This window comes from Achromobacter aloeverae, assembly GCF_004121055.1.
Taxonomy (GTDB): domain Bacteria; phylum Pseudomonadota; class Gammaproteobacteria; order Burkholderiales; family Burkholderiaceae_B; genus Bordetella_C; species Bordetella_C aloeverae.
Window position 1 is genome coordinate 799,426 of sequence record NZ_PYAL01000001.1, and the last position, 57,671, is coordinate 857,096.

47 protein-coding genes, 1 tRNA gene and 1 pseudogene (2 of these 49 only partly in view) are annotated in these 57,671 nt (G+C 64.1%); 18 read left to right on the forward strand and 31 right to left on the reverse strand.

Translation table 11 applies throughout. The features are described 5' to 3' along the window. The 3 genes from C7R54_RS03500 to C7R54_RS03510 form a co-directional block, all read right to left on the reverse strand. Positions 1–324, reverse strand: the beginning of a protein-coding gene (locus tag C7R54_RS03500; RefSeq protein WP_129148780.1) for a bifunctional diguanylate cyclase/phosphodiesterase. 2,331 nt of this gene lie to the left of the window's left edge; the window shows 324 of its 2,655 coding nt (coding positions 1–324); it begins with the start codon at positions 322–324; its stop codon lies beyond the left edge, outside the window. A gap of 8 nt (positions 325–332) precedes the next feature. Next, a complete protein-coding gene (locus C7R54_RS03505) occupies positions 333–1,391 on the reverse strand; it encodes a TRAP transporter substrate-binding protein (protein ID WP_129148781.1) in 1,059 nt (352 codons plus the stop codon). Between the two features lie 240 nt (positions 1,392–1,631). Further along, complete coding sequence (locus C7R54_RS03510) at positions 1,632–2,288, reverse strand: GntR family transcriptional regulator (protein ID WP_129148782.1); 657 nt, start codon at positions 2,286–2,288, stop codon at positions 1,632–1,634. Positions 2,289–2,497: 209 nt separating this feature from the next. On the opposite strand from C7R54_RS03510, the gene C7R54_RS03515 reads away from it, so the two are divergent. Next, positions 2,498–3,478 (forward strand): Bug family tripartite tricarboxylate transporter substrate binding protein, encoded by a 981-nt coding sequence (locus C7R54_RS03515; protein ID WP_129148783.1) that lies wholly within the window; start codon positions 2,498–2,500, stop codon positions 3,476–3,478. 54 nt (positions 3,479–3,532) lie between these two features. Here C7R54_RS03515 and C7R54_RS03520 read toward each other — a convergent pair whose 3' ends face one another. The 3 genes from C7R54_RS03520 to C7R54_RS03530 form a co-directional block, all read right to left on the reverse strand. Beyond that, on the reverse strand, positions 3,533–4,516 hold the full coding sequence (locus C7R54_RS03520) for a Bug family tripartite tricarboxylate transporter substrate binding protein (RefSeq protein ID WP_158021141.1): 984 nt from the start codon (positions 4,514–4,516) through the stop codon (positions 3,533–3,535). Between the two features lie 339 nt (positions 4,517–4,855). Further along, on the reverse strand, positions 4,856–5,086 hold the full coding sequence (locus C7R54_RS03525; protein ID WP_240039408.1) for a BrnA antitoxin family protein: 231 nt from the start codon (positions 5,084–5,086) through the stop codon (positions 4,856–4,858). 28 nt (positions 5,087–5,114) lie between these two features. Next, complete coding sequence (locus C7R54_RS03530) at positions 5,115–5,438, reverse strand: transcriptional regulator (RefSeq protein WP_129148785.1); 324 nt, start codon at positions 5,436–5,438, stop codon at positions 5,115–5,117. Positions 5,439–5,782: 344 nt separating this feature from the next. Between C7R54_RS03530 and C7R54_RS03535 the strand changes: the two genes are divergently transcribed. Beyond that, positions 5,783–6,870 (forward strand): IS3 family transposase gene (locus C7R54_RS03535; RefSeq protein ID WP_129148786.1). Its coding sequence is split into 2 segments (ribosomal slippage): positions 5,783–6,035 and positions 6,035–6,870, totalling 1,089 coding nucleotides; the frame shifts between segments, so codons are not numbered across the junction. A 421-nt stretch (positions 6,871–7,291) separates the two neighbouring features. On the opposite strand, the gene C7R54_RS03540 is transcribed toward C7R54_RS03535, so the two are convergent. Genes C7R54_RS03540 through C7R54_RS03550 form a run of 3 tightly spaced genes read right to left on the reverse strand, consistent with a single transcriptional unit; the run spans position 7,292 to position 19,373 of the window. After that, a complete protein-coding gene (locus C7R54_RS03540) occupies positions 7,292–7,687 on the reverse strand; it encodes a barstar family protein (RefSeq protein ID WP_129148787.1) in 396 nt (131 codons plus the stop codon). An 8-nt stretch (positions 7,688–7,695) separates the two neighbouring features. Then, a complete protein-coding gene (locus C7R54_RS03545; protein WP_129148788.1) occupies positions 7,696–17,754 on the reverse strand; it encodes a two-partner secretion domain-containing protein in 10,059 nt (3,352 codons plus the stop codon). Between the two features lie 11 nt (positions 17,755–17,765). Continuing rightward, entirely contained in the window at positions 17,766–19,373 is a 1,608-nt protein-coding gene (locus C7R54_RS03550) for a ShlB/FhaC/HecB family hemolysin secretion/activation protein (RefSeq protein WP_240039356.1), read from the reverse strand. A 528-nt stretch (positions 19,374–19,901) separates the two neighbouring features. Here C7R54_RS03550 and C7R54_RS03555 point away from each other — a divergent pair. Then, the gene (locus tag C7R54_RS03555; protein WP_129148790.1) at positions 19,902–20,738 is read left to right on the forward strand and encodes a DUF6216 family protein; all 837 of its coding nucleotides are present in this window, start codon (positions 19,902–19,904) and stop codon (positions 20,736–20,738) included. 147 nt (positions 20,739–20,885) lie between these two features. Here the strand turns inward: C7R54_RS03555 and C7R54_RS03560 are convergent. The 8 genes and pseudogenes from C7R54_RS03560 to C7R54_RS03595 all read right to left on the reverse strand — a co-directional run bounded on the left by C7R54_RS03560 (position 20,886) and on the right by C7R54_RS03595 (position 28,204). Continuing rightward, positions 20,886–20,962: transfer RNA gene (locus C7R54_RS03560), tRNA-Pro, on the reverse strand. 275 nt (positions 20,963–21,237) lie between these two features. Next, positions 21,238–21,645: pseudogene (locus C7R54_RS03565) on the reverse strand (MerR family transcriptional regulator); the annotation flags it as partial. A gap of 67 nt (positions 21,646–21,712) precedes the next feature. After that, positions 21,713–22,060, reverse strand: coding sequence for an integration host factor subunit alpha (locus tag C7R54_RS03570; RefSeq protein ID WP_377813308.1), 348 nt, complete (start codon positions 22,058–22,060; stop codon positions 21,713–21,715). 23 nt (positions 22,061–22,083) lie between these two features. Next, positions 22,084–24,513, reverse strand: a complete 2,430-nt coding sequence (gene pheT, locus C7R54_RS03575; RefSeq protein WP_129148792.1) for a phenylalanine--tRNA ligase subunit beta — start codon at positions 24,511–24,513, stop codon at positions 22,084–22,086. A 12-nt stretch (positions 24,514–24,525) separates the two neighbouring features. Then, on the reverse strand, positions 24,526–25,548 hold the full coding sequence (gene pheS / locus C7R54_RS03580) for a phenylalanine--tRNA ligase subunit alpha (RefSeq protein WP_129148793.1): 1,023 nt from the start codon (positions 25,546–25,548) through the stop codon (positions 24,526–24,528). 154 nt (positions 25,549–25,702) lie between these two features. Beyond that, a complete protein-coding gene (rplT, locus tag C7R54_RS03585; RefSeq protein WP_094854425.1) occupies positions 25,703–26,062 on the reverse strand; it encodes a 50S ribosomal protein L20 in 360 nt (119 codons plus the stop codon). 17 nt (positions 26,063–26,079) lie between these two features. After that, complete coding sequence (gene rpmI / locus C7R54_RS03590; RefSeq protein ID WP_006387997.1) at positions 26,080–26,277, reverse strand: 50S ribosomal protein L35; 198 nt, start codon at positions 26,275–26,277, stop codon at positions 26,080–26,082. 415 nt (positions 26,278–26,692) lie between these two features. After that, a complete protein-coding gene (locus C7R54_RS03595; protein ID WP_129148794.1) occupies positions 26,693–28,204 on the reverse strand; it encodes a YifB family Mg chelatase-like AAA ATPase in 1,512 nt (503 codons plus the stop codon). 268 nt (positions 28,205–28,472) lie between these two features. Between C7R54_RS03595 and C7R54_RS03600 the strand changes: the two genes are divergently transcribed. Next, on the forward strand, positions 28,473–29,039 hold the full coding sequence (locus tag C7R54_RS03600) for a hypothetical protein (RefSeq protein WP_129148795.1): 567 nt from the start codon (positions 28,473–28,475) through the stop codon (positions 29,037–29,039). A 75-nt stretch (positions 29,040–29,114) separates the two neighbouring features. Here the strand turns inward: C7R54_RS03600 and C7R54_RS03605 are convergent, their stop codons facing one another. Next, positions 29,115–29,831, reverse strand: coding sequence for a ribonuclease activity regulator RraA (locus C7R54_RS03605; RefSeq protein WP_204524296.1), 717 nt, complete (start codon positions 29,829–29,831; stop codon positions 29,115–29,117). A gap of 47 nt (positions 29,832–29,878) precedes the next feature. Continuing rightward, positions 29,879–31,618 carry an L-arabinonate dehydratase gene (gene araD, locus C7R54_RS03610; protein WP_129148796.1) on the reverse strand — a complete coding sequence of 580 codons (1,740 nt, stop codon included), beginning with the start codon at positions 31,616–31,618 and terminating at the stop codon, positions 29,879–29,881. 262 nt (positions 31,619–31,880) lie between these two features. Between araD and C7R54_RS03615 the strand changes: the two genes are divergently transcribed. Further along, positions 31,881–32,564, forward strand: a complete 684-nt coding sequence (locus C7R54_RS03615; RefSeq protein ID WP_129148797.1) for a GntR family transcriptional regulator — start codon at positions 31,881–31,883, stop codon at positions 32,562–32,564. Between the two features lie 49 nt (positions 32,565–32,613). Here the strand turns inward: C7R54_RS03615 and C7R54_RS03620 are convergent, their stop codons facing one another. Together C7R54_RS03620 and C7R54_RS03625 are read right to left on the reverse strand one after the other, a co-directional pair. Then, positions 32,614–32,886 carry an accessory factor UbiK family protein gene (locus C7R54_RS03620; RefSeq protein WP_240039357.1) on the reverse strand — a complete coding sequence of 91 codons (273 nt, stop codon included), beginning with the start codon at positions 32,884–32,886 and terminating at the stop codon, positions 32,614–32,616. A 365-nt stretch (positions 32,887–33,251) separates the two neighbouring features. Continuing rightward, entirely contained in the window at positions 33,252–33,773 is a 522-nt protein-coding gene (locus C7R54_RS03625) for a glutaconyl-CoA decarboxylase subunit gamma (protein WP_240039358.1), read from the reverse strand. A gap of 439 nt (positions 33,774–34,212) precedes the next feature. On the opposite strand from C7R54_RS03625, the gene C7R54_RS03630 reads away from it, so the two are divergent. Together C7R54_RS03630 and amt are read left to right on the forward strand one after the other, a co-directional pair. Next, the gene (locus tag C7R54_RS03630; RefSeq protein ID WP_129148798.1) at positions 34,213–34,551 is read left to right on the forward strand and encodes a P-II family nitrogen regulator; all 339 of its coding nucleotides are present in this window, start codon (positions 34,213–34,215) and stop codon (positions 34,549–34,551) included. 34 nt (positions 34,552–34,585) lie between these two features. Further along, a complete protein-coding gene (gene amt, locus C7R54_RS03635) occupies positions 34,586–35,824 on the forward strand; it encodes an ammonium transporter (RefSeq protein WP_129148799.1) in 1,239 nt (412 codons plus the stop codon). 255 nt (positions 35,825–36,079) lie between these two features. Here amt and ptsP read toward each other — a convergent pair whose 3' ends face one another. From ptsP to thrS, 6 genes are all read right to left on the reverse strand, one after another. Beyond that, positions 36,080–37,771: a phosphoenolpyruvate--protein phosphotransferase gene (gene ptsP, locus C7R54_RS03645; RefSeq protein ID WP_129149430.1), complete on the reverse strand. Its 1,692-nt coding sequence runs from the start codon at positions 37,769–37,771 to the stop codon at positions 36,080–36,082. Between the two features lie 193 nt (positions 37,772–37,964). Further along, entirely contained in the window at positions 37,965–38,234 is a 270-nt protein-coding gene (locus tag C7R54_RS03650; protein ID WP_129148801.1) for an HPr family phosphocarrier protein, read from the reverse strand. A 73-nt stretch (positions 38,235–38,307) separates the two neighbouring features. Continuing rightward, positions 38,308–38,706, reverse strand: a complete 399-nt coding sequence (locus tag C7R54_RS03655) for a PTS sugar transporter subunit IIA (RefSeq protein WP_129148802.1) — start codon at positions 38,704–38,706, stop codon at positions 38,308–38,310. A 22-nt stretch (positions 38,707–38,728) separates the two neighbouring features. Further along, positions 38,729–39,694 (reverse strand): glutathione synthase, encoded by a 966-nt coding sequence (gshB, locus tag C7R54_RS03660; RefSeq protein WP_129148803.1) that lies wholly within the window; start codon positions 39,692–39,694, stop codon positions 38,729–38,731. 69 nt (positions 39,695–39,763) lie between these two features. Next, complete coding sequence (gene infC, locus C7R54_RS03665) at positions 39,764–40,360, reverse strand: translation initiation factor IF-3 (RefSeq protein ID WP_240039409.1); 597 nt, start codon at positions 40,358–40,360, stop codon at positions 39,764–39,766. A 14-nt stretch (positions 40,361–40,374) separates the two neighbouring features. Further along, positions 40,375–42,309, reverse strand: a complete 1,935-nt coding sequence (gene thrS, locus C7R54_RS03670) for a threonine--tRNA ligase (RefSeq protein ID WP_129148804.1) — start codon at positions 42,307–42,309, stop codon at positions 40,375–40,377. A gap of 491 nt (positions 42,310–42,800) precedes the next feature. On the opposite strand from thrS, the gene C7R54_RS03675 reads away from it, so the two are divergent. From C7R54_RS03675 to C7R54_RS03710, 9 genes are all read left to right on the forward strand, one after another. Next, positions 42,801–43,541: a response regulator transcription factor gene (locus C7R54_RS03675; RefSeq protein ID WP_240039359.1), complete on the forward strand. Its 741-nt coding sequence runs from the start codon at positions 42,801–42,803 to the stop codon at positions 43,539–43,541. After that, positions 43,538–43,690 (forward strand): hypothetical protein, encoded by a 153-nt coding sequence (locus C7R54_RS28810; protein WP_158021142.1) that lies wholly within the window; start codon positions 43,538–43,540, stop codon positions 43,688–43,690. Before C7R54_RS03675 ends, C7R54_RS28810 begins: the two co-directional genes overlap by 4 nt. Continuing rightward, positions 43,687–44,070: a hypothetical protein gene (locus C7R54_RS03680; protein WP_129148805.1), complete on the forward strand. Its 384-nt coding sequence runs from the start codon at positions 43,687–43,689 to the stop codon at positions 44,068–44,070. The genes C7R54_RS28810 and C7R54_RS03680 overlap by 4 nt, the downstream gene beginning before the upstream one ends. Positions 44,071–44,520: 450 nt before the next feature. Next, the gene (locus tag C7R54_RS03685; protein WP_129148806.1) at positions 44,521–45,243 is read left to right on the forward strand and encodes an ABC transporter permease; all 723 of its coding nucleotides are present in this window, start codon (positions 44,521–44,523) and stop codon (positions 45,241–45,243) included. A gap of 48 nt (positions 45,244–45,291) precedes the next feature. Then, positions 45,292–46,218, forward strand: a complete 927-nt coding sequence (locus C7R54_RS03690) for a glycine betaine ABC transporter substrate-binding protein (protein WP_129148807.1) — start codon at positions 45,292–45,294, stop codon at positions 46,216–46,218. Between the two features lie 9 nt (positions 46,219–46,227). After that, positions 46,228–46,878, forward strand: a complete 651-nt coding sequence (locus C7R54_RS03695) for an ABC transporter permease (RefSeq protein ID WP_129148808.1) — start codon at positions 46,228–46,230, stop codon at positions 46,876–46,878. Further along, positions 46,875–48,041: an ABC transporter ATP-binding protein gene (locus C7R54_RS03700; RefSeq protein ID WP_129148809.1), complete on the forward strand. Its 1,167-nt coding sequence runs from the start codon at positions 46,875–46,877 to the stop codon at positions 48,039–48,041. The genes C7R54_RS03695 and C7R54_RS03700 overlap by 4 nt, the downstream gene beginning before the upstream one ends. 44 nt (positions 48,042–48,085) lie before the next feature. Continuing rightward, positions 48,086–48,829, forward strand: coding sequence for an endonuclease (locus C7R54_RS03705; RefSeq protein ID WP_129148810.1), 744 nt, complete (start codon positions 48,086–48,088; stop codon positions 48,827–48,829). Positions 48,830–48,911: 82 nt separating this feature from the next. After that, complete coding sequence (locus tag C7R54_RS03710; protein WP_129148811.1) at positions 48,912–49,835, forward strand: GntR family transcriptional regulator; 924 nt, start codon at positions 48,912–48,914, stop codon at positions 49,833–49,835. Between the two features lie 36 nt (positions 49,836–49,871). On the opposite strand, the gene acnA is transcribed toward C7R54_RS03710, so the two are convergent. Further along, positions 49,872–52,481: an aconitate hydratase AcnA gene (gene acnA, locus C7R54_RS03715; RefSeq protein WP_129148812.1), complete on the reverse strand. Its 2,610-nt coding sequence runs from the start codon at positions 52,479–52,481 to the stop codon at positions 49,872–49,874. 106 nt (positions 52,482–52,587) lie between these two features. On the opposite strand from acnA, the gene C7R54_RS03720 reads away from it, so the two are divergent. Together C7R54_RS03720 and C7R54_RS03725 are read left to right on the forward strand one after the other, a co-directional pair. Next, the gene (locus tag C7R54_RS03720) at positions 52,588–53,586 is read left to right on the forward strand and encodes a tripartite tricarboxylate transporter substrate binding protein (RefSeq protein WP_129148813.1); all 999 of its coding nucleotides are present in this window, start codon (positions 52,588–52,590) and stop codon (positions 53,584–53,586) included. 2 nt (positions 53,587–53,588) lie between these two features. Beyond that, entirely contained in the window at positions 53,589–54,638 is a 1,050-nt protein-coding gene (locus tag C7R54_RS03725; protein WP_129148814.1) for a lactonase family protein, read from the forward strand. A 97-nt stretch (positions 54,639–54,735) separates the two neighbouring features. On the opposite strand, the gene leuD is transcribed toward C7R54_RS03725, so the two are convergent. The 3 genes in view from leuD to C7R54_RS03740 are tightly spaced (at most 37 nt apart) and all read right to left on the reverse strand, a layout consistent with a single transcriptional unit that may run on beyond the window. Continuing rightward, complete coding sequence (leuD, locus tag C7R54_RS03730) at positions 54,736–55,377, reverse strand: 3-isopropylmalate dehydratase small subunit (RefSeq protein ID WP_129148815.1); 642 nt, start codon at positions 55,375–55,377, stop codon at positions 54,736–54,738. Beyond that, the gene (gene leuC / locus C7R54_RS03735; RefSeq protein WP_129148816.1) at positions 55,370–56,788 is read right to left on the reverse strand and encodes a 3-isopropylmalate dehydratase large subunit; all 1,419 of its coding nucleotides are present in this window, start codon (positions 56,786–56,788) and stop codon (positions 55,370–55,372) included. The genes leuD and leuC overlap by 8 nt, the downstream gene beginning before the upstream one ends. A 37-nt stretch (positions 56,789–56,825) precedes the next feature. Next, positions 56,826–57,671: the 3' portion of a tripartite tricarboxylate transporter substrate binding protein gene (locus C7R54_RS03740; protein WP_129148817.1), read on the reverse strand. The gene runs 135 nt beyond the window's last position; 846 of the gene's 981 nt are visible here — the last part of the coding sequence; its start codon lies beyond the right edge, outside the window — the gene reads right to left on this strand; its stop codon occupies positions 56,826–56,828.

The window sequence follows — 57,671 nt, forward strand, 5'->3', positions numbered from 1 at the left end:
GATAGCCACGTAACGCACCAGCAGGTTCTGCTGGGCGACGCCGCGCAGCAGTTGGCTGGCCTTGGACTCGTCCAGCGGCGCACCCTGCCCGGACGACAGGCCCAGCAGTTCGTCGGTGCTGGCGAGCAACACGTCGAAACTCAGCAGCATGCGGTTCATGGCCGCGCCGGCGCCCGACGAGAAATGCCGCACCTGGGTCTCGGCCTCGTCCAGCGTGCGCTCGTTCACGCTCCAGTTCAGCGTCACGGTGGCCGACGCCAGCGCCGCCAGGAATACCGTCACGAGCACCCAAGTGGTAAGCCGGATCCTGGTAGGCGTCGCCATTCTGGCCGTCATCGAAGGGTTGGAACGTCGATGCCGCTCACCGGGCCCACCGTCTGGCGCCAGATGTTCGCGCAATCCACGCGGCAACGCTGCAGCCAGTTGCGCAGCACCACCGTTTCAAAAACCTCGCGGCGCAAAGGCTCGTCCTCCGGCGATATGGGCACCACGGTCATGTGGCCTTGATTGTCGGCATGACACCCCGGCGCGCCGCTGTTGCAGGCCACGCCCTCGACGGAGTCCCGTTCGGACGCGGCCCAGATCGTGGCTTCCAGCTTCGATAGCTCGCTGCGCAGCAGCGTGCGCAGGTCCGCCGGCAATGCGCGCCACGCCGACTTGTTGGCGCCGAACACGGCCATCCCCCAATTGAGGGACAAGGGATAGAGATACTGCGTGACGCGATAAAGGCCGAGCGTGTAGCCTGACATGGTGCCCGTGACGGCGCAGTCGGTATTGCCCGACTCCAGGCTTTGGTAGACCTGCGCGAAGCTGGTGTGCACCGGGGTGGCGCCCAGCGCCCCGATGAAATCGGCCTGCCCCGCCGACGACACGCGCACGCGCCGTCCCGCGATATCTGCCAGTCGTGTCAGCGGCTGCTTGCAGAAGAGAACCTGGGCCGGATAGACATAGACGGCCAGGGGCTCGATGCCATGCTGCTCGCGCAGCGACTGTTCAAGATAGGGTCGAAAGGCAGCCAGGCTGGCGCGCAGGCTGGTCATGTCGGGATTCAGGCCCGGCAGGTCGGCCACGGTGTACTGGGGGTACTGCGCCACCAGCGTCGTCATGAGCACCGTGCCGAAGGGCACCACGCCCAGCTGCATGAGACGCAGCATTTCCGACCCCGGCACGCCCGAGCGGTCGAAGGGCACGATGTCGGCGGCATAGCGGCCATCGGAAAGGCGTTCGAGCTCGTGATTCCAGAATGGCTCTTCGTACTGGGGGTATTGATTGCCGCTGGCCAGGCCGCCCACGATGCGCAACCGGTATGGCTCGCCTGCCAGCGCCACGCCGCACGCTCCTATCGCGGCGGCGCAGGCCAGGATGCGAATGAAAACACGCAATAACATCATCAAGGCATGGAGCTCCGGTCTTCCACGTAGTCACTTCGATTGCCGGCGCGACAACAGCAAGAACCGGCACTGCACCAAGACGACGCCAGGCGAAAATTATACGTAAATGTTGGAGTATCGGCCGTCGTGCAAGCCGCCTGGCGATGTATTCCCGCAAAGAAATCCGCCTATTTGCATAGTCGACCGGAAGCAAGCCGCTGGGGACCCTGCCCCGCCAGGGGCGGATGCGATCCCGCGGCCCTACCTCGGCTGGTCCGGCAGATAGGGGAGCAGCGCGTCCACGGTGTTCATTACATGTCGGCGCATGGCGGCCTCGCAGGCACCGGGGTCCCCGGTCTCCAATGCCGCGACGAGCTCCTCGTGCGCCTCGCGCATGCGTGGCACGCGGCCTGGTTGGGTCGCCCACATACGCATATACGGCTCCATCAGGGAGTGCAGGTCGGCCAGTTGCGCAAGGAGGCGTGGTTGCTGGCAGAAGCCGCACAGGTACTCATGGAATTCCCGATGCGCTGTCGTCCAGTCGAGATAGTCGCCACTGCCCTTGTCGATGTGGTCGATCATCCCCGCCAGGCGGCGCAGGTGGCTCGACTCCATGTTGCGGACGGCGTTGCGCACCGCAAGGCCTTCCAGTACCGCCCGGATCTCGAAGACTTCGAGCAATTCCCGCGCGTTCAGGCTGCGCACCACGGCGCCCCGGTTGGCGCGCATGTCCAGCAGGCCTTCCGATGCCAGGCGTAGCAAGGCGCTACGTACCGGCATGCGGCTCGTGCCGATCCGGGCAGCGATGGCCTCCGTGACCACGCGCTGGCCCGGCAGCAGGCGCCCCTGACGGATCTCCTGCTGGACATATTGATAGGCCTCTTCCTCGGCCGAAACTGCCACCTTGTTATACGCCATGCCCTAGCCGTCGTTGTGTGGGATATCTCGTGGCCAAGGTGCGAGGATACTGCACACCTCAGTCCCGGAGCCGGATACTTAAAGATTTTGGATCCAATTATCCACTAATGCAAACCCTTATGGTGCAGTGCGGAAAGAAAGTATCAAATGAAGGCTCCGCGCTCCTGCCTATGGAGGAGCGCCAGACACGTTGAACCAAGGGAAGTTGCATGAAACGTCTATTCAAAACCTTGCTGGGCTTGGCCGCCCTGACAGTGGCCGCCAGCGGCTCAGCCCACGCCGAGGACGTGGGCTCATGGCCCCAGCGTCCCGTCAAGATCGTCGTACCGTTCCAGGCCGGATCCGCGACAGACTTGATTTCGCGGCAACTGGGCATGGCGCTGAGCGTTGAACTGGGCCAGCCTTTCGTGGTGGAAGCCCGCCCTGGCGCGGCCGCGGCGATAGGCGCGACGGTGGTGGCGCGCGCCGAGCCCGACGGCTATACCTTGCTGATGGGAGGACCGGCCGCGCTGGTCACCAATCGCTTCATGCAGAAGAACCTCAGCTATGAACCCGACAAGTTCGAACTGATCTCCATGGTCGCCATCACGCCGAACGTGCTGCTCACCACGCCGAACCAGCCCTTCAAGACGCTGCCCGAAATGGTCGCCTATGCCAAGGCGCATCCGGGGGTCCTCACGTACGCCTCCTTCGGCACGGGCACCACGTCCCACCTGGCGGGCGAACTGCTGAAGAAAACAGCCGGTATCGATATCGTGCATGTGCCGTACAAAGGCGCCGGCGAGGCCATCCCGGCCTTGCTGGGAGGTCAGGTCACGATGTACTTCGATACCATCATGACGGGCCTGCCGCAGGTCAAGACCGGCGCGCTTGTCGCCCTGGGCATGTCCAACGCCAAGCGGTCCGCACTGGCGCCCAGCATTCCCACCATCGCCGAGCAAGGCTATCCCGGGTATGACATCGCTCCGTGGTACGGTCTGGTGGCGCCGCATGGAACGCCGCAGGCCATCGTGGACAAGCTGAACGCGGCCGTGAACAAAGCGTTGACCGATCCCAAACTGCGCGACAAGCTGGCCGAGGCGGGCGCGGAGCCCCAAGGCGGCACGCGCGCGGAATTCGCTGCCTATATCAAAAGCGAAATTCCTCGCACCGAGCAGTTGATCAAGCAGTCGGGCGTGACGATGCAGTAGGCGCCGAGTGGCTGACCGGCCGGTCCGGTCCTCGCCCCTGGTCACATGCCTTCGTCAGTGCAATATCCGTTTCCACCGCCGGGATTCTTGGGCAAGCAGATCTTCCAGGTTTTCCGGCGTGTTGTTTTGCAGCTTGACCATGTAGCCCAGGTCGGTGAGCTGTTTGCGCAGCTTGGCGTCGGCCAGGACCTTGTTGATGGAGCGATTGAGGCGGGAGATCACGTTCGAGGGGGTCTCGGCTGGCACGAAGAGGGCTGAATCGCTGCTTTGGAGGGACGGGGCCGGATAGCCAAGCTCCTCTATGGACGGTGTGTCCGGCAGTTGCGGCACCCTGTGGGGCGTAAGAACGGCGACTACTTTTACGCGATTGCTGCGGATGAGGGCCAATGCCGAGGGCGCCGTCGTGATCATCAGATCGGCCCGCTCTCCCAGGATATCGGCTAGCGCGGGTGCAGCGCCCTGGTGAGGGATGTGATGCAACGTCACGCCCGCGGCTTCCTGGAATGCTTCGCCGAGGACATGCCCAACGGAATTCACGCCGGGCGACACCATATTGAACCCGCCCGGGTTGGCCTTGGCCAACTGAATGAACTCCGGCAGTGTGCTGGCTTTTACGTGGTTTCCAATGATCATGACGCAGGGAGCGACGGCGACCCTGCCCACGGGAGCCAGAGCCTCAGCAAAATCGAGCGCCGGTTCCTCTTGCGCTGCCAAGTAAAGCATGACCGCGCTTGAACCGAGGTACACGGTGTAGCCATCTGGCGCGGCCCGCGCAACGGCCAAGGCGGCAATACTTCCAGTGGCGCCCGGACGGCTTTCGACTATGACCGGCTGGCCCAGTTCCTCCGCCATGGCTTGTGCCACATGCCTGCCTAGTATGTCGACCATACCGCCGGGGGGAAAGCCAACGACTAGCGTAATAGGACGATCTGGATACACCTTGACCTCTTTAGCGTAAGCCTTGGCAGGCATGGCAAATTTCAGGGCGCCGCTGACAGCGATCAATGTGCCCATAATCGTTTTCCAATAGCTCATCATCGATCTCCACCGAGCCATCGTTGATGTGCGATCGCCGGTTGTTTCTTGAATGACGGGCATTGGTGCGTGAGGGGCTGGCGATGGTTCCGTCCATCGGACGGTCCCGTGACGGCCGGGTTCACGAAGAAGACGTTGGAACGTACCGCGTCAATCACGCTATGCACGCTCGATTTCTGTGCGAAACCTGCTCTCTGATCGCATAGGCCGCTGACCTTGCGGAAAGTGCAGGACCAGTCCGTCGCTCCCAGGCTCGAATGTTGTGAAGTCCGTGATGGGTCGGATTACCACGAACGGGCGGCGAGGAATCGTGCACGAATCATTGCTGTACTCGCGGGGTGATCAACCAGGTTGATGCGTCCTTAGCCAATCCTTCAAGACGTCATTGATACGGGTCTGCCATCCCCGGCCTGTCGCTTTGAAAGCTTGAATCACCTCTGCATCAAAACGAATGGTGGTTGCGACCTTCGGCTCCACTGAGACGGGTCGCCCTCGGCGCCTGGCGACGATTTGCGCGGGCGTATGGACGCGCCCGTACTGGCCGGTCAGCGCCTCGTCTATGCTTTGCAGCATGTCGGCCTCGAATTTAGCCATTTCAGGGTCAACCTTCTTTTTGGGCATCGAATTTCTCCTTCATTTTTGCAAGCAATGCAGGGGGAACATTATCGAATTTGGCCTTGGCGTAGACGAGCAGCAGCACGATCTCGGCATTTGCCAAGCGCAGGAAATAAATGACCCTTGCGCCGCCCCGCTTGCCCATTCCGGCTCGCACCCATCGGACCTTACGGCAGCCGTTAGTGCGTGGGATCACATCGCCGGCTTCAGGGTGATCGGCGATCCAGTCCACAAACTCCTCCCGCTCCGCATCCGTCCAGATTTCCGCAGATAAGCTAACGAACCTGTTCGTTTCTATCACCGTGAGCATAATTATTGTACTAACAACAAATAGATTGGTAAAGTGCGCTGTCAGCCGGTCCCTCGGCCATGACAGCCGTAGTTTTGCCGGTGTGCCCATAGGCGACCGTGTCCGCCCAACCGACTCGGTATCAATCCAGAACACCAAGACGGCGTCCGTTGCGCCGACGAGCACTCGTGGTGCGGAACAGCGAGCGTGATTAGTGCATTTCAGGTTCGAGGTGATCCCTCACACTTAGTGATCTAGCAGTGCGCGATAGGTCACGCTTGCGTCCGCAACGACTTCGGCGGGTAATCCCCCCGCAAAAGCGATGAGGTCAGAAGTAGAATTTTCTCGTTGAGGAGTTCTACCGCATGAAGAAGTCGAGATTTACGGATAGCCAGATCATTGAAGCCATCAAGCGCGTGGAGGCTGGTCTTGCCGCTCCTGAGCTGTGCGGAGAGCTGGGCATCAGCTCGGCTACGTTCTACAAGTGGCGTTCCAAGTACGGCGGCATGGACGTATCGCTGATGACGCGCATGAAGGAGCTGGAGGCCGAGAACGCCCGGCTGCGCAAGATGTACGTCGAGGAGAAGCTTAAGGCTGAGATCGTGACGGAGGCGCTAGAAAAAAAGTGGTGAGGCCATCTCGCCGCCGCGAGATGGCCCAACGTGCCGTGCAGGATCGCGGCGTATCAATCCGGATGGCCTGTGAGGCGTTCAGGGTGAGCCAGACCTGTTATCGGTACGTCACCAAGGCGGATGCTGAGAACGAGGAGATCGCCAACTGGCTGCTACGTCTGACGGACAACCACCGCAACTGGGGCTTTGGTCTGAGCTTCCTGTATCTGCGCAATGTTCGAGGCTTCGGCTGGAACCACAAGCGTGTGTACCGCATCTATCGAGGGCTCGAACTGAACCTGCGTATCAAGCCGCGCAAACGACTGATGCGGCAGACGCCTGAGCCACTGACCGTGCCCACCAACGTGAACCAGGTATGGTCGATGGACTTCATGCATGACCAGCTTGCCGATGGGCGCAGCATCCGCGTGTTCAACGTTATTGACGACTTCAACCGCGAGGCGCTGGGCATTGAGGTTGACTTCTCGTTGCCGTCCGAGCGCGTGATCCGCACACTCAAGCAGATCATCGGCTGGCGGGGAAAGCCCTTGGCCATTCGGTGCGATAACGGACCTGAATACCTGAGCGCGGCAATTGTCGAGTGGGCCGGGGCATGGAGCATAAAACTCGAATATATCCAGCCGGGCAAGCCACAGCAGAATGCCTACGTTGAACGGTTCAACAGGACCGTGCGCTACGAATGGCTATCCCAATATCATTGGGACGATCTGGATCACGTGCAGCGCGTCGCCACGCAGTGGATGTGGTCCTACAATCACGAGCGCCCAAATATGGCTCTGGGCGGATTTACCCCAAAACAGCGGTTAGCCATGGCCGCGTAGCGTTTCTACTTCTGCCAATCGCTATAAATGGGGGGATTACCCTTGGGGCGGCCACTGTTCCGACTTAACGCCTCCTCATGGGGAGTTTCTTCTCCGCTGAGCACCGAACGTCTGAACCGGCGCGTTTACCAATCCCTGGACGAATGTCGGTCTGAGGCCTTCGATTAAATCAGCTGCGCCTACAACGCTTGGCGGCAGGATTCAACGCTAGGGTATGCCAACCCCTTGCAGTTCGAGGCGACTTGGTAGGCTAATCAAATTTTGCAGATATTGGCGCAGTCCAGCACCTCAACCGGAATCGCTAGGTCGCCTGCCATACGCGGCCTGCTAGCGCGGGCACCTGCCATGGGGTCATAGCTCATCATTCGACATCCGCGTACCGCGTAAATCTTAGCTCTTCGGCACGCCCACATATTCATCTTTATTTGTTTGGGTGCGAGAACAATGCCGACTCCACAATCGTCCTATCCTTATTATTGAAGATAACAATAAATTTATGATCGTCATCGTAGCGCCACGACTCAACGCGGCTATATAAAATCTCAATGTAAATTTTCAATTCCAAGGCGGGCACCTTCGGAATAACTGGATGAATGAGGCTGATCTGGCACTGCTCAATCCAGCTGAAATCTCCCATACACTCGTCGATCGCATTCCAATTAGATCCGCAGTATGCAGGAAACAATAATATTTTTTTCAAAACCTCGATAAGCTCCTCACTGCTCTCAACTCCAACCGGCAGAGTGGCGCAAAATCCCGCACAAGGCAAGCGGACATCAAAATTATCTCGAAATTGGAAATAGTCGTCTATATACATGAACGATCTCAATGCAGGGGTATGAATGTATCGTAATGATCCGGAGTGTAATAGACCTCGCCCCCTTTGCCCGTGACCACTCTCTGCGGGCCCGGGCCTACAACCCCAGGGGTGGGAACGACATACTCTGTGTAGTATCCTAATGGCTGCGCAGGCAGTGGGCTCTTCATATTTTTAAAAACAGTGCCATCGTTCTTCGATGGAAATTTTATCCCGGCAGCTATACGCTCAAAAGTCGGAAGAAGATTTACCGTGCCTTCATAGGTGATCCCTGTAAGTTTGTCAGTCACCTTTACCCCATTTAGCATTGAGGTGACACCTGGGAATACATTAGCGGGTACACCCTTAGCACCTCTGGTTAACGCTCCGAAGGCGGCAGTTACCATCGCGCTTTTTTGTGCGGTCCACTCGATCCCATATCTCTGCGCCAAGTCCTCAGCGACCTTGTCAATGACGATCACACTCGTGGCTTCAGTCAGGTTTAGGCGGTAGAAGAACAGATCCTCTTGAAAGCCCTTCGGAAGATCCAGGCTGTGAAGCTGTTCCAAAGCGATTCGAAAATCATCGATCTGCGTGACAAACTCACCGTAAGTCGCACCACAGGCGCTTCGATCCATCGCGCAAATGGAGATTAACTCCATTTGCTGGTCCATACTGAGTTGGCGGTACCGCTCTCGCACGGCGTCGCAGTTATTAAGTGCCTTACAAGTCTTGACCTCCTCTATCAATCGTTTGAATTGGCTGAGCGTCAACGCGTTATTGCTGAGCTCCGTCGCAGCGGCGTTTGCACTGACCACGATGTCCATAGACACAGTGCCAGCGATGCCAGCTACGATGCTGGTAATCAGGTTTCTCGCGCTCTCCCTCTCCTGGTCCGTCATGCCATCAGCGTCGAGCTTCATCAAGCTGGCGATGATTGAACTTGCCCCCGCACCAAGCGCTCCGGCTCCGCAGCTGGCGTTGGCCGCTGCCGCACCAGCGCATCCGACGATGGCATGAAGCGCGGCTCTCACCGCATCAGCCTCCACGCCCTTGCCGAGAGAATTACTGATTTCCTTCACCTTTTCGGCTGCCAGGCTTTGCAGGAAATTAACCGCAGCGCCTTGCAGCATGGCCACCGGAGTGCCGGACACGTTACCCGCGACCCCGCCCATCAACGAATCCAGAATGATCCGCGGGTACTTGCCGAAGCTATAGATGTCTTTAAGTTGGCTGGCCTGAGCGCCAGCCTTATCACGTTCCGCTTGGGTGAGACTGGTATCCCCGGCCTTTGCTTCCAATCGTGCAATCTCAGCTTGGCGCTTCGCAAGGTACACACCGTACTGCTGTTGAGCAGTGGTGACGATCTCGAATCCTGCCAAGACTTTGTCCCTGTCGAAGATTGGCTCGAGATCGTCCAAGGTGTCAGATACGTCCCGGGTCAAAGAGGCAATCGTCTCATCCACCGTTTTCCCAGTGAGCTGTAGCTGGCCCTCCGCATCTCGGATCACGATAGTGCCGCCACTGATTGCGCTATCCGTGGATGAGTTCGCACTACCAAATGCTGCAGCCAACGTCGGGCCTGCAGCTGCCCCCCCGGTCTTGGTTGGTATCCGCTGACCGCCTATGTTCTGCGACCCGCTGCCCGAAGTGCCACCGCTGATTCCAACTTGATAACCCCAATAGTCCGCAGTGTTCCTGATGCTCTCTGTCAACAGTGTGCCGGTAGTCAGCTGGTTCGCGCCGTCCGATACGGCTTTGTCACTGCTGCCGATCACGCTTCCTATCAGAGTGGTATTGTCCTTTACCTCGATCAGAAAGCCGCCGTCTCCAGCAAACAGTCCCGTTTGTTGCGGTACGGACTCCCAATTGCTCTTAAGCGCCCCCTGACCAGCGCTTACATAAGCAGAACTACTGCAATAGGGCCAGCAGAACGTAAATCCGGCCGAAAAATTCTGATCCTTCGAATCGTAGGTGCTCTTATCCTGCAAGCTACGCAGATACAGATCGCCCCCCACCGAGGCGATGATCTGGTCGGCCTTTCCGGTCGCGCCAATGAGTGAAGTGTCCCCGCCGGATTGCAAGACCAGCGTATTACCGGCCGTAGCGCTACTGTTCGTCCACGTTAGATTGCTGCCGTCTTCCTTGCCACGGCTTCCCGCAACGCTCCCCTTGACAACGAATCCATAGCCCCAGCCATTACTACCAGCGCCGACCATTACGCCCGCGCCAATGGACCCGTCGACGTGAGAGGTTTCGGTATGTTGGGAATCCGTATTGGCAGCCGCTTGCAGCGTAATGTCGCCGTCCGCTTTAAGCACCGCATTGTTGCCGGCGGAGAGGCGTGACCCGAGTACGTTGATGTAGGAGTCTGCGCCGTTGCCACGCGCTACGATGGTCAGGTTGTTCCCGGCAGCGACGGTCGAACCGAACACCGTGGAGGAAGCGCGATCGGTGGTAGACCTGGATCGGCTAGCGCCATAGTTCAGCGTGATCGTTGCACTCGCACTTGACTCCGCCACACCCGCGCCCTGGTTATCCAATGCGTTGTAACCCGCCAGGCCAATGGTGGTGAAGGCGAGCGCCTTCAAGATCGGATTGTCGACCTCCGACTCCGCATGCGACATGCGTTCCATCGTATGCATGGTGTCGATCAGGGGGCTGTCGAAGTTCACGCTGAATCCACTGCGACGCACCTCGTGGTATTCGTGTTCTTGGTTGGTGTCGTTCAGCGACGCAATGGTCACGTCCCCACCAAGCAAAGCGATATCTCCCTGCTTTGCCACGATGTTGCTTCCGACGACCTGTAGATGCTCTCCGGCATTGATCAGAACATCACCCTGCACGCTACCGACCGTGCTCCCAGTATGAAATACCGTCGTGCCGTCGAGCGTGTCGGTGCGGTCCTTCGTACCTTTACTCAGAAAGCCGAAAGCCCCCCACCCACTGGTCTTGGCGCGGTAGTAGTGATCATCGTAGGACGTATTTTCAGCAGCGGCGATCGTCACGCTGCGCGTCGCGCTCATGGTTAGATTATTCGTCGCACCGACGTTCGACCCGATGACGTTGATGTCCTGACCGGCCGAGAACACGATCGAGTCGCCCGTAAACGTGGAAGCTTGACCTTGCGACCACACACCGGTGTCGACACTCTCATGGGTAGTCGTCCGTCCCCAGAGCCCCTTGAACTTCTGATAGTGCTCATCGCGCGCATATCCAGACGCCTCGCCAGCGACGATATTGATGTCGCGACCTGCGCCCACAGCGATTTGTCCATCCGAAGTAACGTTTGCTGCCGTCGCGGTAACGTCCCGTCCCGCGACCAGAGTCAAATCTCCACCGACCTGGATCGTCGTCCCCACCTCTGACTGCCGATCTACATCACTGCTATTCCTCTTTTTATAGACAACAGACTCACCCTGCTCTATCCCGGCAGTCAGCAGATTGATATCGTTACCGGCCTGCAGGTGACCGCTGTCCTTGATGTCCAAGGCGGCTGCCGTAAGGTTGAGATCCCGCCCCGCGTTAACCATCAAGCTACCGGCATCGACCGCGGAGACACCGCTGACGAACGTTGACCACGTCGACGTCGGCCCCACGGTGGCGCTCACGCTCGCCGTAGTACTGGTCAGGTTGATATCGCGCCCCGCCTGCAAGGCGACCGCATCGCCCTTGATCAATGCCGCGATGTTATTAAGATCCTGCCTGGCATTCAGATCAACGATGCTGCCTTGAATGACACCGCCGGCCTGGTTAAGGATGTTGTCGGCGACCATGACGGTCGCATCACGCGAGCCGATCGTGCCGGTATTGCTGATGCTCCCGTCCACGGTCAACGTCGTGCTGCGGCCCGCCATCAGCGTGCCGTCGCCCTTCAAGTCACCATCCTGCACCACCAGATAGACCTGCGGGACAAGCACGGTCTGCGTGCTGCCATCGGCCAGCGTGACGGTTTGATCGACCAGCCACACCATGTCCGTGGTCAGTTGCTTCATCTGGTCTTCGCTCAGCGGCGTGCCGACCTGCAATCCATATTGCTGCGCGAACGTAGCGCCGGCAGTCAGGAGATCCTTGTATTGAGTTTCGTTGTCTGTGTAATCACCGACGAACCGTTGCCCCGTAGCAGCGATGATCTGGTCCGTAACCAGCTTCTGTTCGTAGAATCCATCGCCCAAGCGTTTGAGGGTGTCGGTACTTTGGAGATAAGGGTTGGTGCCGGCGTCTGTCACCGTCGTCCCGCCCGCAGCCGCTCCGCCGCCGGAGGCGGCGCCAATTTGCACGGCACCGATGGCTGCTTGCGTGGGAGACGCCCCGCCCGTTGGGCTCCCGGTCGTTGTTCCGCCGAAAGAACTTGCGGGCCGGATTACGGATCCCGCGCCTTGGACGGAACCGCCCGCGTCTAGCAGGGCGAGCAGATAATCGCTGGAGATCGTCGGTTTATTACCCGTGAAACGGCTGTCCGTTGTCACCAGGTACGGCGAAGTTGCCGCCGGCACAACCGTGTAGAGCTGGCTATTTGGGACGCTCGACGGTGGCGTTACCGTTCTGACAATCCCGGATCCTGGTAATTGAACGCTGTTGACCACAATCGGCGCCGCGGCGCTGACCGGGGCGCTTGCCCCCGGGGCGACGGCCCCACTCGAGGGCGATGCCACACCGCCGCCATAACTGCCGACCGGCACGCCGATAGGCTCGGTACTGATCGTGCCGCTGTACGGCACGGTGTCGTACTTGCGATCGTCGTTCTTCTCATAGGTATAGATCTCGCTTCCAACCGCGTCGATCCGGCGCTCGCCGACTGCGCCGATATTTTGGACTGCGGGGCCCGTCACGGTTAACGCTCCACCTGCGACGATCTGGCTCTTGTCGTTGAGGACAGTGCCCGTCAACGTTGCGTTGCCCGCTGCGATGATCTTGCCCGGATCCGTGGCGGTCGTTCTGGTTTCCGTGACGGTCTGCGTCACCTCATAGATCGTGAAATCCTTGACCAGACGATTGTTGAAATCCTGGTTGTAGGCCAAGACCCGGGCATTCAATTCTTCGTAGGCCGCGACAAAGGCGGCGTGAGCTTGGTCGTACGCCGTCTGCATTGCCTGGCATTGGGCCTCCGATCCACAATTTTCGACGTCTGCAGGATTTGTCGGCAGCGGAGCGGGACGCGTGACGCCGAAAACATCCCAAATCCTGCCTTCAGTGCCCTGCAGGAACCTCTCAGGTATGGGTTCGCAACTGGTCCCGGAATCTCCCGAGCCACCGCAGTTTTCCGACGGCGGCGTATAGGGACGTGCAATCGGCGCATCCCTGCCCTTCTCGCCATGCCCACCCAACGCATAATCAAACGGCGGCCCATACTGCGATTCAGGATAAGTCGACGACGGCAAGAGCAGGCGCCGCTCCTGATCATCCTCCAGCCATGCGGGATCCTTGCTGCACATCGCCGTCGTCTGGTCGCACAGCCAGTATGTCGCCCCATCGAGCAGATCGGTCGTACCATTCAACCGGTAATAGACCTTGTCCCCCGCACTCACCTGCACGACTTCGCTGGCGTAGTGGTTATTGATGTTGTTGATTGCCGCCGCGCTGATGGCGGCATTGCCGCCCGCCTCTATCGTCGCCGACGCGTTGTTGATAGCCTGCGCCTGACCAGTCGCCCGCCAAAGCCCGTCCAGCGCGCCCCCTATCCCCAGATCCCCTGCCGCATAGATCAGGCCATGTTCAAGATTGTCGAGCGTGCCGACACCCAGATCCATATTGCCGCGCGAAGCGATGACACCCGCGCCCGAAGCGCCAACGTCGTTGCGCAAATACCCCGCCGAGATTGCCAGCGTATCGCCATAGAGACGGCCTGTATTCAGTACGCTGCCGGCCTGGATGTGCGTGATCGCCCCGTCAATCAGGCCAGCGTTGTTCAGCGCATTCGTCACGTTCAACGTCGTAACGCCGTTGGAGACGATCTCGCCGGATGCTTCGTTGGTCAGGCTGCTCGCCCCGACGGTCAGATTCCGCCCCGCGGAAATCTTGCCGCGATTGTCCAGGTCGCCCGCGATACTCAGCGTCGCGTCGCGCGCCGCGACCACCGAGCCGGTATTGATCAATCCCCCGGACATCGCCAGGCTGAGATCACCCTGCGATTGCAGCGTCCCCGTCCCGCTCAGCGCATTCAAGATCATCGACAAACGCGTGCCGGCGACGACATTGCCGCCTTCATTGGCGAGCGTCCCAGCCGTGATGTCTGCCGTACCGCCGGACGTCACCAGCCCCGACGCATTTTGCAGCAATGTCGTGCCCAGCGTCAGCGCATCACTGGCCGCCAACGTCCCCCGCGTGTTGTCGATGCTGGCAGCATTCAGGACGACCGTCTTGCCCACCACGCCCAATGCACGCGTGGGATCAGCGGACGGCGTATCGATATTGACCAGGCTGCCTGCGCTCAAGGTGAGCGTATTGGCCCCCTGCAGCAGGCCGCCCGTGTTGTTGACCACGCCGGGCGAAGTCAGCTTCAGATCCTGGGCCAGCATCTTGCCGCCCTGGTTGAGGATCTGGCTTCCACCCACATTCAGCGCGCCGTTCGTGGCAATGGAACCGGCCTGGTTATTCAGGATGCCGGAGAAGACCAAGGTCAGATCGCCGTTTGAGGACAAGCTGCCGTTGCTGTTGTCCAGACTCACGCCCGACAGCGACACCGTGCCGCCATACAACGTGGCGCCCCGAGCTGCAATGTCACCGAGCGTCACGGCGCTCAAGGCCTGGTTGGCCGACACCGTCCCGCCATTCAAGGTCAGGCTGGCCGCATCGAGCGTCACATTCTTGCCTGCGGCCGCCAGTCCGCTGTTGACGAGACTGCCTCCAGACAGGCTCAAGCTCCCAGGCAACGCGACCTGGCCTTGGTCGTTCAGACCCGCCAGCAGGCTGCCGGTGTTGCTGAAAGCCCCCAGCGTGGAAACCTTCAAATCCTGGGCGGCAACCGCGGTGCCGACGTTGGTCAGTCCGCCCGCACCAGACAGCGTGCCGTCAGTCCCCGCTGAGAGCAGCCCCTCGTTACGCAGCGTCGTGCCGGCGTTGAGGGTCAAAGCCCGTGCCGCCTGCGCGCGGCCATCCGCCGCGACCACCGCTGCCGAGCCGGCATCCATACGCAGATCGCCGCCGAGCGCGGCGGTGATGCCGCCCAAGGTCACGTCGCGGGCCGCGGAAAGCGTGATGGCGCCGTTGGAGGACGTCGTTCCCGCCACGCTCAGGTCGCGCGCCGCGCTGGCATCGAGCAATCCCGCCGCCTGCGTCTTGGCCGCCCCGCCCAGCGTCAGGTCGCCCCCCGTCGACGACAGTTTGACGTCGCCGGACGTGGACGCCGTCGTTCCGGACAGCACCAGATTGCCGGCCGACTGCAGCGTGACCGTCCCGTCAGAGACGATCCTGCCCGCCGAACCCAATGCTCCCGCGGCCTGCATCGTCATCCCCGACGCGGCTTGTGCCACGCCGGTCGCGCCTACGGTCAGATCACGTCCGCCCACGGTCAGGCCGGCGTCGGTCGCGGCAATCCCATCGATACGGACGTCGCGGACGGCATTCAGCGTCAGCGTCTGGACGGACGACAAGGAACCCGCCAGCACCATGTCTCGCCCCGCCTGGGCGGTCATAGTGGTCGCTGCCTGTACCCGGCCGGCACTGCCCACCGTCAAGTCATTCTTGCCGATCAGGGACAGCCCCCCGCCCAAGGCAGCGACGATGCCGTCGACGCGTGCGTCTCCGTCGGCCGTAATCCGCACGGCATTGTTGGAGGACACGATGCCGCTCGCAATGAGCTTGCCACCGGACTGTAAGACTAGATCGTCCGTGGACTGCACACGGCCGGCCGCGCTGACAGAGGTGTCCTGTCCACTGGAGACCGACAGCCCTCCCCCCGTCGCCAACAACGTGCCGCCGACTGCAAGATTTCGGCCGACCGTGACGTTCAGCGGCGCGGCGCTGGAGACCGTGCCTGTGACCGTCATATCCTGCGCCGCGTTTACCGTCAGCAGGCCGTTGGCGCCGTTCGCTCCCGTCGTACCCAGCAAACCTCCGATCGCGACATTGTTCGCAGCGGCGTAGATCTGCCCGTCCGCCTGGACCTTGGACGCCGAGCCTGTTCCCAGATCGCCGCCCACGGTCAGCGTCGCATTGCGGCCGGTGGCCACCTGGCCGGCTATCGTCATGCCATTGCGGGACGTCAGCATCAGGTCGTCCAGGGCGGCCGAAGAGCCCGCCAGCGAAATCGCGCCTCCCGACAAGCCCGTGAACCGGCCATCAGTCTGCACATTTCCGCCGGCTGCCTGCGTCAGGTCGCCGCCTGCATTGAGCGCGAGCGCCTGGCCCGTGGTCAATTGGCCGTCTATCGCCATGGCGGCGGTGGATTGCAAAGTAATCCCGCTCTGTGCAACCGTGGTCCCCGCCAGATTGATACCCGCCGCCGAAGCACCCGAGATCGAACCGGTGGCCTCGATCCGTCCGCTTCGGCCTTGCAACAAATTGCCGCCCGCGACCAGTCCCAAACCTTGTCCTGCGGAGACCAAGCCGTTGATGTGAGTCGTGCCGCCAGACTGCAGCGTGATCCCACCTTGTGAGGACGTCATCCCGGCAAGCGTCAAGGATCCACCCGTCGTCACGGTCAAACCCGAGTTCGCCTGCAGGCTGCCTGTCCCGCTTTGCACGACGCTTCCGCCCGTACTCACGACCATGCCGCCGACCGCGCCTATGGCATTACTGACCGACACATCGCTAGCTGCGCCAAGGACAATGTCGCCGCCCGCCGCGACCTTGCCACCGATCGCCATGGCCCGCGCGGCGTCCATTTGCAGATTGCCGTTGGCGATGATCGTATTGCTCGTCGCAAGGTCCCCGGCCGACGTGAACGTAGCTCTCCCGCTCGAACCGACCGTACCGCCCAGCGTCATCGCGCCGCCAGCGCTCATACGCAGATCGCCATTGGCGTTGACCGAATTACCCGTCGAGAGACTTCCTGCCGACGTGAACGCCGCGCTCCCACCCGAGCCCACCGTACCGCCGAGCGCCATCGCCCCGCCTGCGGTCACGCGAAGATCGCCATTGGCATTGACGGTATTGCTCGTCGTGACATTGCCTGCGGCGCTCAACGTCATACCGCTACCGGCCGTTGCAATGCCATCGACCCCTATGGCGCCTGCGCTATCCATCCGCAGATTGCCAGCCGCCTGCGCCTTGCCGGCAGGAAGAATCCGCACGTCGCCCGCCGCGGAGACCTCCAGATCCCCCGTCATCGCCGTAAGATTGCCGCCAATGTTGACGCCAACGCCGGCCTCGGTGCCGATCAGCCTGATGCTGTTCGCATACATGCCGCCCAACGCAGCCATATCGAGAGACACGGCGGGCGCGGCATCCTCGCCGGCCCTCCCCTGTACGGTGCCATCGCCGTAGCTGACGGTCGCGGGCCCGGCTACGACGCTCAGCCGGTTGGCCCACACTGATGCGTTCAGCGTCAGGGAACGCGCAATCAGATCCACTTGATCCAGGTTATCGCCGTAGAGCCCGTTACCTTCCACCGCGATCCGGCCACGGGTGACGTCGAAGCCTTGCACACTGCCGTCCGGTCCCAACATGGGCAAGCCAGTCGTCAATGTCCCGCGATTGGCGTTCAGGAACCCGCATCCATCGCAAGTGATACCGGCCGGGTTGGCAACGATCACATTCGCGCGATTCCCGGCCACCTCCATGAAGCCGCGCAACTGCGATGGGTTGTTTGCCGTGACCTGATTCAGGATGGTCGTGGCGCGGCCATTTCCCAACATGGGATTGCCGCCGATGGCGCCAGCCAACTGGCTCTGGCTACCGGCGCCACTATTATTCAGGACCACTCCGGACGGTCCGACGTTGAATTGCGTGTAGCGGTTGTTCGATACGCCGCTGGCTGAGGGCGGTGCGATGTTGACGATCGGTACGCCGTTACCCGACACGCCCACCACCGGCCGCTGCCCGGCCACGCTTTTATCCACGGAGATCGGCAAGGTCTGGGACAGTACCGGCGTCCACACCTGGGTGAATACAACGAGCAAGGCGATCGCGGTGCGCAGCGAGAACATGGGAGATCCGGTCAGAATTCGAGCGTCAGGGAGAAGGCGATGGTGGGGGAGTCGGTCTTCAGCTGGTCGGGCTTTTTCAGCGGCCACCCCGCGGAAAGGTCGTAGCTCGCGGCGACATAAGGCACCGACAAGCGCCCGCGCAGACCGGCGACCAAGCCGACCAGCGTCTGGCCGGCCAGATATTGGGCGGCGGGTCCGCTGACCCGTCCTGCATCCACGCCCGTGTAGAGTTGCTGGCCGCTATTCCCCAGGGCCAGGGCAAGCTCGTTGCGCAGGGACCAGCCGCTTTCCGCGGACAACGTCATCTGTCCGTCGAAACCCCGTACCGCGTATCGGTTGCCGATCGTGAAATAGTCGGTCGGAACCAGCGGCGTCTTGGCGTGCTGCCACTGCCAGCCGGTCTGGTAAGCCATCTTCTGGCCCGCCAACTCAAACGGCACGGAGGCGCCCAAGCTCGCCAGCAACACGGTGCTGCGACCATCCCAGTCGGGATCGCCGATGACCACTCCGGGCGCGTTCGACATGCCAGGCAGCGTGCTGCGCACACCGAAGCTGCCGTCCAAGGTGGTATTGCCGACGTAATGCCGATGACCGACGTTAATTTCGTAGCCCACCACGTCACGGTGCTGCACATCGATATCGAGGTCATCGATGGTGTTGTTGGACCACTTGCGGAACATCTTGGCGCTGAAGCTGCCTTTGTAATCCGTCCCGCGGTAAGGTACGACGCTCACGCCGCCATCGATCTGCTTGCTGGTGCCCTGGTAGACAATGGGCTCGTCGAACCCTGCCACGGTCTGCCGATACGTCGACTTGCTCGCATTGGCGAACAGGGTCCAATATCCAAAGGGAATGCTGTAGCTGATGGACGACGAGCGCGCGCCCGCGTCGCGATCGTGGATATGTGCGTTGCTATTCCACGCGACGGACAGTTGGTCGTACAGGAACAGCGGGGAATCCAGCACCAGGGACGCGTTGACCTGATTCTTGCCTGTCGAGTCCAGGCCCGCGTTGTCCCCGCCCAGATAGGCATGCCAACGTTTCCCCGTCCCAGGATGCAGGACCAAATCGGATTCACCGAGTGCGGCGCCTGGTACAAGGTCTATCTTGGCATCGGCCTGACCGGGCAGACGCCTGATGTTCTCCAGGGCTTGGTCCAGATCCCGTTGGTCCAGCGTACTGCCCGAACCGCTAGGCAAGGCCATGCGCCACCAGCCTGGCATGCCATCGCTTTTGATTTTCCCGATCGTGCCTGGGATGTAGCGCAACGCGAGCTTGCCCGTTGCCAAGGACTGCTCTGGCACCAACACCCGCGATGTCACTTGACCCCGATCGATCAGTTTCGCCTGCAGGGCCTTCTGCAGCATTTGCAGGCCCTGCCCACCAACGCAATGGCCAAGCGCCTGTTGCGCCAAGTCATGCAGCCATTGCGGCGGAGCGCTGTCCTGCCATGTCACTGAACGGATCGCGAAGCAGGGCTGCTCCTGGGGAAATTGGAGGCGGGACGAAGAGGGTGCGACGGGCGGCGAATTGAAGACGTCTGGCCGCTGCGCGGCGCGCTCGCGCTGCGCCCCGGCCTCTTGATCCTGGCGGCGCTGGATGTCAGCACCGGTTGCCAAATCCGGTCGTGACGCCTGACCGTGGGCAGCGGTCGCTACAGCGCTGGCAAGGAAGAGTACCGCTCGGAGACATGCTCGAAAACGACCTGTATGGATATGCGGTTGCAGCATTTGTATAGCTTGTATGTATGCATTTATTTCCTATAGCTACTTAGTTTATCCATAATTCGTGTCTTTATGTTAAAGTTAATTCATAACATTTCAGTTTGTTCCATGACGCATACAAAATAAAAGCCCCGCTTTAACGGCGAGGCCAAGATTGATCAGCGGAAAATTCTTATTAATTATCAATGAATTAACTTTACTTTTTTGATTAACTTACGAACGATTCGAGCGGCATGAAAGACCTTTCAAATAACTTTCAATACGTCTATGTCGGTCTCCACTGCGAGCGCTTTGTTGGGGGCATTGAGATCGGAGAGGGCTAACCACGGAAGACTCAATCGCCCTCCCAGTAGATCAGCGCTCTCCACCGCGGTACGTGCCCTTGCACCCCTCGGGCAGGACATCCATCTAAAGGAACAATATATGGAATTCTCCTCAACGCTGATTCAAACCCCGCTTTTTCCGTCTTTGCTGGCGAGCTGCGTCGTTTTCTTGGGCTGGCTTTTGCTTATATGGCGCGCGGGAACCGTTCACGCACTTCTCGACCGAATTTGGCGCTTGTTGTACGGCAACGCCGACGCCGAGGATTCTGTCGTTATTGCTAATCTGCAAGAGAGTCGTGACGTCGAGAGGTTTAATTACGCCCACCGACTTAAGCTTGAAACGCTGACGTCAATCCATAAGCTTGAAAAATGGCGCAAGAAGCATGATGTCGGTATGTCTCGAATCAGGCGCGTACGTATGTGGATCAATACCAATATCGATGAGATTGTGTCCCTGCCTCCGAAGCGCTATGTTGCGGCCACGATGTTGCTCGGACTAGCGGGGGCCATCTTGGCGTTTTGTGTCGGTATGATCGCCGCATCTCCGTATGCCCTTCTGCAGATGCGTACATCCGGCGTCTGGTTCAAGACTGACGCGGTGGTCGCCAAAGGCGCCTTCGGGGGCTGGGCCTTCGATGCCGAGAAATGCGCAAGCGACCGGTCGGGCATTGAGGATCTCACCGGTTTCAAGACAAAAGAGGTCGCTTTCATCTGCGACGCGTTGAGGACCGGTGACCTTAAAGCTAGCGTCATCGACAACGTCAGATCTCAGAAGTGGTTTGGCTTGAGCGTATCATTGGTCATCGCCTATTGGGCCTTCCGTGCCCTACTCGCTGCCAATTCGGCGGCATCCGCTCGGTTGCTACGACGACAACTCTATCCAGGCTTCGCGGATAACGACAAGAAACAAACCAACGCTCAAAGTACGCTTGGTTAGAACCGACAGCCGCAGTCTGTGTTAGCGATCTTGCGCACCACATGAGCCAACTATTCGCGGGGATTAACCAACGTAAAAAAATACCCCTCAATGGTCCCAAAGAGAAAGGCCGTCAGTGAGTATTCTCACTAACGGCCTTGGAACTACTGGTCGGGACGGCGGGATTCGAACTCGCGACCCCTTGCACCCCATGCAAGTGCGCTACCAGGCTGCGCTACGCCCCGAAAGAACGAAAGTATATCAGAGTTAAAAAAAGAATGTTGGCGTCCGGCTGGGAAAAACGAATTTATTTTGCTCGATCTTCAACGCCGAATTCCGGCTATGCCGCGAATCACGATCGCGATGGCGCATCACCCTCGTGCGTGTCGCCTTCGTCATCATCTTGGCCATCATCATCATCGTCGTCGTGGCCAACGTCGTCATGATCGACATCACCATGACCAACCTCATCGCGATCGGCCCCAGCGACATCCACATCGCCACCCGCCCGCACCGCGCCCGCGCCGGCGGACGACGCAGGCACATGGCTCAAGGCCTCCGCCAACATCGCCGACACGCCCCCAAGCTCCGAGCGCAGGGCCTGCATCTCCGCGCCGCTCAAGCGCACCGCCGCGTCCTGGTCCAGCGGCGGCACATCGCGCGTATCGCCCAGGCGATTGCGCGCGCCGCTGATCGTGAAACCCTGCTCATACAGCAAGGAACGAATGCGGCGTATCAACAGCACCTCATGGTGCTGGTAGTAGCGGCGGTTGCCGCGCCGTTTGACAGGCTTGAGCTGCGTGAACTCCTGCTCCCAATAACGCAAGACATGCGGCTTGACCCCGCATAGATCGCTTACCTCACCGATGGTGAAGTAGCGTTTCGCGGGAATGGGAGGCAAGGCGACAGCGGGTTCAGGTCGAGTCATGGTTGGAACGTGATTCGGCATGGCCTCGCGGCCGTGGACACATCAACCCGGAACAGGCCCGGGAAGATTACTCAACGGAACCGACAGGCGTGGTCGACGGCGGCGCGTTCTCGACGACGCTCTTCAATTTCTGGCTGGCGTGGAACGTGACCACCCGTCGTGCCGCGATGGGTATGGTCTCGCCCGTCTTGGGATTGCGGCCAGGACGCGGCGGCTTGTCGCGTACCTGGAAATTTCCAAAACCGGACAGTTTGACCGACGGCGGCGTATCCGCATCGCCATTGGCCAGGGCGTCGCGTATTTCTTCGAAGAAGGTATCCACGAAGTCCTTGGCCTCACGCTTGTTGAGCCCTACCCGTTCGAAGAGCAGTTCGGCCAGCTCGGCCTTGGTCAACGTACGAGGTTCGGTAAGCATGGTCATTTCCCCCAGTTGTTTTCTTACGCGCGCTGGCGTGCCCCGTGCGCCTGGATAAGCGCATCACGGATGATGCCCAGGCATTCGGCGACACGCGCCTCATCCAGCGTGGCCTCAGTGTCCTGTAGCCAGAAGCGGAAAGCAAGGCTTTTTTCCTTAACGGAATCAGTCACTTGGACAGCGCCCTGGGCTTTTTCCCGCCACACGTCGAATAGGCGCGAGTGCTGGACGATAGCCAGGCGCGGGTCGGCGGCGACCGTGCTGGCGATCGTGTCGAGCAAGGACTGGGCGGTCACGCCCTCATCCACCCACAGCGCCAGGTCGCGCACCACCACCGGCTGGCGCGACAGTTCGCGCACCTGCGGCAACTGGCCCTGCTCCAGGACGTCGACATCGACCTCGAACAGCACCGGCGCGTGCGCCAGTTCCGCCTTCTGCGCCCAGCGGGGATGCAGCTCGCCGATCCAGCCGACCGTCTTGCCGTCCAGCTCGATGCGCGCGCCACGGCCAGGATGCAGGGCCGGATGCTGCGCAGCGACGAAGCGCAGGTCGGCGCCGCGCTTGCCGAACAGCACGGTGACGTCCATCTTGACGTCATAGAAGTCCACCGGACGCACGGGCGCGCCCCACTGCTCTTCCACGCTGGGGCCCCAGGCCGCGGCCGCCAGCTTCAGCGGCTGGTCCACGGCGGCGACCGTCAACGGGCCATCGGCCACCGCGTTGTCGCGCCGGAACACGCGGCCAAGTTCGAATACGCGAACCCGCGATTGCTTGCGATTGGCGTTGTGCACGATGTTGGCGACCAGGCCGCCCAGCAGGCTCGAACGCATCACCGCCAGCTGGCTGGCGATGGGATTGAGCAGGCGGATGGGATCCGCATTGCCGGCATAGTCGCGCTCCCAATCGGCTTCGACGAAGCTGAAGTTCACGACTTCCTGATAGTCCTGGCCGGCCAGTATCTCGCGCAGCGCGTGCGGGCCGCGCAGCGTCTCGGGCGCCATGCGCATCTTCGCGCGCGCCACCGGCGGCACGTCGGGAATGCGCTCGAAACCATAGACCCGGGCCACTTCCTCGATCAGGTCTTCCTCGATGGCCAGGTCGAAGCGATAGGACGGCGGCTGCACCACGAAGGTGTCGCCGTCCAGCTCGAAAGGCAGGCCCAGGCGCGTGAAGATCTGCTCCACCTCGGCGCGCTCGACCGGCACGCCCAGCACACGATGGCAACGCGCCAGGCGCATGCGCACGGGGGGACGTTGCGGCAGGTTGATGACCTGGTCATCCACGGGACCGCACTGGCCGCCGCAGATCGAGACGATCAGGCTGGTGATGAATTCCAGGTGTTCAGGGATGTTGGCGTAATCCACGCCGCGCTCGAAGCGATGGCTGGCTTCGGTGCTGAACTTGTAGCGGCGCGCGCGGCCGGCGATGGCCTCGGGCCACCAGAAGGCGGCCTCGACGTAGATGTTCTGCGTATCCAGCGTGACCGCGGTGGCGTCGCCGCCCATGATACCGGCCATGCTTTCCACCGTATCGCCAGCGACGATCACGCCGACATCCGGCGCCAGCTTGAGGGTCTGGCCATTGAGCAAGGTCACCGGCTCTTCGGCGTGGGCCCAGCGCACCACCAGGTCGCCCTTGATCTTGTCCAGGTCGAACACGTGGGTGGGACGGCCCAGTTCCAGCAGCACATAGTTGGAGATATCGACCAGCGCCGAAACGGAGCGCTGGCCCGCGCGCTCCAGCCGCGTCTTCATCCAGTCCGGCGTGGCCGCGCGGGCATTCACGCCGCGGATCACGCGGCCGGCGAAACGGCCGCACAGGTCGGGGGCCTCGACGCGCACGGGCAGGCGGTCCCGCAACGAGACCGCGACGGGTTCGGCCGACGGCACCCGCAGCGGGGTGCCGGTCAGGGCAGCGACCTCGCGCGCCACGCCCAGGATGGACAGGCAGTCAGCGCGGTTGGGCGTCAGCTTCAAGGTGAAGAGCGTATCGTCCAGGTCCAGCGCTTCGCGCAGCGACGTGCCCGCGACCATGTCCGCGGGGAGTTCGAGCAAACCGCCGTGGTCCTGCGACAGGCCCAGTTCGCGCGCCGAGCACAGCATGCCGGAGGACTGCACGCCGCGCATCTTGGCCACGCCGATCTTCATGCCGCCGGGCAATTCCGCGCCAACGCGGGCCAGCGGCACCTTCAGGCCGGCGGCCGCATTGGGCGCCCCGCAGACGATCTGCAACAGCTGGCCGGAACCATCATCGACCTGGCAGACGCGCAGCTTGTCGGCATCGGGATGCGGCGCGATCTCGACGATATGCGCCACCACCACGCCGGTAAACGGCGGCGCGGCGGTTTGGGTTTCTTCGACTTCCAGACCGGCCATCGTCAGCCGGTGCGCCAGCGCGTCGGTATCGATGGCAGGATTGACCAGGGCACGCAGCCAGGATTCGGGGAATTGCATGATGGGCCCTGTTTATTCGTTGAACTGGCGCAGGAAGCGCAGGTCGCCTTCGTAGAACTGGCGCAGGTCGTTGACGCCGTAGCGCAGCATCGTCAGGCGCTCCAGGCCGGAGCCGAACGCAAAGCCGATGTAGCGCTCGGGATCGAGCCCGAAATTGCGCACCACTTCCGGATGCACCTGGCCGGAGCCGGAGATCTCGAGCCAGCGGCCGCGATTCGGCCCGCTGGTGAACATCATGTCGATTTCGGCGGAAGGCTCGGTGAAGGGAAAGAACGAGGGGCGGAAACGGACCACCAGGTCGTCGCTTTCGAAGAAGCAACGCAGGAAATCGGTATAGACGCCTTTCAAGTCGGCAAAGGAGATGTCCTCGGCGATCCACAGCCCTTCGACCTGATGGAACATCGGCGAATGGGTCGCATCGCTGTCGACGCGATATGTGCGGCCAGGCGCGATGACCTTGATGGGAGGCTTGTTCATGCGCGCATAGCGAACCTGCATCGGGCTGGTGTGCGTGCGCAGCAGCAGGGGCAGGCCCTTGTCGTCGTTCATGTCGACGTAGAAGGTGTCCTGCATGGAACGCGCCGGGTGGTTCTCCGGGTTGTTCAGTGCGGTGAAGTTGGTCCAGTCGTTTTCGATTTCCGGGCCGTCGGCCACGTCGAAGCCGATCGAACGGAAAATGGCTTCCACGCGTTGCCACGTGCGGATTACCGGATGGATGCCGCCCACGGCGCGGCCTCGGCCGGGCAAGGTGACATCGATGGTCTCGGAAGCGAGTCGCGCGTCCAGCTCGGCTTGCGCCAGTTCGGCGCGGCGCTGGTTCAGCAGGGCTTCGATCTGCTGCTTGGCCTGATTGATGCGGGCGCCGGCCTCGCGTTTCTGCTCCGGGCTGAGCGTGGCCATGCCCTTGAGCAACACGGTAAGGGCGCCTTCCTTGCCGAGAAAACGCGCCTTGGCGTTTTCCAGCGCGGCGGCGTCGGGGGCCGCGGCGAATCGTTCTTGGGCCTGAGCGATCAGGTCATCGACCAAAAGAGTCATGGGTTCAGCGATCCCGAAATACTGACCAGGGGGCCGCGCGGCGCGCGGTTCGGGACAGACGCGGGCGTCACCCGGACCGCCTGTCTCCACAAACGCAAACAGGGCCATGACAGCCCTGTTTGCACGTTTACTACTCGGTACTACCTAACAGCGATCAGGCAGCCAGGGCAGCCTTGGCCTGTTGCACCACGGCGGCGAAGCCGGCCGCGTCGTGAACAGCCAGATCGGCCAGGACCTTGCGGTCCAGATCGATCGAAGCCTTCTTCAGGCCCGCGATGAACACGCTGTAGCTGACGCCCAGTTCACGGCAGGCGGCATTGATACGCGTGATCCACAGGGCACGGAACGTACGCTTCTTGTTGCGGCGGTCGCGATAGGCGTATTGGCCAGCACGCATGACCGCCTGCTTGGCGATACGGAATACATTACCGCGGCGGCCACGATAGCCCTTGGCGGCGTTGATGACTTTCTTGTGACGAGCGCGGGCGGTTACACCACGTTTGACGCGAGGCATGTTGGATCTCCCTTATATCAAGCGAAAGGCATCATCGCCTTGACGGAGGCGACGTTGGTTTCATGGACGGCCGCGGAACCGCGCAGTTGGCGCTTGTTCTTCGTGGTCTTCTTGGTCAGGATGTGGCGCTTGAAGGCCTGACCCCGCTTGATCGATCCGCTACCGCGAACCTGAAAGCGCTTGGCGGCGCTTTTCTTGGTCTTCATCTTGGGCATGATAAGTCCGTTCTTAAGACATCGTTAACGTTATGACCACACGGGTGCTTACGCCCGCTCGCCGCCGCGCATCACGCGACCGGCCAGACGGGAGGAAGACTTGGTCTACCCGGGGACACTTGTGGATTTTCCGGCGCAAGCCGCGAGGGCTTGGTCTCGTGCTTTTGGCCTCGTTCGACATACCGCTGTCGCACTGTGCCGTTCCCGAAACGGCAGCAGGCTGGGCGAATCGAACCAAGGAAGCCCGACCAACGCTGGAAAGCCTTTGATTATATGGTAATTTTTCGCTGCTTGTCGAGTCGGGTATGGAGCAGCCAGTAGAGCCTCGTCAATACAAGCCCGTCCCCAATAATATCCTATCGGTGCGGCCCGCCACTGCCCGCCCCAGAGCGCGCACCGCACCACGGCGTCCGGATCATGGCAAGCGGTACTGCACAGCCTCCGCCACATGGCGCGCGCCGATAACGTCCTCGCCATCCAGGTCGGCCGCCGTGCGCGCCACGCGCAAGACCCGATGCGCCGCCCGCGCCGAGCCATGGCGGCGACTCATGGCGTCCTGCAGCAGGGTCCGCGCCTCGTCCGACAGCGGGCTGACCTCCTCCAGCCTGCGGCCGTCGAGGGCGCCGTTGATTCCGTCCTGCCGGGCCGACTGGCGCGCCCGGCAGGCGACGACCCGATCGCGCACCGGCGCGGACGCTTCGCCTGGCGGCAAGGACATCCAGTCCGCCTGGGCCGGCGGCAACATCACCTGCAGATCGATGCGGTCCAGCAGCGGGCCGGACACCTTGGCCCGATAGCGCGCCGCCTGCTCGGCGGTACACCGGCAGGCATGGCGGGGATGGCCGCGCCAGCCGCAGGGACAGGGGTTCATTGCCGCCACGAACTGGAAGCGCGCCGGATAGTGCACCGTGTGCATGGCCCGCGAAATGGCGACCCGGCCGGTTTCCAGCGGCTCGCGCAAGGCTTCCAGCGCCCGCCGGCTGAACTCCGGCAGTTCGTCGAGGAACAGCACGCCATGATGGGCGCGGCTGATCTCCCCGGGCCTGGGCCGGCTGCCGCCGCCCACCAGCGCCGCCGCCGACGCCGTGTGATGCGGCGCGCGGAAAGGCGCCTGCCTGCCCACGCCGGTCGGCTCCCCCGCCAGGCTTGCCAGCGCGGCCACCTCCAGCGCCGGGTCCGGCGCCAGCGGCGGCAGGATGCCCGGCAGCCGCTGGGCCAGCATGCTCTTGCCGGCCCCGGGCGGCCCGACCATCAACAGGCTGTGGCCGCCCGCGGCCGCCAGCTCCAGGGCGCGCCGCGCACCGCCCTGCCCGCGCACGTCCGACAGGCAGGGCTGCGGAGGAGGTTCCGGCCACGGCGCCGGGCGGGCCACCGCCAAGGACGCCGAGCCGGTCAGGTGCGACACAACCTCGGTCAGGGTCCGCGCCGACCATACGCGCAGTCCGGGCACATGCGCGGCCTGCGCCGCGCTGGCCGCCGGCAGGATGAGCTCCGCATCGGCATGGTCGCGTGCGGTGCCGAGGGCGATCGCCAGCGGCGCCGCCACCGGCACCAGCGCGCCGGTCAGCGACAGTTCGCCGGCCAGCACCACGCGGGCCAGGCGGTCGCCGCCGTCGGGCGAGCGAAGCTCGGGCATGGCCACCTGACCCGACGCCAGCAGCACGCCCAGCGCCATGGGCAGGTCGAAGCGCCCGGATTCCTTGCGCAGGTCGGCCGGCGACAGGTTCACGGTGATGCGCCCCGCCGGAAAGTCATAGCCGCTATTGAGGATGGCCGCCCTCACGCGTTCACGGCTTTCACGCACCTCGACATCGGCCAGGCCGACCACGGTGAAAGCCGGCAGGCCCGCGGCCAGATGGGTTTCCACCCGCACGGCGGGCGCATCCATGCCCGCTAGCGCGCGGCTGGCCAGAACGGCTAGGGTCATGCGGTCCGCCCATGAAAAACGATCAAGGCGGCAGTATGCGCGGCGGAAGGGCTCCGACGAAGGCGAAGCGACGCTTATGTCACCGCCCGGGCCCATCGCCCGTCTGGCAATGCCGTAGTCGAGTACGCAACGGGCGATATGGGACCGCGCCGCCCCTCGCCGGCACCACACCGTCAATGGCCATCACCAAATTGGGTGATGCCAGCATTTCGTCGGAGCGTTACCGTGCGGCTCGCGATACTTACGCTATCCCGTCGGAAAACATGCAATGAAATACCATCGATACCTGATCGTGGCGATCGCCATGCTGCTGGGCGGCTGTGCCTCGGATTACTACGACGCGAAAGACGAATATATTGCTCACGTCAAGAATGCGGAGGCCTACCGCGCCGCCGGCAAGGAAGACCTGGCGAAGGCGGAAGACGCGCAGGCCCGGGACAGCTATCAACGCATGATGTCCCTGCTGGCCTATTACCAAGGCCAGGACGCGAAGCTGTCCGCGGCCGTCAATGCCGTGACGCCGTCACTTACTTCCGGGCTCTCGGCCTACGGCGCATCCACGGGCACGGTCCGCTCGAATAACGCCGGCTATTCCGCCGGCTATCAGGCCCTGGCCGCCACGTCCGCCTCTTCATCCCGTCCGGCGGCTGCCTGCCACCGGGATACGCCCGACCAGGCGGCCAAGTGTTGTTATCAGCAGAACGGCAGCGTCATGGAGAGCACCAATGGCAACGGCGCCCAGTACGTCACCTGCCTGGCCCCAAGCCAGGGCAAGTGGTCATGCCGCTATCGCGGTGGCAGCCTGGATGGCACCAACGCCTGCGCCGTCGAATAAACGCTTACGGTCTCGGGCAAACGCCGCGCGGGACAGTGTCCGGCGCGGCGCGCAAGCGCGATCGAGCAATCTCGATCAGCGATTGCGTTCCTTGCGCCACGCCGCGAAATCGATGGGCGTCTGCGGGTCGGTGGCCGGATAGAGGCCCAGGATCGAGCGGCCATTGGCCACCTGCTCGGCCACGAAGTCCTCGAACACGGTCATTTCCGCCGCTTCGGCGGCGATTTCGTCGGCCATGTGCGCGGGGATCACCAGCACGCCTTCGTCATCGCCCACGATGACGTCGCCGGGAAAGACCGGCGCATCGCCGCAGCCGATGGGCACGTTGATATCGATGGCCTGGTGCAGGGTCAGGTTGGTCGGGGCCGATGGACGCTGGTGGTAGGCACGGATCTTCATCTTGCCGATTTCCGGCGCATCGCGAAAACCGCCATCGGTCACCACGCCTTCCACGCCACGCGCCTGCAGGCGGCCGACGAGAATGCCGCCGGCCGAGGCCGCGCGCGCGTCCTTGCGGCTATCGATCACGAGCACCGCGCCCGGCGGGCAGTCCTCCACAGCCTTGCGCTGCGGATGCGCGCGATCGCGGAACACCTCGATGCCATTGAGATCCTCGCGGGCGGGCATGTAGCGCAACGTGAAGGCCTCGCCCACCATGGACGGGCCGCCACGCACGCCGCCGACGGGCAAGGCGCCCTGGATCATCTGCGTACGCAGGCCGCGCTTGAACAGGCAGGTGCACAAGGTTGCGGTGCTCACGCCACGCAGCAATTCACGGGTTTCAGGTTTCAACATGACTGTCTCTGGATATGGGTATGGGTTGCGGAACAGGGTAGGAATCAGAAAATGTCCGGCTCGCGCACCGGCGCGCCGAAATCCGTGCGCAGGAAATCGAAGTCGCAGCCCTGGTCGGCCTGCTCGATATGCTTGGAGAACATCCAGCCATAGCCGCGCTCGTAGCGGCGCTCGGGCTGGCGCCATTCGGCGCGGCGGCGCTGCAACTCGGCGTCGTCCACGTCCAGGCTGATGGTGCGCGCGTCCACATCCAGGGTGATGATGTCGCCATTGCGCACCAGGCCCAGCGGGCCGCCCACATACGACTCGGGCGAGACATGCAGGATGCACGCGCCATAGCTGGTGCCGCTCATGCGCGCATCCGACAGGCGCACCATATCGCGCACGCCCTGCTTCACCAGCTTCTTCGGGATGGGCAGCATGCCCCATTCCGGCATGCCGGGACCGCCCTGCGGACCCGCGTTGCGCAGGATCAGCACGTGGTCGGCCGTCACGTCCAGGTTCTCGTCATCGATGGCCGCCTTCATCGACGGATAATCGTCGAACACCAGCGCCGGCCCCGAATGCTTGAGAAAGCGCGGGTCCGCGGCGCCCGGTTTCATCACGCAGCCGTCCGGGGCCAGGTTGCCGCGCAACACGGCCAGCGAGCCCTCGGCATAGACCGGATTCTCCACCGTGCGGATGACGTCGTCGTTATAGACCGCCGCGCCTTCTATGTTCTGCCCAAGCGTGCGACCGGTGACGGTCATCTCGTCCAGGTGCAGGTGCTCGCGGATGCGCGTCATCATGGCCGGCAGGCCGCCCGCATAGAAGAAATCCTCCATCAGGTACTTGTCGCCGCTGGGTCGCACATTGGCGATCACCGGCACCTTGCGGCTGGCCTTCTCGAAATCGTCCAGGCTGATATCGTGGCCGGCGCGCCGTCCCTGGGCGATCACATGGATGATGGCATTGGTGGAACAGCCCATGGCCATGGCCACGGTGATGGCGTTCTCGAAAGCCTTGCGGGTCTGGATGCGCGCCGGCGTCAGGTCCTCCCACACCATTTCCACGATGCGCCGTCCCGACTCCGAACTCATGCGGACATGGTTGGCGTCCGGCGCCGGAATCGACGATGCGCCGGGCAGCGTCATCCCCAAGGCTTCGGCGATGGCGGTCATGGTGCTGGCGGTGCCCATGGTCATGCAGGTGCCATGGCTGCGCGCGATGCCGCCCTGGATGCCTATCCACTGCTGCTCGGTGATGATGCCGGCACGGCGATCATCCCAGAACTTCCATGCATCGGATCCCGAGCCCAGGGTATGGCCTTGCCAGTTACCCCGCAGCATGGGACCGGCCGGCACATAGATGGCCGGAAGGCCCGCGCTGGTCGCGCCCATCAACAGCGCCGGCGTGGTCTTGTCGCAGCCGCCCATGAGCACCACGCCATCGACCGGATGGCAACGCAGCAGTTCCTCCGCGTCCATCGCCAGCATGTTCCGGTACAGCATGGTGGTGGGCTTGACGTACTGCTCGGCCAGGGACAGCGCCGGCAGCTCGATGGGAAAACCGCCCGCCTGCAGCACGCCGCGCTTGACGTCTTCGACGCGCTGCTTGAAGTGCGTATGACACGGATTGATGTCCGACCACGTATTGACGATGCCGATCACCGGGCGTCCCGCCCATTCCTCGGGCGCATAGCCCATCTGCATGGCGCGCGAGCGATGGCCGAAACCACGCAGGTCGTCAGGGGCGAACCAGCGCGCGCTGCGCAAGGTGTCGGGTGTCTTCTTGTGAGTAGTCATCGGTTTTGCTCGGAAAGCGCCGCGAGGGCGTCAACGGAAAAACAGGTTGGATGGGGGCGCACGCCGCACGGGGCACGGGCGCAACGGGCGCAACGGGCACACGGACACACGGGGCACACGCCTACGCGCTCGCGCGTGGGCCGCGTTTGCCGCGAGCAGGGCCTGGCGTGATCGGCTAAAATATACTAATACATTAGTACATCATGAACAAGCCCGTACCCTACGCTGCGCCCTATCGCTCCTTCTCCTCTCGTAGATCGCCATGAACGAATCCGTCAGACTGGACCGCTACCGGCAGGCCGCCCCGCAACTCTACGAACTGCTGCGAGACGCCATCGTTTCCCTGGCCTTGCCGCCGGGCACCGCCCTGGTGCGCCCGGAACTGGCCGCGCAGTACGGCGTCAGCCAGACGCCCGTGCGCGACGCGCTCATGCGCCTGGAGGAAGAAGGCCTGGTGGACGTAATTCCCCAGGCCGGTACCCGGGTCAGCAAGATCGACCTGGACCGGGCCGGCCAGGCGCACTTCCTGCGTCGAGCCATCGAGCAGGAATTGGTGCGCGAACTGGCCGGCGCGGGCGACATGGCGCTGGTCAAGCGCTTGCGCACGCTGCTGGACCGGCAAGAGGCCCAGGTACGGGCGGGGGATTTCGAGGCATTCGCCGCCGCCGACCAGGAGTTCCACCGGGAGTTGTATGCGGCGGCCAACATGCAGGACCTATGGCAGCTGGTGTATAGCCGCAGCGGCCACATCGACCGCTTGCGGCGTCTGCACCTGCCCGCCCTGGGCAAGGCACAGCGCATACTCAACGATCACACGCTTATCGTCGACGCACTCGCCGCGGCCGATCCCGACCTCGCGGAGCAACGCCTGCGCGAACATCTATCGCACACGCTGCGCCAGGTCGAGGACATACGTGCCCGCCATCCCGAGTACTTCAAGGTCTGAAGCATCCGCCTAGGCCTGACGCATCCGCCGCGGGCGTCGGCCGGATGCATCAAGCCTGGGGCGTGCCGCCTTCCAGCTTGGACAGGCGCGCTTCCAGGCTGGCAACCTGGGCCGTCAGTTGGTCGACGCGCGCCAGCGTGCGCGCCAGCAGATCGGCCTGGACGTCGAACTCCTCCCGCGTCACCAGATCCAGCTTGGCAAAGCCTTGCGTCATCATCGCGCGTACGTTGCGCTCGACATCCGCCGCGGGGCTGCGGGCGATCAGGTCCGAAATGTTCTTCTGGATGTCTTCCATCCATTGCATGGGATTGGTGGTGTTCATGTCTGCATCCTGTTCCGCGAAGATTGAAGGTCGCGAACCTCAAGTGTAAATCGCTTCCCCGCCCCGACATCGGCGCAAGCAAGCCGACCGTGCCCGATGCCGCTTGCTGCCCCCCAAGGGGGCCTTTTTGTCTTGGGGCGGCCCGGCGACAAAAGATACCCCCACGCCGCGCGGCTTACCCCGCTTGCTGCCCCCCAAGGGGGCCTTTTTGTCTTGGGGCGGCCCGGCGACAAAAGATACCCCCACGCCGCGCGGCTTACGCCGCTTGCTGCCCCCCGAGGGGGCTTTTTGTCTTGGGGCGGCCCGGCGACAAAAAAAGAGCGGCACGCAGGCCGCCCCAGGGCTCCGGAGACAACCGGAATACGTTATTGGCACCCCAACTGCGATGCGGACTGCGCGAACAGATCGGTGGATTGCTTGCACTGCGCCGCCAGCGCCGTCTTGTCCGATACGCCGGACCATTGCGCCCGGGCGGCGTCCATCTGCTGCCGGAAGGTCGCGACGGCGGGACTGTTGGCGCCCAGCTTATCCATGCAGGCGTTGACCTTGCGGATATAGGCATCGCACTCGGCCGGCACGTCGGCGGCGCTCGCCGTCGAGGATGACGGCGCCGGCGTGGCACTGGAAGGTGAGGGCGTGGAAGGCGTGGGGGTCGACGTGGAAGGCGCGGGCGTGGAGGCGGCGGGCGCGGCCGGCTTGTCCTCCTTCTTGTCGCAGGCAGCCAGGACGGTCGTGGCCAGCAACAACGCCGCCGCGATCGCGGCCCTCTTCCTCAGGCAATCCATGGCTTCCTCTTTCCCGTCGTCCCGGCGGTCGAACGCCACCATGACGGACATTTGCCGAGCGGTTCCAACGCCGCGCGCCGCCCGGATGCAGTCATTCTTCATGCAGGCCCCATTTCCATACAACGACAGCATGTAAGCCGGCGTATCAGCGCCCGCCTGGGCGCCAGCGCCGAGGCAGGCACCCGTCCATGCGGCCAGCCGCCTTCTCATCCATAAGGATGGCTATCCATATTCCCCAGAGCAGCATCAATTCGCTACAAAATTGCCCTGAGGACAACATCCTGTAGCGGAGTCATGCACCACGTTCTGCACCACTCATGTGCGCACCGTGTGACGGCATTCCCCGTTTTGGGGCGATCCGGCGCGAGCGCGGCCATGGCGGCGCCCGACGCCCTGCTCGCGCGCCCCTTCCCCGCCCGCCACGCCGTCGACAGCCTCGGGCGCCCATGCCCCGCGCTCCTAAAGGGAGAGGCTGGTGGAAAATTGGCATGGATATTGCTTTATCGCGTATGCCAAGCGCAAACCATGAGAGGAATAAGCCATGAAACTCATCATCGCCATCATCAAGCCGTTCAAGCTCGACGAGGTGCGGGTGGCTCTGTCCGGAATAGGCGTCCAAGGACTGACCGTCACTGAAGTCAAGGGTTTTGGACGCCAGAAGGGCCACACCGAACTGTATCGAGGCGCCGAATACGCCGTCGACTTCCTGCCCAAGCTGCGCGTGGAAGCCGCGGTCCCAGACGACCTGGTCGACCAGGCCATCGAAACCATCGAGCAAGCCGCCCGCACGGGCAAGATCGGCGACGGCAAGATTTTTGTCGCGCCCCTGGAGCAGGTCATCCGTATCCGCACCGGCGAAGCAGGCGAAGCAGCACTTTAAATAACGAATAAAGACGCTATTGGAGCCATTACAAATGGATAAAGCAGATATCTCGTGGATGCTGGTATCGACACTGCTGGTGTTGATGATGGCGGTTCCCGGCCTGGCCCTGTTCTACGGCGGCCTGGTGCGCAGCAAAAATGTGTTGTCGGTGCTGATGCAGGTCATGGGCACGTTCGTCCTGGGCCTGGTGCTGTGGTTCATCTACGGTTATTCGCTGGCCTTCACGGAAGGCAACGCCTTCTTCGGCGGCTTCTCCCGCGCCTTTTTCTCGGGCATGTTCTCGCCGGCGGACGGCAAATACGCCATGTCGGCAACCCTGACCGAGTTGCTGTTCGCCTCCTTCCAGGCGACCTTCGCCGGCATCACCTGCGCGCTGATCGTGGGCAGCTTCGCCGAGCGCGCCCGCTTCTCCGCCGTGCTGGTGTTCACGGTAATCTGGTTCACCTTCGCCTACGTGCCCATCGCCCACATGGTGTGGTTCGCTTCGCCCACCGCGCCCGGCCTGATGAATGCCAAGGGCGCGCTGGACTTCGCCGGCGGCACGGTGGTGCATATCAACGCCGGTATCGCCGGCCTGGTGGGCGCGTATGTGATCGGCAAGCGCGTGGGCTACGGCCGCGAAGCGATGCAGCCGCACAACCTGCCCATGGTCATGATCGGGGCGTCGCTGCTGTGGGTGGGCTGGTTCGGCTTCAACGCCGGCTCCGCGCTGATGTCCAATGAGCAAGCCACCCTCGCCTTCTTCAACACCATGATCGCCACCGCCGCCGCCGTGCTGGCCTGGCTGTTCACGGAATGGGCGCTCAAGGGCAAGCCGTCGATGCTGGGCGCCGCTTCCGGCGCGGTGGCTGGCCTGGTCGCCATCACGCCCGCGGCCGGCCTGGTCGGCATGGTCGGCGCCTTCATCATCGGCGTGGCGGGCGGCGTGATCTGCGTCTGGGGCGTGAACGGCCTGAAGCGCATCCTCAAGGCGGACGACGCGCTGGATGTGTTCGGCGTCCACGGCGTGGGCGGCATCACGGGCGCCCTGCTCACCGGCGTGTTCAACGCCCAGGCCCTGGGCGGCCCCGGCCTGAAGACCGCCGCGGAAATCGGCGGCCAGGTGTGGGTGCAGTTCGAAGGGGTGGTCCTGACCATCGTCTGGTCCGGCGTCGTGGCCTGGATCGCCTACAAGATCGCCGACATGGTCTGCGGCCTGCGCGTGCCGGAAGACGTCGAACGCGAGGGGCTGGACATTACCTGCCACGGCGAATCGGCGTATCACAGCTAAGCCGTACGAGAGCCGGGCAGCCTAGGCCCCGGCCCTCGATACCGGCCCAGGCCGCCGAGCCTGGGCCACACGGGGAAACGGGGCGCCTGCGGGCGCCCCGTTATTTTTACCGACGGGACCGCTGGGCCGCTGGGCCGCTGGGCCGCTGGGCCGCTGGGCCGCCGGATCGCCGGATCGCCGGATCGCCGGATCGCCGGATCGCCGGACCGCCGGGCCGCCGGATCGCCGGACCGCCCCAACGTCCAAGTGCCCCGTTCAGGGCTGATTGAGGGTTTCCAGGTCGACCGGCAGCGCGCGGTTGAGCACCGAGGCCACCTTCACGCGCAAGGCGTTGGAATGCGCGCGCCGGATCTCGCGCTTGACGTCCAGCAACTGCTGCGGATGCATGGAAAACTCTGTCAGCCCCAGTCCCAGCAGCAAGCGGGTCAGTTGCGCGTCGCCCGCCATTTCCCCGCACACCGCCACCGGCTTGCCGGCCCGCTCGCCGGCATTGATGGTGTGCGCCAGCAGGCGCAGGATGGCCGGATGCAAAGCGTCGTACAAGGACGCCACCTGGACATCGCCACGGTCGATGGCCAGGGTGTACTGGATCAGGTCATTGGTGCCGATGGAAAGGAAGTCCAGCGCCTGTGCGAAAGGCTCGATGGCGATGGCGATGGCCGGCACCTCCACCATCGCGCCGAGTTCGATGTGCGGCGCATAGGCCTGGCCGCGCGCATCCAGTTCCAGCCGCGCAGCATCCAGCGCCTGCCGGGTGGCCACGACCTCCTGCATGTGCGAGACCATGGGGATGAGGATGCGCACCGGGCCATGCGCCGACGCGCGCAGGATCGCCCGCAGCTGCGTGGCGAACATTTCCGGCCGCGCCAGGCAATAACGGATGGCGCGCTGGCCCAGGGCCGGATTGATGGCCACCGTGGCCTCGTCATCCAGCGTCTTGTCCGCCCCGATGTCCAGCGTGCGTATGGTCACCGGCCGGCCGGCCATGACGCGCAGCACCGACGTATAGGCCTGGTACTGCTCTTCCTCGCCGGGCAGATGGCGACGCCCCATGAAAAGGAACTCGCTGCGGAACAGGCCGATGCCCTCCGCGCCCGACGCCAGCGCCAGTTCCGCCTCTTCCGGCAACTCGATGTTGGCATGCAGGGTCACGCCGATGCCGTCCAGCGTGACGGCGGGCTCGTCGCGCAACAGCGCCAGTTCCGCCCGCTCCTCGGCATAGGCGTATTGACGCTGCCGGTATTCCTTCAGGATGGCCGGCGACGGATTGACGATGACGGCGCCGGTGCCGCCATCGACGATCAGCATGTCGCCGTCGCGCACCAGTTCGCGCACGTGACCCAGGGCGACGACCGCCGGCACGCCCATGCTGCGCGCCACGATGGCGGTATGCGAAGTGGCGCCGCCCAGGTCCGTGACGAAGGCCAGGAAGCGCCCGCCGCGCAGGCGCAGCATATCGGCGGGAGAAATATCGTGGGCCACGACGACCAGCGGGTCGTTGCCGTCGACGCGGGACGGATCGGGTATGGCGGAGGTGCCGACCAGCACGTGCAGCACACGTTCGATGACCTGGCGTACGTCGCCCCCGCGCTCGCGCAGGTACTCGTCTTCCATGGCATCGAACTGCTCGCCCAGCAACTGGCCCTGCGTGGCCAGCGCCCACTCCGCGTTGTAGTGGCGCTCGTCGATCAAGGCCAGGGCCTGCTGCGCCAGCAAGGGATCGCCCAGCAGCAGGCGGTGCACGTTCAGCATGGCGCCGAGTTCGCGCGGCGCGTCGTCGGGCAAGGTGTCGGCCATCTGCAGCAGGTCGTCCTGCGCCTTCTGCAGCGCGGCCGTCAGGCGGTCGCGCTCGGCCGGAACCTCTTCCGGAGCGATGCGGTAGTGGGCGACCTCCAGGGCCGCCGCGCCCATGACCACGGCGCGGCCGATGGCATAGCCTCGCGCCACGCCCTGGCCGTACATGCACAGCACCGCGCTGGGCGCGGCGCCGTCGGCCGTGCCGGCGGCCGCTCGCGCGGGGGCCTGGCGAGACGCCTGGGCGGACGCACGGGCTGGAGCAGGTGCCTGGGCTGGTGCCGTTGCCTGAGGCTGACCCGGGGCCGGCGGCTGAGCCGGTGTCGCCGAAGCGGGAGGAGTGACGTTATTCGTGCTCACCGAATTTGCTGTCGAACAAGGCTTCGATATCGGCGAGCGCCCGTTCCGCGTCGGCGCCGCTGGCGTCCAGCTTGACCGTGACGCCCAGGCCGGCCGCCAACATCATGACGCCCATGATGCTCTTGGCGTTCACACGCTGCGCGCCTCGCGAGATATAGATATCGCAGTTGTACTTGCTTGCCAGCTGGGTGAGCTTGGCGGCTGCCCGCGCGTGCAAACCCAGTTTATTGCTGATGACGATCTCGGAATTAGCCATAGGAGAGGAGCGCGGAGCGACTGCAAAATCATGCCGGCGCATCGCCGGCATACGATGGATCAGAATTTTAAACTCAGTCTACACGTAATACGCCCTGTACCCCGCCCGCCAGGGCCTTTTCCCGGGTTTCCGCCAATGACAGGTTGCGGTAGGTAAGCGCCCGCAGCAGCATCGGCGTGTTCAAGCCCGCCAGGACGGCGCATTGCACCCCTTGCGCCTGTGCCTCCAGCACCGCCCGCTTGGCGATGTTGGCGGGGGTCGCGCCGACCAGGTCGGTCAGCACCAGCACCCCGCCGCCGTCGCGGCCCAGCCGCAGGATGTCCGCCACCACCGCCGGCGCGCGCGCGTCCGGCATGTCGTCGGCCTGGATGTCATGGACCGCGACATTGTCGATCTTGCCCATGACATGGCCCGCGCAGTCCAGCATGGCGGACCCCAGGGGCGTATGGACGACGATGACGATGCCGGTCATGATGACTCCCCGCTGTCGCCGGTCAAGCCGTCACGCCGACAGCACGTTCCAGGGCCTTGGCGAACATTTCCGGCACGTCGAATCCGGTCTGCTCGGTGATTTCGACGAAACAGGTGGGACTGGTCACGTTGACCTCCGTGACGTAGTCGCCGATCACGTCCAGGCCGACCAGCAGCAGCCCCCGCGCGGCCAGGCGCGGCGCCACCGATTCCGCGATGTAGCGGTCGCGCTCCGAAAGAGGCTGGGCCACGCCGCGGCCGCCGGCCGCCAGGTTGCCCCGGGTTTCGCCAGCCATCGGAATGCGGGCCAGCGCATAAGGCACGGGCTCGCCGCCGATCAACAGGATGCGTTTGTCCCCGTTGACGATTTCCGGGATGTAGCGCTGGGCCATGATGGTCCGCGTGCCGGTTTCCGTCAGGGTTTCGAGTATGGCGTTCAGATTGAGCTCGCCATCGCGCAGCCGGAAGATCCCGGTGCCGCCCATGCCGTCCAGCGGCTTGACGATGACATCGCGATGCTCCGCGTGGAAGGCGCGGATGCGCGCCATGTCGCGGGTGACCAGGGTCGGAACGGTGAATTCCGGAAACTCGGTGATCGCCAGCTTCTCGGGATGATTGCGTATGGCCGCGCCCTGATTGAAGACTTTCGCGCCTTGGGCCTGCGCGTACTCCAGCAGATGCGTGGAGTAGACGTATTCCATATCGAAAGGCGGGTCCTTGCGCATCAGCACGGCGTCGAACGCCGCCAGCGGCTGGTCGGCCGGCGCGGCGCTGTCCTGCCACCAGTCGTGGCCATGCAGGTCGGCGTCGGCGCGCAGCGTGATCGGCGTGGCGCGTGCCAGCACCTTGCCGCCGTCAATATAGAGATCCCCCTGCAAGGCCACGCTGAGGCGATGGCCACGCTGGACCAGGGCGCGCATCATGGCCACGGAACTGTCCTTGTACGCCTTCAGCAGCGGCAAGGGATCGATAACGAACAAAACATGCATTGCGGCACCCACGGCGTGCACCGCCCTCCCCGGCGGGGAGGGCGGCGGTTTAATCAGGGGAGAAAGACATCAAGCCGCGGGCGCAGCCCCGGCGTCCTTGCCCGGCGTCGCTTTCTTGCGCGGCGCCAACACCATGATCATCTGGCGGCCTTCCAGCTTCGGCATGGACTCGACCAAGGCCAGCTCGGTCAGGTCGTCGCGCACTCGCTCAAGCACCCGCATGCCCAGTTCCTGGTGAGCCATTTCCCGGCCCCGGAAGCGCAGCGTGACTTTCGCCTTGTCACCCTCTTCCAGGAAACGGCGCAGGTTCCGCAGCTTCACCTGGTAATCACCCTCGTCGGTCGCGGGACGGAACTTCACTTCCTTGACCTGGATGACCTTCTGCTTGGAACGGGCTTCGGCCTGGCGTTTCTGTTCCTGGTACTTGAACTTGCCATAGTCCATCAGGCGGCAGACCGGAGGATCGGCATTGGGGGCGATCTCTACCAGATCCACGTCATTCTGCTCGGACAATCGGAACGCGTCGGCAATCTTGACGATGCCCAGCTGTTCCCCTTCCAGACCTATCAGGCGCACCTCGGGGACACGGATCTCACCGTTGATGCGATTGGCTTTTTCAGTGGCGATGTTGACAACTCCTAAAACGTTGAAAAACCTGCAAAAAATGAACCCTTTATGGATCAGGCGGCGACGTCGCGCCGTTCGGACACATCCGTCGACAGACGGCTGACGAAGTCCTCGAGCTCGATGGCGCCCAGTTCCAGACCGCCCCGGCCACGCACGGCGACCGTGCCGGCTTCGCGTTCCTTCTCGCCTACGACAAGAATATAGGGGATCTTTTGCAGACTGTGCTCACGGATTTTATAAGTGATTTTTTCACCACGCAAATCCGACTCAACCCTAAAGCCTTGTTTTTTCAGGGTTTGTGTAATTTGAGCCGCATAATCGGCCGACGGCTCCGAAATACAGCACACCACCGCCTGCACCGGCGCCAGCCACGGCGGCATGGCGCCCGCGTGGTTTTCAATCAACATTCCGATGAAACGCTCGAACGAACCCAGGATGGCCCGGTGCAGCATGACCGGCGGCTTGCGCAGGTCATCGGCGTCGACATATTCCGCGCCCAGGCGTACCGGCATCGAGAAATCGACCTGGATCGTGCCGCACTGCCAGTGACGGCCGATGGCGTCCTTCAGCGTGTATTCGATCTTCGGGCCGTAGAACGCTCCCTCGCCCGGCGAGATCTCGAACGCGCAACCCGTGCGATGCAGGCTGTCCATCAGGGCCTTTTCGGCGGCGTCCCAGGTCTCGTCCGAACCGATGCGTTTTTCGGGCCGCGTGGCCACCTTGTACAGCACTTCGGTGAAACCGAAATCCTTGTAGACCTTTTGCAGCAGCGCCGTGAAGGCGGCGCATTCGTCCTGCAACTGGTCCTCGGTGCAGAAAATATGGCCATCGTCCTGCGTGAAGCCGCGCACGCGCATCATGCCGTGCAACGAGCCGGAGGGCTCGTTGCGGTGGCACTGGCCGAACTCGCCGTAGCGCAAGGGCAGGTCGCGGTAGGAGCGCAGGCCGGCGTTGTAGATCTGCACATGGCCCGGGCAGTTCATGGGCTTCAGGCCGTAGACGCGGTTCTCGGACTCCGTCGTGAACATGTTTTCACGATAGTTGTCCCAGTGGCCCGTCTTCTTCCACAGGGAAATGTCGAGGATCTGCGGCGCCTTGACTTCCTGGTAGCCGTTGTCCCGGTACACCCCGCGCATGTACTGCTCGACCTGCTGCCAGAGTTGCCAGCCCTTGGGATGCCAGAAAATCAGGCCCGGCGCCTCGTCCTGGAAGTGGAACAGGTCCAGTTCGCGGCCCAGCTTGCGGTGGTCGCGCTTTTCGGCCTCTTCCAGCATGTGCAGGTACGCATCCTGGTCTTCCTTGGTCGACCAGGCCGTGCCGTAGATACGCTGCAGCATCTCGTTCTTGCTGTCGCCGCGCCAATAGGCTCCCGCCACCTTCATCAGCTTGAAGACCTTCAGCTTGCCGGTCGATGGCACGTGCGGGCCACGGCACAGGTCGACGAAGTCGCCTTCGCGGTACAGGCTGAGGACCTCGTTGGACGGGATGGAGGCGATGATCTCGGCCTTGTAGTTCTCGCCTATGCTCTTGAAATAGGCCACGGCGTCGTCGCGCGTCCATTCCTCGCGCGTCACGACTTCGTCCTTGCGCGCCAGTTCGGCCATCTTTTTCTCGATGGCCTGCAGGTCTTCCGGCGTGAACGGCCGCTTGTACGAGAAGTCGTAGTAGAAGCCGTTGTCGATGACCGGGCCGATGGTGACCTGGGCATCCGGGAACAGCGACTTGACCGCGTACGCCAGCAAGTGGGCGGTGGAGTGGCGGATCAGGTCCAGGCCGTCGGGATCCTTGGCCGTGACGATGCCCAGGTCGGCGTCGCTGTCGATCCGATACGACGTATCGACCAGGCGCGGCGCTTCGCCGTTGCGGGCCACGCGGCCGCCCAGGGCGGCGCGCGCCAGTCCGGCGCCGATCGATTGCGCCACCTCGGCCACCGTGACAGGCCCGGGAAACTCGCGGCGGGAACCGTCGGGCAAGGTAATCTGTACCATTTAAAGCTTCCTGATGTATGAAATGAAAAACGCGGCTATCGGCCGCGTTTTCTTCGTCTGGTGCCGCCAACCCCGACCTGCGGGCTGGCCACGAACCTACTTAAGTCGCAGCGTGTCAGCGTGGACTCAAGGTCGTAGTTCGGGCGTAGCGTGGGGACATTCGGCAACTCGTCTAGGGTTGGGGACCGGACGACCAGCGCTCGCTCGCGCGCCACTCGGGGCCTGTCCGTTCAAGGTGATTTTCGAATTGTATCACCCTGGCGGCCGGCTGGCACGGGACTGCGCCCTGGCAAGGGCGTGTAGGACTAGTCCTATTTTTATTCACACGCCCTCCAGCCGCCCACGTCGGTCCTTAAACTTCCTGAAAAAGATCCCCCGGCCCTCACATGGGTACCTTCGACGATGCCTGCGCGGGCGCGCCAGTTTTCGCGCGCGCGAGGCAAGGTCGCATCCCATGCCGGGAATCCAGCCCCCGCCAAGCAAGGAAATGCATGACCATCGCGTACAGCCGCCCCGGTATCCGCTCCGCCGTGCCCAGGTGCGTCCTCGGCGACGGCTCCGTCCGCCGATATATGCTCAGCGCCCGTCCCCGCCACCGCATCCGCATTGCCATACTGGACGACCATCCCATCATCGGCCTGGGCATGGCCTCCTTCCTCCATCACCAGGCGGACTTCGAGGTCGTCCAGACGGAAACGTCGGCGATCCGCTTCCTGGAAATGCTGAAGGAAACGCCCTGCGATGTCGCCATCGTGGACTTCTACCTGCCGCGCCAGCCCTGGGATGGGGTCGACTTCATCAAGCGGCTGCGCCGGCAGCATCCCGACCTCATCGTCATCACGTTTTCCGGGGGCAAGGTAGCCGACACCGAGTACGCGGCCTACAAGGCCGGCGCCAATGGGTATGTGCCCAAGGGAGAACGCCTGCTTTGCGTGGCCGACGTCATCCGCAAGTCGATCAGCGCGCCGCGCAGCTTCTACACCTGCAGCCAGGGTGAGCTGCACGATCGCCGGCCGCCGCGGCCGGACGACAGGTTGACCGCGGCGGAGGTGGAGATCCTGCGCAATATCGCGCTGGGGCTGTCGGTCACGCAAATCTCCGCCAGGCTGGTGCGCAGCAAGAAGACCATCAGCACCCATAAGCGGCGCGCCATGAAAAAGCTGGCGCTGGCCGATGACCTGGCGCTGGCCTTGTACCTGAAGGAAAAATTCGAGCAGTCGACGAAGGTATGACCGTGGGCGCCAACGCCACCCAGGCCGATGCGCAGGCCGGCCATGCCGCGGGCATGGACGACTACGTACCCCAGCCCGCCTCGCGCGGCACCATGATCTTCGCGCTGCGGCGCGCGGGCCTGGCGTGGGCCCAGGACGCACGATCATGACGTCCCTGCTGGACATTGAATTATTGCGGGATCTTTACCCGGACCCGCAGGCACGCTGCCGGTTCCTGCGCCGGGCGCACGACGTTCTGCGCGCCGATCGCCAGGCCCTGCAAGCCGCGATGGCGCGGCGTGACCACGGCGACGCCCGCCAGCTCGCGCACCGTCTTCAGGGCACGGCGGCCTTCCTGAATGGCGCGCGGGAAAGCACGCTGGAACTGTTCCGCGCCCTCAACCAGGCCCTGGCGCAAGGCGACGTGGCACTGCTCCCGGGACGTTGCGAGCCGACCCTGACCTACCTCTCCAGCCTGGAAGCAGCGCTGCTGCGGGCCACGGAGGACCGGGCCACGACAGGAAGAAAAAAGAAGGAGATGACGAATTGACTGAACTTCGATACAATAGCCGACAGATTGCCATCTATTAGAATCCAGTTCGAGTATCCAGTCCGCACCGGATACCCATCAGCAAACCTGCTGGAAGATTCCTGTGAAAAGCTGGCAATCCCGACGATCGGTGGCGCATCGGATGCTTTCTTCTACTCGCGCTGCCATTTGGCCAAACAGCGGTATCTCGCTACGCGACTTCCCCCTGCTTGCGCCTCCCCTCCGGAACGCCCGGCCCGTGCCGCGCTTCCACCCTTAGGGTCCCGCCCACTTCGGTGACGCACGGACCCACCGCGCGTCCGCCGGCGATCCTGTCGGCCATGGCGTGCACACGCAATGCGTTTGCTGTCGTGGGCCTGGCCCGTTGCCTCGTTGCTATCGGCCTCCGCCCCTTGTCATTTCCCGTGCTCGCACCGCCACAAAGCGGGGCGGACGCGGGCTGGGAGAGCCATGCTGAAAATCAACTCCACCGCGCGCGCCCTGGCCGGCCTGGCCTGCGCCCTGGCGCTGCTCGCGGGACTGGCCGCCTGGATCGGGCCGGACTTCATCCGCCAGCAGCGCGGCCGCCTGCTCTACGACGCGGCCGATCACCTGCGCCTGGTGGGCATATCGATGGTCCTGGCGCTCGCGACCGGACTGCCGGCCGGCGTCGCCCTGAGCCGCCCCTGCATGCGGCGCTGGTCCGATCGATTGATGCAGGTCTTCAACATCGGCAACACCGTCCCGTCGCTGGCAGTGCTGGCGCTGGCACTGGCGGCGCTGGGCATAGGCGAAAAGCCGGCCATCCTGGCCCTGTGGCTGGCCTCGCTGCTGCCCATCGTACGCAATACCACCGAAGGCCTGCGCGGCGTGTCGCCGGCCCTGCTGGAGGCGGCGCGCGGTATCGGCATGACCCCGGCGCAGCGCCTGTTCCAGGTGGAGCTGCCCAACGCGCTGCCCGTCATCCTGGCGGGGGTGCGTATCAGCCTGGTAATCAATGTTGGCACGGTGCCCCTGTCCTTCCTGATCGGCGCCAACAGCCTGGGCGAACTCATCTTCCCGGGCATTTACCTGAACGACCAGCCGCTGCTGCTGCTGGGGGCCGCCGCCACCGCCGTCATGGCGCTGACGCTGGACGCGCTGTTCGCGGCGGGCGGCGCGCTGTACCTGCGCAAGCGCGGGCTGGGCCGCTGAATGGATAGCCGATTGAAGCACGCGGCAGCAGGAAACAAGGAGAACCCGATGCACGACACACGCTACGCCCCGGCCAAGCGCGGGCTGGCACGGCGCCTGGGCGCCGCGCTGCTGGCCGTGGGCCTGATGCTCTGGCAGGCCCCGTCCCATGCCGCCTCGCCCTTGCGGGTCGGCGGCAAGAATTTCACGGAGCAGTTGATCCTGTCGTCCATGACCGCGCAATACCTGCGCGTCAAGGGCTATCCGGTCGATCTCACCACCGGCCTGGGTAGCACGCTCATGCGCCAGGCGCTGGAAAACGGCCAGCTGGACGTCGTCTGGGACTACACCGGCACCGCGCTGGTGGTGTTCAACCACGTCAAGGAAAAACTGGATGCCGGGCAGAGCTACGCGCGGGTAAAGGCCATGGATGCGAAGAAAGGCCTGGCCTGGCTGCGTCCTTCGGCCGTCAACAACACCTATGCCCTGGCCATGCCGCGCGAGCGGGCGGGCAACGGCATCACCACCCTGTCGCAGTACGCGCAGCAGGTGCGCGACACGCCCGGCAAGCGCCACGCCTTCGCCGTCGACATGGAATTCGCCGCCCGGCCGGATGGCCTGGAGCCGCTGAAGCAAGCGTACGACCTGCCTTTGACCCGGCGCGATGTCATCCAGCTGGACCCGGGGCTGGTCTATACGGCCTTGCGCAACAACCAGGTCGACGCGGGGCTGGTCTACACCACGGACGGCCGCGTCAAGGGCTTCGGCCTGGTGCTGTTGCAGGACGACCTGAATTACTTCCCGGCCTATAACGCGGTGCCCGTGGTGCGCGAGGAAACGCTGCATGCCTATCCCGAGTTGGCCGGCCAGCTGGACGCCCTCGCCGCCCAGCTCGACAACGCCGCCATGACCGAAATGAACTACCAGGTCGACATCGGGCAACGGCCGGTGGACCAGGTGGCCACCGACTTCCTGCGCCAGCACGGCCTTATCTGAGGGAGCGCCATGACCATTCTCGACTACCTGCTACAAACGTGGCCGTCCCTGCTGCGCCTTGCCGGCCAGCACCTGGCCCTGGTGGGCGCGGCAGTGGGCTGCGCCATCGTCTGCGGCATTCCTCTGGGCGTGCTGATCGTGCGCGTGCGCTGGCTGGCCACGCCGCTGCTGAGCCTGGCCACCGTGATATTGACGCTGCCGTCCATCGCGCTGTTCGGCCTGATGATTCCCATCTTCAGCCATTTCGGCCATGCCTTGGGCTATGTGCCGGCCGTCACCGCGGTCTTTCTTTATTCCCTGCTGCCGATCATGCGCAACACCTATGTCGCGCTGACGCATGTCGATCCCGGCATCCGCGAAGCCGCCCGCGGCATCGGCATGACGCCGTGGCAGCGCCTGCGCATGGTGGAGCTGCCCCTGGCGACGCCAGTCATCATCGGCGGCGTGCGCACCGCCGTGGTCATGAACATCGGCGTGGCCACCATCTCGGCGCTGATCGGCGCCGGCGGCCTGGGGGTGCTCATCCTGCAGGCCATCAGCCAGAGCAATATGAGCAAGCTGGCCATCGGCGCCGTGCTGGTCAGCGTGCTGGCCATCGCCGCCGATTTTTGCCTGCAGTGGCTGCAGCGCGCCCTCACACCGAAAGGAGTCCGGACTTGATAGAACTCGACCAACTCAGCAAAACGTTCACGCAAAAGGACGGCCAGGTGGTCAAGGCCGTCGACCGTGTCAGCCTGACCGTGCCGCGCGGCGAAATCTGCGTCTTCCTGGGCCCGTCCGGCTGCGGCAAGACCACCACCCTGAAGATGATCAATCGCCTGATCGCGCCGACCTCAGGGCGGGTGCTGATCAACGGCGAGGACACCGCGTCGCTGGATGCCGTCAGCCTGCGCCGCAAGATCGGCTATGTCATCCAGCAGATCGGCCTGTTTCCCAACATGACCATCGAGCAGAACATCATGGTTGTGCCGCGCCTGATGGGGTGGGACAGGCAGCGCTGCCGCGAACGGGCGCGCGAGCTGCTGGCCATGGTCAAGCTGGACCCCGGCAAGATGATGAACCGCTATCCGCGCGAACTGTCGGGCGGCCAGCAGCAGCGCGTGGGCGTGATCCGCGCCCTGGCCGCGGACGCGCCCGTGCTGCTGATGGACGAGCCCTTCGGCGCGGTGGATCCGATCAACCGGGAAAGCATCCAGAACGAGTTTTTCCAGATGCAGCGGGAGCTGAACAAGACCGTCATCATGGTCTCGCACGATATCGACGAGGCCATCAAGCTGGGGGACTGCGTGGCGGTATTCCGGGCCGGCCGGCTGGTGCAGTTCGACCATCCCGATGCCCTGCTCGCGCACCCGGCGGACGACTTCGTGCAGGCCTTCGTCGGCCACGACAACACCCTCAAGCGCCTGCTGCTGGTGCGCGCGGGCGATGCCGCCACCCTGCCGCCCTGCGGCACGCCCGACATGAGCATGTCGCAGGCCTATGGCGTGATGGACGAGGCCGACGTCCGCTACCTGCCCATCCTGGACTCGGCGGGCCGGGCCCTGGGCTACATCACCCGGCGCGATGCGCGCGAGGCGATGCGCACGGACGATCGCAACTGCGGCGCATCGCTGCGCGCCTTCACCGTGACGGCGGCGGTGGACGAGCACCTGCGCATCGTGCTTTCGCGCATGTACCAGCACAACACCAGCTGGCTGCCGGTGCTGGACGCCGACGGCGTGTACCTGGGCGAGGTGACGCAGGAATCGATCGCCGGCTACCTGAGCTCGGGCAAGTCCCGCGGCTTCACCGCGGCGGCGCCCGCGCAGGCCATGGCGGCCTGAGGTTCCGGCGGTTTCCCGGGAAATCGCCGGTACAATTCCGCGCCATGAAACATGCTGTACTGCTTTGCCTTGCCGTTCTCTCCCTTCCCGTCCACGCCACCGATACGGACTTCGTCACCCGCAAGACTGCCGTAGGCCATCGCGACTTCCGCAAGGCCAAGGAAGTGCTGCCCACCGTTTACCAGGGGCATGAGCGCGATTACTACTGCGGCTGCGCCTACGCCGGCAAGCAGGTCGATCTTGCCTCCTGCGGCTACCGCGTCCGCACGAACCTGGCGCGTGCCGAGCGCATCGAATGGGAGCACGTCGTGCCCGCCTGGGTGCTCGGCCACCAGCGGCAATGCTGGCAGGACAAGGACGAGCGCGGCGGCGGCCGCAAGAATTGCGGCAAGAACGACACGGGCTACCGCAAGGCCGAAGGCGACCTGGTCAATCTCGTGCCCTCGGTGGGCGAAGTCAATGGCGACCGCCAGAATTTTCCCTACTCGCAATGGACCTCGGGCAAGGTAGACATGTACGGCCAGTGCCAGACGGCGGTGGACTTCAGGAACCGTATCGTGCAGCCGCGCCCCGAGGTCCGCGGCGAGATTTCGCGCATCCAGATGTACATGGCCCAGGCGTACGGGCTGCGCTTGAGCAGGCAGGAAAGGCAGTTGTTCTGCGCCTGGTCGCGGCAGTATCCCGTCAGCGCCTGGGAACGGGAGCGGGACCAGCGCATCGTCGCGCTGCAAGGCAGCGGCAACCGCTACGTCACCGACGCCGCGGCGCGCGAGGCATTCTGCCGCTGACGGCGGCCGCCGGCGCCACGGCTTCATGGGTACAATCTTTGCCCGCCCAGGTGTATAAGTGCCCACCATGTAAGTGCCCACCATGTCCGCCCACACGTCCATCGTCGCGCAGCTGATAGACCTCATGCGACTCGAGCGCATGCCGGCGGGCACCCACTTGGCCGCGCAGAAGCTGGCCGACAGGCTGCGCGTCTCCCGCTCGCCCATCAACGCCGCGCTGCAAGGCCTGCATGATGCGGGCATCGTCGTGCGCGAGGCCAACCGCGGCTATTTCCTGGCGCGGGACGGGTCATCGCTGGACGCCGACGACAAGCTCATCGAACAACTGGCCGGCGAACCCGACGTTGTCACCCGCACGTATTTTTCCGTCGCGGAAGACCTGCTCAGCGGCGCCCTGCCCATGGAATGCACGGAAGTACAGCTGCGTACCCGCTATGGCTTGACGACGGCGCAGACGCAGGCGCTGCTGGCACGCATCGCCAATGAAGGCTGGGTGTCGCGCAGGCCGGGCTATGGGTGGGAGTTTTCGTCCATGCTGACCACCGCCGACAGCCTGCTGCAATCGTATCGCCTGCGCATGGCCCTGGAGCCGGCGGCCCTGCTCGAACCGGGGTATCGCCTTGCGCCCGCGGTCATCGAACGCTGCCGGCAGGCGGAATGGCACCTGCTCGAAGGCGGCATGGAGACCGATACCGCTGACCAGCTGCACAATCGCGGCGTCAGCTTTCACGAATCGCTGGTGGAAGCTTCCGGGAATCCCTTCTTCATCGATACGATCAAGCGCGTGAACCGGGTCCGGCGGCTCCTGTCCTATCGTTCCATGCGCGATCGGGTCCGTTACCGGCAACACTGCGAGCAGCACCTGGAAGTGCTGGCCCTGCTGGAACAAGGCCTGAACGAACAAGCCTCGAATGCCCTGCGCGCGCACCTGGTCAGCACGCTGAAGAACCTGGGCGACATCCGCAATCTGCTCACGTCCCGGACGACGACGCACGGGTCCGAATAGCGGCGGATGCCCCTCCCGGCGGCGCGACCGGCGGGCCTAGGCCGCCAGGCGCTGCCGCAATATCGTGGGAATGACGCCGCCGTTGCGAAGCAGGTCCACCTCCAGCTGGGTTTCCACGGCGGCCGTCATGGCAATGCTCTCCACGCGGCCATCGCGCCGGCGGACGACCACATGGACGGTGCTGCGCGGCTGTACCGCCTCGGCCTGGACCGTGATAGTGTCTCCCGGCGCCAACGCCAGCGACTCGGGTCCGATACCGGCGGGAAAACGCAGCGGCAGGATGCCCATGCCGATCAGGTTCGAGCGATGGATGCGTTCGAAGCTGCAGGCCAGCACCGCGCGTATGCCCAGCAGGCGCTGGCCCTTGGCGGCCCAGTCCCTGGACGACCCCGTGCCATAGCGCTCCCCGGCCACCAGCACCGTCGACTGCCCCGCGTCGCGATAGCGGGCGGCCACGTCCCATATCGGCAGGATTTCACCGGAGGGCACATGCAGCGTATGCGCGACCGGCGCCTGCGGCGCCAGCATGTTGCGCAAGGTCTTGCTGTGGAACGCGGCGCGCATCATGACCTCCCAGTTGCCGCGCCGCGAGGCGAATACATTCAGGTCATCGCGGGCGTCGCCGCGCGCCACCAGGTAGTCCGCCACCAGGCTGTCGGAGGGAATCGCGCTGGCCGGAGAGATATGGTCGGTCGTGATGTCATCGCCCAGCACCAGCAGCGGATAGGCGCTGTAGCTGCCCAGCTGGCTGCCGTACTTGAGCGACGCGAACGGCGGACGGCGCAGGGTCGTGGAGCTCGGGTCCCAGGAAAATCGGGGTTCGTCCGCCACGTCCAGCGCATGCCATGACGGATTGCGCCGCGCGATGTCGAAGCAGCGCTTGAAGTCGGCGGGATCCAGGGCCTGCGCCAGCGCGGTATCGACTTCCGCGCGCGCCGGCCACAGCTCGTCCAGGTAAACGGGACGGCCATCGGGGGCGTGGCTCACCGGCCCGCTGCCCAGTTCGCGCAGGGCATCGCCGCAAAGCGCATAGGCCACCACCAGGGGCGGCGACATCAGGAAGCCCAGGTCCAGGTCCGGATGGATGCGGCCCGGGAAATTGCGGTTGCCGGACAGCACCGCGACCGGGCGGATCTGCCCGGCCTGGGCGGCGGCCGTGATGCGCGGCGGCAAGGGGCCGGAATTGCCGATGCAGGTGGTGCAGCCATATCCCACGATGTCGAAGCCGACCGCCGCGAGGTCCTCGATGAAACCGGCCCGCGCCAGGTAGGCCGCCGCCGCGGGCGACCCCGGGCCTAGCGACGTCTTGACCCAGGCAGGCACCTTCAGGCCCAGCTTGCGCGCCTTGCGGGCCACCAGCGCGGCGGCGACGAGCAGCGCCGGATCGGACGTATTCGTGCAACTGGTGATGGCTGCGATGGCGATCGGAAACGCCGGCAGGTCGCCGCCCGCGGCGGGCGAAAAATTCTCGGCGCGCAGGACCTCGGGAATCGCGGTATGCGGCAGCAGGTCCTGCGGACGCCGCGGGCCGGCGGCGTGCATGCCGATGGCGTCGAGGTCGATGCACAGCGTCCTGGTGTAGCGGGGGCGCGCCAGCGGCTCGAACCACAGGCCGGCCTGCCGCATGTAGGCGCGCACCAGCGCGATCGCCGCGGCCGGGCGCCCGGTCTGCCGCAGATAGTCCAGGGTGTGCTCGTCGACCGGGAAATAGCCGGTCGTGGCACCGTATTCGGGCGCCATGTTGGCGACCACGCAGCGCTCGCCCGCGGCCAGTGTCGCCACACCGGGCCCGAAGAACTCGATGAATTCCCCCGACACGCCGATGCCGCGCAGGCGCTGCGTCACCGTCAGCGCCAGGTCCGTGGCCGTGGCGCCCGCCCGCAGGCTGCCCCTCAGTTCGACGCCGACGACATCGGGAATGCGCAACATCGTCGGCATGCCGAACATGACCGTCTGGGCCTCCAGCCCACCCACGCCCCAGCCCAGCACGCCGATGCCGTTGACCATGGGCGTGTGGCTATCGGTGCCTATCATCATGTCCGGCATGGCCCAGCGGCGCCCCGACCCATCCTCCGCCGTGGCCACCACGGTGGCCAGTTGCTCCAGGTTGATGGTGTGCATGATGCCCGTGCCCGGCGGATTGATGCGCACGCCCGGCAGCGCCCGCGATGCCCACCGCAGGAAACGGTAGCGTTCCTGGTTGCGGCGTATCTCGTAGGACATATTGACATCCGCCGCATCCGGCCGCGCGTAGGCTTCCACGGCCAGCGAATGGTCGACGGACACCTCCACCGGCAGCAGCGGACCCAGGGTGGCGGGGTCGGCGCCCGCCTCGGCAAGCTCGTCGCGCATGGCCGCGATGTCCACCAGCGCCGGCGTGCTCGTGGTGTCGTGCATCAGGACGCGCGCGGGCTGGAAAGGGATCTCCGCCTCGCTGCGGCCCGTTTCCAGCCAGCCCAGCAGCGCCTGCACGGCCTGGTCCCGCTCGGCGCCATGCGTGTTGCGCAAGACGTTTTCCAGCATCAGCCGCAGTACCACCGGCAACTGCGCCAGCCTGGCGCCCGCGACCGCATGCAGATCGATGATCGTATAGCGTTCGTCGTCGACGGCAAGCTCGGACGTAACGTCGGGATAGGTGTTTTCCATAGCAGCATTATTGCATTTTAAGATTTTAAAATGCAATGCAACCTACCACAGGCGCCCTACAGGATTACCCCTACACATACGCGCCGAGATCCAGCCCGGAGACACCATGCCCTTGCCTTCCTTCCCCCGTCGCGCCCTGATCGCGGCGGCCGCCGTCAGCGCGGCTTGCGCCTGCACCGCAGCCCTTGCCCAGGCACAGGCCTATCCCGCCAAGCCGGTCACCATCATCGTCCCCTTCTCGGCGGGGGGCGGCGTGGACGTCATGGCGCGGCTGCTGGCCGAGAAGCTGCGCGTCACGCTCAAGCAGAACATCATCGTCGAGAACAAGCCCGGCGCCAGCGGCATGCTGGGCGCCGGCTACGTGGTCAAGGCGGCGCCGGACGGCTATACCCTGCTGCTCGGATCGGCTGGCGAAACGGCGATCAATCCCTACGTCTACAAGGACAAGATGGCGTACTCGCCGGACAAGGACCTGGAGCCCGTCAGCCTGGTATCGCGGGTGCCCAACGTCCTGGTGGCAGGACCGTCGCTGAAGGCGAACACGACCGCCGAACTGCTGCAATACGCCAAGGCGCATCCGGGCAAGGTGAGCTACGCCTCCAGCGGCATCGGCAATCCCCAGCACCTGAACGGCGCCTTGCTGGAAGCGACCGCCGGCGTCACCATGATGCACGTGCCCTACAAGGGCGCCTCCGGCCAGCTGTCCGACGTCACCGGCGGCAACGTCGACATGACCTTCGTCAGCTACGCGGCGGCGCTGCCCTTCATTCAGTCCCACAAGGTGCGGGCGCTGGGCGTGACCTCCGCCAAGCGGGCCGGGTTCGCCCAGGACATCCCTGCCCTGGCCGAAACGCCGGGGCTCGAATCCTATGACCTGAGCAACTGGTTCGGCGTCTTCGCGCCCGCCCGGACGCCGGCGCCGGTGGTGGCGGCCCTGAACGACGCCATCTCGGCGGCCCTGCGCGACCCCGAGCTGGCGCGCCGCCTGAGCGAACAAGGCGGCGAAGTAGAAGTGATGACGCCGCAAGCGTTCAGCGACTTCATCCACGCGCAGGGCAAGCAGTACCAGGCGATCGTCGAGCATGCGCACATCACGGCGGAATGACGATGTACGCCTACGTAGGAAGCCGCACCACCCGGGAACGCCAGGCCCGCGGAGAAGGAATCAGCATTTATCGGTACGACCCCGCCACCGCGGCGCTGCAACCGGTCGAGATCGTGAGAAACCTGGTCAACCCTTCCTTCCTGGCCATCAATGCCCGCAAGGATCGCCTCTACACGGTGCACGGCGACATGACCGACATCAGCGCCTTTGCGATCGATCCGCATAGCGGCAAGCTGTCGTTCATCAACCAGCAGTCGACGCAAGGCAAGAACCCCGTGCACCTGGCCATCGATCCGACCGGACGATACATGGTGGCCTGCAATCACATCGGCGCGACGCTGGCGGTGCTGCCGCTCGCCGCCGACGGCAGCCTGGAGCCCGTCAGCCAGCTGGTGCGCCTGGAGGGCCAGCCGGGCCCTCACCGTATCGAGCAAAAGCAGGCCAAGCCGCATTTCAGCCCCTTCGACCCCGACGGCCGCCACGTGGTGGTGCCGGACAAGGGACTGGACCGGATTTTTTCCTTCCGTTTCGAGGACGGCCGCCTGCGGCCCGCGCAGTCCGCCTCGGTCAAGACGCGCGAAACATCCGGACCTCGGCATATCGCCTTCCATCCCCGCCTGCCGACGGCTTATTGCATCAACGAACTGGACTCGACCGTCACGACCTACCGCTACGACGCGCGCACGGGCGAGTTGACGCCACTGCAGATACTTTCCGCCCTGCCCTCGACCTATACCGGCGACAGCCGCGCCGCGGAGATCGAAGTCAGCCGGGACGGTCGCTACGTCTATGCGTCCAACCGGGGCTACGACAGCATCGCGGTATTCAGCGCGGACCCGGGCACCGGCCTGCTCGCCTTCGACGGCGCCACGCCGTCCGGCGGCAGGACGCCCCGCTACACCACCTTGACGCCGGACGGACGCCACCTCTTCGCGCTGAACGAGGACAGCGACACCATCGTCGCCTTCGCGATCGACCAGCGCACGGGAATGCCGGTCCCGACGGGGCAGGAATATGCATGCGGCAGCCCGGTCTGCATGGTCTTTGCGTGAAGGCATCGGGCTGGCCCGGGCGGGGGCATGCCCGATCGGCGTCAGGGCGCCAGCCAGCGTGGGCGCGGCCGCGCACGCGCCGGCCACCGCGTTCCTGTCAGGCGGACAGTCTTTCCCGCGTCAGCGCGGCCACATCCTTGAGCCAGGGCTGGTCTTGCCAATGCCGTGCCGCGAACTGGCGCACCTGGTCCTCACAGGTCAGCGTAAGGCCGATATTGTCCAGGCCCTCCAGGAACATGCGACGATGCCGGGGCAGCATGTCGAAACCCGCCTGGACGCCGCGGCTGCGTATCGTCTGCGCGCCCACGTCGACAGTCACGGCATTGTGCGACGGGTCGCAGGCGTCCTCCATCAACCGCACGATCGACGCCGGCGGCAAGGTCACCAGCAACAGCCGATTGTTCATCGCATTGGAGAAAAAGATCTCGGCGAAGCTGGGCGCCACGATGACCTTGAAGCCATATTGCAGCAAACCCCATACGGCATGCTCGCGGCTGGAACCGCAGCCGAAGTTCGAGCCGCCGACCAGCACCGACGCTCCCGCGTAAGCCGCCCGGTTCAACACGAAATCCGGATCGGGCCTTCCCGCCCTGTCGAACCGCAAGTCGTGAAGCAGGCCCGCGGTCAATCCCGACTTGTCTATTCCTCGCAGGAACTGCTTGGGCATGATCTGGTCGGTGTCGAGATTCTCGATAGGCAGAGGCGCGGCGCGCCCTTCGATGATGGATATGTCAACCATGATTCCTCTCCAGCCGGCGCACATCGGTGATACGGCCCGTCGTCGCCGCGGCGGCGGCCATCGCGGGGCTCATGAGATGGGTGATCGCGCCGCGTCCCTGCCGGCCCTCGAAATTCCGATTGGTGGTGGACGCGCAACGCACGCCATCGGCCAGGACGTCGTCGTTCATGGCCAGGCACATCGAGCATCCGGCGTTGCGCCATTCGAAGCCCGCATCGAGGAAGACCCGGTCCAGCCCCTCCGCCTCGGCGGCTGCCTTGACGGCCCCGGAACCGGGCACGACCATGGCCCGCACCCCCTGCGCGACATGGCGACCGCGTACGATGGCCGCAGCCGCGCGCAGGTCCTCGATGCGGCCATTGGTACAGGAGCCGATGAAGACATGCTGGACCGGCGTGCCTTCGATTGCCTCCCCCTCCCGCAACCCGGTGTACGCCAATGCGCGCGCGCCGCTGACCCGAACCGCGCCCTCGGCCAATGCATCCAGGCGTGGGACGTGCTCGTCGATGCCGACGACCTGGTCCGGGCTGGTCCCCCAGGTAACCTGCGGCGCGACCAGCCGCGCATCGAAGGCGTGGAAGCTATCGAAGACCGCGCCGCTGTCCGTACGCAGGTCGCGCCAGGCTTCCAGGGCGGCTTCCCGATAAGTACCGGCGAGGTCCGGCGCGCGCGCCATCACGTAGTCGACCGCCTTGCGGTCGGGCGCGATCAATGCCCCCCGGGCGCCGGCCTCGACGATCATGTTGCACAGCGTGAACCGGGCCTCGATGGACAGGGCGTCGATCGCGCTGCCGCTGTATTCGATGACATAGCCCAGCGCGCCGCGCGCACCGATGCGGCCGATGATGGCCAGCACCAGGTCCTTGGCCGTCACGCCCTCGGCCAGTTTTCCGTCGACGCGGACATGCATGGTTTTCGCCACGCGATAGACCAGCGTCTGCGTGGCGAGCACATGCTCGACCTCCGTCGTGCCGATGCCGAAGCCCAGCGCGCCCAGGGCCCCATAGGTCGTCGTGTGGCTATCGCCGCAAATGACGACCATGCCGGGCCGTATCATTCCGTGCTCGGGCGCCACCACATGCTCGATCCCCTGCAGCGCGTCGTTCGTGTCGAACAGCGGAATGCCGAAGGTATCGCAGTTTTTTTTCAGATAGCTGGCCTGCAGGGCCGACGGCGGATCGGCGATGACACGGATCTTGCCCGGATGCGTGGGAATGATGTGGCTCACCACGGCCACGTTCTGCCCGGGCATGGGCACGACCCGGCGTTCCTCGTACAAACCGGCGAAGGCCTGTGGGCTGGTGTACTCGTTCATCAGGTGCAGGTCGCAGAAGAGCAGGATGTTCTGCTCGTCGAGCCGGGCGACCGTGTGCGCATCGACAAGCTTTTGATAGAAGGTGCGTGGCGTCATGGGTGTCGCATGAAAAGGGAGAATTGCGGCCGTCGGATCACTGCATCGTGATTCCGCGATCCTTGACCAGCTTGTTCCATTTGGGGATCTCGGTCTCCAGGCGAGCCCGCGCTTGCGCGGGCGTGGACGGCGTCGCCTCGAAACCTTCGCGGGTCATGCGGTCCACCGTCGCCTTGGCGCCGAGCACCTGTACAAGGGTTTGATTCAGCTTGTCCAGGATAGGCTGCGGCGTGCGCGCCGGCGCGAAGACAATGAACCACGTATCGAAGGAATAGCCGGGCAAACCCGCCTCGGCGATGGTCGGCACGTCGGGCATCAGTGGCGAACGCCTGGTCCCAGTGACGCCCAGCGCGCGTATCTTGCCGCCCTGGATCTGGCCTTGCGCGGCCGCCAGCACCGGGAAGCACAGCTGTACCTGCCCGCTCATCACGTCGATCAGCGCGGGGCCACCGCCGCGATAGGGAATGTGCACGATATCGACGCCCGCGACCGCCTTGAACAGCTCCGCCGCCATATGGAAGGTACTGCCGGGTCCCGCCGAGGCATAGGTCAGCTTGCCTGGCTCCTTCCTGGCCAGCGCGATCAATTCCTGGACGTTCTTAGCCGGGACGTCGTTATTGACCACCAGCACGTGCTGCGAGGAGGCCACCATGCCGATGGGCGCCAGGTCCTTCAACGTGTCGTACGGCATGGTGGGAAACAAGGACGGATTGATGGCCAGCGAAACCGTCTGCAAACCGATGGTGTATCCGTCGGGCGCCGATTTCGCGACCGCGTCGACGCCCACGTTGCCGCCAGCGCCGCCGCGATTCTCTATGACGATGGCGCGACCCAGCGCCTTGGCCCACTCGTCGCTGACCATGCGGGCAACGATGTCCGCGCT

Excerpts from the sequence above, each read along its gene's own strand:
- C7R54_RS03505 (WP_129148781.1), bottom strand. The coding sequence starts at position 1,391 with ATGATGTTATTGCGTGTTTTCATTCGCATCCTGGCCTGCGCCGCCGCG.
- C7R54_RS03510 (WP_129148782.1), bottom strand. The coding sequence starts at position 2,288 with ATGGCGTATAACAAGGTGGCAGTTTCGGCCGAGGAAGAGGCCTATCAA.
- C7R54_RS03515 (WP_129148783.1), top strand. The coding sequence starts at position 2,498 with ATGAAACGTCTATTCAAAACCTTGCTGGGCTTGGCCGCCCTGACAGTG.
- C7R54_RS03520 (WP_158021141.1), bottom strand. The coding sequence starts at position 4,516 with ATGATGAGCTATTGGAAAACGATTATGGGCACATTGATCGCTGTCAGC.
- C7R54_RS03525 (WP_240039408.1), bottom strand. The coding sequence starts at position 5,086 with ATGCTGCAAAGCATAGACGAGGCGCTGACCGGCCAGTACGGGCGCGTC.
- C7R54_RS03530 (WP_129148785.1), bottom strand. The coding sequence starts at position 5,438 with ATGCTCACGGTGATAGAAACGAACAGGTTCGTTAGCTTATCTGCGGAA.
- C7R54_RS03540 (WP_129148787.1), bottom strand. The coding sequence starts at position 7,687 with ATGTATATAGACGACTATTTCCAATTTCGAGATAATTTTGATGTCCGC.
- C7R54_RS03545 (WP_129148788.1), bottom strand. The coding sequence starts at position 17,754 with ATGTTCTCGCTGCGCACCGCGATCGCCTTGCTCGTTGTATTCACCCAG.
- C7R54_RS03555 (WP_129148790.1), top strand. The coding sequence starts at position 19,902 with ATGGAATTCTCCTCAACGCTGATTCAAACCCCGCTTTTTCCGTCTTTG.
- C7R54_RS03570 (WP_377813308.1), bottom strand. The coding sequence starts at position 22,060 with ATGCTTACCGAACCTCGTACGTTGACCAAGGCCGAGCTGGCCGAACTG.
- pheT (WP_129148792.1), bottom strand. The coding sequence starts at position 24,513 with ATGCAATTCCCCGAATCCTGGCTGCGTGCCCTGGTCAATCCTGCCATC.
- pheS (WP_129148793.1), bottom strand. The coding sequence starts at position 25,548 with ATGACTCTTTTGGTCGATGACCTGATCGCTCAGGCCCAAGAACGATTC.
- rplT (WP_094854425.1), bottom strand. The coding sequence starts at position 26,062 with ATGCCTCGCGTCAAACGTGGTGTAACCGCCCGCGCTCGTCACAAGAAA.
- rpmI (WP_006387997.1), bottom strand. The coding sequence starts at position 26,277 with ATGCCCAAGATGAAGACCAAGAAAAGCGCCGCCAAGCGCTTTCAGGTT.
- C7R54_RS03595 (WP_129148794.1), bottom strand. The coding sequence starts at position 28,204 with ATGACCCTAGCCGTTCTGGCCAGCCGCGCGCTAGCGGGCATGGATGCG.
- C7R54_RS03600 (WP_129148795.1), top strand. The coding sequence starts at position 28,473 with ATGAAATACCATCGATACCTGATCGTGGCGATCGCCATGCTGCTGGGC.
- araD (WP_129148796.1), bottom strand. The coding sequence starts at position 31,618 with ATGACTACTCACAAGAAGACACCCGACACCTTGCGCAGCGCGCGCTGG.
- C7R54_RS03615 (WP_129148797.1), top strand. The coding sequence starts at position 31,881 with ATGAACGAATCCGTCAGACTGGACCGCTACCGGCAGGCCGCCCCGCAA.
- C7R54_RS03620 (WP_240039357.1), bottom strand. The coding sequence starts at position 32,886 with ATGAACACCACCAATCCCATGCAATGGATGGAAGACATCCAGAAGAAC.
- C7R54_RS03625 (WP_240039358.1), bottom strand. The coding sequence starts at position 33,773 with ATGAAGAATGACTGCATCCGGGCGGCGCGCGGCGTTGGAACCGCTCGG.
- C7R54_RS03630 (WP_129148798.1), top strand. The coding sequence starts at position 34,213 with ATGAAACTCATCATCGCCATCATCAAGCCGTTCAAGCTCGACGAGGTG.
- amt (WP_129148799.1), top strand. The coding sequence starts at position 34,586 with ATGGATAAAGCAGATATCTCGTGGATGCTGGTATCGACACTGCTGGTG.
- C7R54_RS03650 (WP_129148801.1), bottom strand. The coding sequence starts at position 38,234 with ATGGCTAATTCCGAGATCGTCATCAGCAATAAACTGGGTTTGCACGCG.
- C7R54_RS03655 (WP_129148802.1), bottom strand. The coding sequence starts at position 38,706 with ATGACCGGCATCGTCATCGTCGTCCATACGCCCCTGGGGTCCGCCATG.
- gshB (WP_129148803.1), bottom strand. The coding sequence starts at position 39,694 with ATGCATGTTTTGTTCGTTATCGATCCCTTGCCGCTGCTGAAGGCGTAC.
- thrS (WP_129148804.1), bottom strand. The coding sequence starts at position 42,309 with ATGGTACAGATTACCTTGCCCGACGGTTCCCGCCGCGAGTTTCCCGGG.
- C7R54_RS03675 (WP_240039359.1), top strand. The coding sequence starts at position 42,801 with ATGACCATCGCGTACAGCCGCCCCGGTATCCGCTCCGCCGTGCCCAGG.
- C7R54_RS28810 (WP_158021142.1), top strand. The coding sequence starts at position 43,538 with ATGACCGTGGGCGCCAACGCCACCCAGGCCGATGCGCAGGCCGGCCAT.
- C7R54_RS03680 (WP_129148805.1), top strand. The coding sequence starts at position 43,687 with ATGACGTCCCTGCTGGACATTGAATTATTGCGGGATCTTTACCCGGAC.
- C7R54_RS03685 (WP_129148806.1), top strand. The coding sequence starts at position 44,521 with ATGCTGAAAATCAACTCCACCGCGCGCGCCCTGGCCGGCCTGGCCTGC.
- C7R54_RS03690 (WP_129148807.1), top strand. The coding sequence starts at position 45,292 with ATGCACGACACACGCTACGCCCCGGCCAAGCGCGGGCTGGCACGGCGC.
- C7R54_RS03695 (WP_129148808.1), top strand. The coding sequence starts at position 46,228 with ATGACCATTCTCGACTACCTGCTACAAACGTGGCCGTCCCTGCTGCGC.
- C7R54_RS03705 (WP_129148810.1), top strand. The coding sequence starts at position 48,086 with ATGAAACATGCTGTACTGCTTTGCCTTGCCGTTCTCTCCCTTCCCGTC.
- C7R54_RS03710 (WP_129148811.1), top strand. The coding sequence starts at position 48,912 with ATGTCCGCCCACACGTCCATCGTCGCGCAGCTGATAGACCTCATGCGA.
- acnA (WP_129148812.1), bottom strand. The coding sequence starts at position 52,481 with ATGGAAAACACCTATCCCGACGTTACGTCCGAGCTTGCCGTCGACGAC.
- C7R54_RS03720 (WP_129148813.1), top strand. The coding sequence starts at position 52,588 with ATGCCCTTGCCTTCCTTCCCCCGTCGCGCCCTGATCGCGGCGGCCGCC.
- C7R54_RS03725 (WP_129148814.1), top strand. The coding sequence starts at position 53,589 with ATGTACGCCTACGTAGGAAGCCGCACCACCCGGGAACGCCAGGCCCGC.
- leuD (WP_129148815.1), bottom strand. The coding sequence starts at position 55,377 with ATGGTTGACATATCCATCATCGAAGGGCGCGCCGCGCCTCTGCCTATC.
- leuC (WP_129148816.1), bottom strand. The coding sequence starts at position 56,788 with ATGACGCCACGCACCTTCTATCAAAAGCTTGTCGATGCGCACACGGTC.